Genomic DNA, 57,127 nt, shown 5'->3' on the forward strand with positions numbered 1-57,127 from the left:
GCTATGGCGCGACTCGTGATGGGACCCCACCGCCTGGCCCGCTTGGTAAGGACGGCTCGCCTTCGGCTTCGCTGGTGGGGTGGCTGCTCGTTACTTACTTTACCGGGCTGGCGGTGGGGTTCCTGGCTCGTTTAGTGATGGGATTTTTGCCTTGAAGGCCTTGATCATGGCGTCTCGGCCGATTGAGTTGAACTCTTTGCCCAGGGTTCGCATGATCGAGTTGGCTGTGGGGCGGTATAGGCCGGTTTTGTAGTAGCGGGCACCCTCTACTGGGGCGATCACGCCGCCGTCTGGGGAAGGTTGGCCCAGGTATTCTGACCACTTGGCGCCGGTTGGGTCCTTGGTTACGTTGATTTCTCGTGGTTCTGTGCCCGTGTAGTTTGCGTACGGGTAGTCGTATTCGTCGGCCAGGCCTCCGATTGAGTGGCCCAGCTCGTGGATTGCGATTTGGCCCGCTTGTGCGTTTGAGCCTGCGGCTGTGGCTACTGAGCCGCCTGCGCCGCCGTACTTTGTGGTGTTGCCTAGTGCGATTACCTGGTCTGACTGGGGGGCCAGAGCCGCGAATTCTTTTGCCTTGGTTTCGTTTACGCAGAGTAGGCGTTCTGTGTTCGCGTCGCGGCCTTGGCACCAGAAGCCCATGTCCAGTGCTGTGTTTTTGAGCAGGCCCTTTGTTGGGTCGTGGTCTACGCCGGACTCTGCGGAGATCACGTTGACCTGCCAGACGTTGAAGTACTGCTTGTAGGTGGCGAAGGGCTCTACTGCCGAGAGTTCTTCCCACTTGCTCTTCACGTTCGCGGCGTAGGTTGCCAGGTCGTCGGTTGTGTAGCCGTCGCCTACGAAGACGAGGTCGAAGCGGTCTGCTGAGTCGCCGGTTACCTGGACCGGGATCACGTCTGCCGCGGCCAGGGCTCGGAGGTCCGTGGACTTCTCGGCTGGGGGCTTCGGGGTTAGGGCTTGGGTGATGGAGCCGTCTTCGTTGAAGACCTCGCGCCATTCCATCGCCGGGGCAGCGCCGCCGGCCGGTACCTGCGCGAACAGTGCCAGTGCTGACATGGTCAGCGCTGGGAGGAGCAGCCGGGAACGGTGCATGTGCTTACGCTAAGCAACCGGGTTGTCACCCACAAGCTGCAATTGTCGGTACTTTTGGCCCAAGCCTTGTGTTGGGGCAAAGCCATGCCGGTGGTCGCGTGATCTGGGCAACTACCTACTCTGAGGTCTGTGAACCCCACCGATCTGGCGATCTCCGGGCCGTTGCTGCTGGCTACCGGGGTTGCTTTGCTCGCGGGTTTTGTCTCGTTCGCGTCGCCGTGTGTGGTGCCGCTGGTGCCCGGTTACCTGGCCTATCTTGCTGGGCTGGTCGGTGCTGAGGCGCCTCGGGTCGAGGCGAACGAACCCGCTCGGCAGGGGCGGTGGCGGGTGGCCGGGGCCTCGTTGCTGTTCGTGCTTGGGTTCACCGTTGTCTTCGCGTTGGCCTCGATGGCCATTCTTGGTGCTTCGGATGCGCTGTTTTTGAACGCTGATCTGTTCCAGCGCATCGGTGGTGTCGTCACGATCCTGATGGGACTGGTGTTCCTCGGGTTCGTTCCGGCGCTGCAGAAGGACGTGCGGTTCCACGCCAAGCCTGGCGCCGGGTTGCTTGGGGCGCCTTTGCTTGGGGCCGTGTTCGCGCTTGGGTGGACGCCCTGTCTTGGGCCGACGCTGGCCGGGGTGCTTGCTGTCGCGCGTAGCACCGAGGTTGGGTCGTCGACTGTGCGTGGGGCCGTGCTGGTGCTTGCGTACTGCTTGGGGCTCGGGTTGCCGTTCGTGGTTCTTGCGCTTGGTGCGCGTTGGGCGTTGGGCGTGACGAAGTGGCTGCGCACGCACGCTCGGCATGTGCAGATCTTCGGTGGCGTGCTGCTGATCCTCGTCGGGATCGCGCTGGTCACCGGGCTCTGGGGTGAGTTCGTCGGGTGGCTGCGCTACTCGTTCGTCGACGTCGTGAGGCTGCCGCTCTAGTGATCGCCTTCCTCCGCAACACGTGGCGCGGGCTCACCTCGATGAGGACCGCGCTGACCCTGCTGTTCCTGCTCGCGCTCGCGGCTATGCCCGGTGCGTTGCTGCCGCAGCTGTCGCTGAACGCGGCCAAGGTCGACGAGTACGTCGCCCAGCGTGGCTGGTGGGGGCAGTTGCTGCTCAAGCTCGGGTTCTTCGAGGTGTATGCCACGCCGTGGTTCGCCGCGATCTACCTGCTGCTGTTCACGTCCCTCGTCGGGTGTCTGCTTCCCCGGACGTGGGAGTACTTCAAGCAGATGCGCGCGAAGCCCGTGCTGACGCCGCGCAATCTCTCGCGCATGCCGCACCATTCGCAGGCCGAGCTCGACGTGACGCCGGACGAGGCTCTCGCGCGGGCGAAGAAGGCCATGCGTGGCTGGCGGATGGAGACCGGTGAGGGCACGGTCAGCGCGGAACGCGGGTTCCTGCGCGAGACCGGCAACCTGGTCTTCCACTTCGCGCTGCTGGGCCTGCTGGTGTCGTTCGCGCTCGGCAAGATGTTCAACTACGAGGGCCAGGTCATCGTCCAGGCCGACGGCGGCCAGTTCTGCAACGGCGGCATCTTCAACTACGACCAGTTCCGGCCCGGCCTGCGGGTCGACGGCACTGACCTCACGCCGTTCTGCGTCGAGATCGGCAAGTTCACCGCCGACTACCTCGACAACGGCCAGCCCGTCGGCTACCAGGCGGACATCCGCTACCAGTCGGGCGACGATCTCACGTCGAACACGTGGAAGCCGTACACGCTGCAGGTCAACCACCCGCTGCGCACCGAGGGCGACCGGCTCTACCTGCTCGGCCACGGGTACACGCCGACGTTCACGGTGACGTTCCCCAACGGCGAGAAGCGCACGCAGGGCATCCAGTGGCTGCCGACCAACCAGCTGACGCTGGCCTCCGAGGGCGCGACGAAGTTCGACCCGCCCGGCGTCACGGACTCCGAGACGCGGCGCAAGAACCAGATCGCGGTGACGGGCCTGCTGGCGCCGACGCCGTTGCTGCACGGCAGCATCCTGAACTCGAAGTTCCCGGCGCTGAACAACCCGATGGTCGCCGTCGACGTGTACCGCGGTGATCTCGGTGTGGACGACGGCCGCGGCCAGTCGATCTTCTCGATCGACCAGAAGATGGTCGAGCAGGGCCGGTTGGCGAAGGTCGCGCGCAAGAACCTCGCGCTGGGCGAGGAGATCGTGCTCGACGACGGAACGAAGGTGCGCTTCGACGCCGTGAACGACTGGGTGTCGCTGCAGGTTTCGCACGACCCGACCCAGGGTTACGTGCTGGCGTTCGCCATCCTGATCATTCTCGGCCTGGGGGTCTCGCTGACCGTCAAGCGCCGCAGGGTGTGGGTGCGTGCGACTCGTCTGGAGGACGGGCGTACTTTGGTCGAGGTCGGTGGGCTTGCCCGTACTGACCAGGCAGGATACGGCGAGGAGTTCACGCGGCTGGCCCGCGCGGTGCTGAACGAGGAGAAGTCCTGATGCCGGTTGACGAGACCCTCGCGACCTACAGCGACTGGCTGTACCGCAGCGCGTTGGGTGTCTACCTCTTCGCGGTCCTGCTCTACGCGGTCGAGCAGGCTTTCGCCCGCGCGCCGCGCAAGGCGATGGCCGGGGCCGGTGGGCCGGACATCCTCACCGACGCGCCGAAGAGCGAGCTGACCAGGACCGAGCGCATCGGCCGCATGGGTGCCGCGATGACGGTCCTCGGCGCGGTGCTGCACCTCGGGTCGCTGGTGATGCGCGGTCTGTCCGCCGGGCGGGCGCCCTGGGGCAACATGTACGAGTACATGTCGCTGCTGTGCCTTGCGGCCGTGGTGACGTGGATCGTGCTGATGGCCAAGTTCCCGATCCGCCGTCTCGGCGCGTTCGTGCTGACGCCGATCCTGGTCCTGCTGTTCCTCGGTGGCACCGTGCTCTACGCCGAGTCCGCGCCCGTCCAGCCGGCGCTGCGGTCGTACTGGCTGGTGATCCACGTCTCGGTGATCTCGATCTCGTCCGGCATGCTGCTGATCCCCGGCGTGACGTCGATCCTCTACCTGCTCAAGGACACGAACTCCGACCGCTTCCCCAAGCTGCCGTCCGCCGACGTGCTCGACCGCATGTCCTACCGGACCACCGTGCTGGCGTTCCCGCTGTTCACGGCCGGGATCATCCTCGGGGCGATCTGGGCGGAAGCCGCGTGGGGCCGGTTCTGGGGCTGGGACCCGAAGGAGACGGTCGCGTTCGTCTCGTGGGTGGTCTACGCGGCGTATCTGCACGCACGCGCGACGGCCGGATGGCGTGGCCGTGGGGCCGCTTGGATCAACATCGCGGGCTTCGCCCTGAACGTGTTCAACCTGTTCTTCATCAACTTGGTCACCAGCGGGTTGCATTCGTACGCGGGTCTCTAACGAGTTAGCCCCCATGTCGATGGAACCGTTGCCGGTTGCGTACCGTCGCAACCTGGGGGTCGGGGAAGTCTCGGTCCCTCTTGCTCAGGGAGGGCCACAGCGGTGACATGGCAACCACCGGGTGAGGAACAGGGCTCCGGCCCGCAGTACGTCGACCCGCAGGCGGCGGCCTACCTCGACCCGCAGCAGTCCGGCCCGCAGCACGTCAGCGGCGGCCAATCAGGCCCGTACAACCTGGCCGGCCAGTCAGGCGCGTACCAGGTTCCCGGCAACGCGTCCGGTCCGTACCCGGTGCCCGGTTCGCAGTCCGGCGCCTATCAGGTGGGCGGTGGCCAGTCGGGTCCCCACAACACCGACAGCACCGCGCAGTACGGCCACTTCGCCGGCCAGCAGTACCCGAACAACTTCCCGCAGCAGCAGTACCGCTCGCAGGCGCAGGAAGTCTCGTCGCAGCAGCTCATCAAGAAGGAGAAGCGCCCGCCGACGTCCGGCTGGCGCAAGTCCCTGCACTCGATCAGCGGCGGCGCCATCAATCTGGGCGAGAGCCCGGCTGACGTGCGGCGACGCGAGCTGATCGCGCGGATCAACCAGCCGCTGCGCGGGTGCTACAAGATCGCGATGCTGTCCCTGAAGGGCGGTGTCGGCAAGACCACGACGACCACCACGCTCGGGTCGACGTTCTCGTCGCTGCGCGGTGACCGGGTGGTCGCCGTCGACGCGAACCCCGACCGCGGCACGCTGGCGTTGAAGATCCCGCGGGAGACCACGGCGACCGTGCGTCACCTGCTGCGCGACGCCCCGCGGATCAAGAAGTACAGCGACGTGCGCGCGTACACCTCGCAGTCGCCCGCGCGTCTCGAGGTGCTGGCGTCCGAGCAGGACCCGTCGGTGTCGGAGGCGTTCAGCGAGGACGACTACCGGCGCACGGTGGAGCTGCTGGAGCACTTCTACAACATCGTGCTGACCGACTGCGGCACCGGCTTGATGCACTCCGCGATGAAGGGCGTGCTGGACGAGGCGGACTCGCTGGTCCTGGTGTCGTCCGGCTCGGTCGACGGCGCGCAGACATCGGCCGCGACGCTCGACTGGCTCGAGGCACACGGCTACCGCGACCTGGTCGCGAAGTCCGTCTGTGTGATCAACTCGGTGCGCCCGAGGTCGGGCAAGGTCGACCTCGACAAGCTCGCAGCGCACTTCCAGCAGCGCTGCCGTGCCGTGGTCCGCCTGCCGTTCGACGCGCACCTCGAAGAGGGCGCCGAGATCGCGCTGGACCAGCTCGCGCCGGAGACCCGTCTGGCCTTGCTGGAACTCGCCGCGGTGGTCGCGGACGACTTCCCGCACTCCTGAACGGGTTCTCGACAGTGGCGGAAAGGGGTCCTGAGGTCAGGGCCCCTTTTCCGTTCACTCGTCGCGCTTGCGCTGCTCGTCGAGCTTGCGCAGGAACTCCGGGTCGTCGTCGGGCGCGATCACCTTGCGGCCTGGGGTGTACTCCGAGTGCTGCGGGGCGAACGCTCGCCACACGAGCACAGCCACGGTGAGCGCACCGATCACCGCCAGCAGGTAGATCATCGTGTCGCCACCTCCCTTTGCCACGAGATTACCCGCGGCACAGGGATTACTACGGTTTCAGTGGCGGACGGGTTCAGTTGCCTCGGTCGTGAGCTCCGACAGCAGAGCCTTCACCTCGGTCTCACGGAACCTGCGATGTCCTCCAGGGGTGCGGATCGACCCGATGCGACCAGCGGTGGCCCACCGGGTCACGGTCTTCGGGTCGACCCGGAACAGATTGGCGACTTCCCCAGGCGTCAAGAGCCGCTCGGTGGCTGCAGTCACTCGTCCTCCTCAGATCAGACGTTCCGGTCTGATCGTGGCATCTGACCCATCAGGTACTCGAACGCTTGTTTTTTGGTAAAGAGGTAGTAAGGGACGACAGGGGCGAACCGGACAGTGCTTGTTGGCCGCTGCTTCGCAGACGGCGGCGAGTTCGCCGGGAAGTCGGTCGTCCGGGCCCCGCTTCGCGCCGAATCGCCTGCGGCGGTTGACACGAAGAGGGACCCGGACGACCGACGCGAACTCGCGGCTCACGTGGCCGCTGGTGCCTGGGCGGACGCGTGGGGCATAGGGTGTTTTAGGTGGATGCTCTTGATCGGCAGATCATCGCCGCCCTGCGGGCCAACGGACGGGCCACGTACGCGGACCTCGGCAGGCAGGTCGGCCTGTCCGCGTCCGCCGTGCACGAGCGGGTCGGCAAGCTCGAGTCCAGCGGCGTGATCGTCGGGTACCACGCGGTCGTCGACCCCAGCGCGGTCGGCCTGGGCGTCACCGCGCTGATCGGCATCCACCCCACCGACATCGCGGACGACAACGAGGTCGCGGTCGCGCTGGGCGAGCTGCACGAGGTCGAGTCCTGCTACCGGGTCGCGGGCGACGAGTCGTTCATCGTGAAGGTCAGGGTGTCGACGGTGGACGACCTGGAGCGCGCTCTCGGGCGGCTGCGGCGCATCCCCGGCGTGGCCCGCACGCGTACGACCGTGGTGCTTTCCACACGGTTCGAGGGGCGCCCGAACACCGGTGACGAAGAAGGCGACGTAACCTGAACGGGTGCTCGCTCGTGATGTGACGCTCTACGTCCTCGCCCGCCTCGGCCTCGTGGTCGTGGTGATGGGCGCGCTCATGTTGGTCAAGGTTCCTTTGCTGCCCGCCCTCGCCGTCGGTGTGGTCGTGGCGTTGCCGGCCTCGTTGTTCATCTTCAAGGGGCTGCGGCAGCGGGTCGCGGCCGGCTTGGGCGAGCACCAGGCGGCGCGTAAGGCCGAGCGCGACAGGTTGCGCTCCGAACTGCGTGGTGACGAAGGTCCTCTCACCCAGGCGTAGGCCGTTCGCGCGGTTATCGTGCGGCTGTGAGTACCTCCGTTGACCGCGTTTGCAGCAGGACCAGGCACTGGGTGTGCGAGGCCGTCGGGATCATCGAGGCGGACGCGAACCGCAGCGCTGACACGCACCTCCTGCGCTACCCGTTGCCGCTCGAATGGGGCATCGACCTCTACCTCAAGGACGAGTCGACGCACCCCACCGGGTCGTTGAAGCACCGGTTGGCGCGCTCGTTGTTCCTCTACGCGATCTGCAACGGCTGGATCACCGGCGGCACGCCCGTGATCGAGGCCTCCTCCGGTTCGACGGCGGTGTCCGAGGCGTACTTCGCGCGGCTGCTGGGGCTGCCGTTCATCGCGGTGATGCCCCGCTCGACCTCGGCGGAGAAGGTCGCGCTGATCGAACGCCAGGGCGGCAGGTGCCACTTCATCGACGAGCCGTCGGCGCTCTACGACGAGTCGCGCCGGCTGGCCGCCGAGCTCGGTGGCCACTTCATGGACCAGTTCACGCACGCCGAGCGCGCCACGGACTGGCGGGGCAACAACAACATCGCCGAGTCGATCTTCGAGCAGATGAGGCTGGAGCCGTCGCCCACGCCCGACTGGATCGTCGTCGGCGCGGGCACGGGCGGCACGTCGGCCACGATCGGCCGGTACATCCACTACCAGAAGCTGAACACGCGCCTGGCCGTCGTCGATCCCGAGCACTCGGTCTTCTTCGACGCGTGGCGTGACGGCGACCGCGACCTGGTGGCCACGAGGGGGTCCGGCATCGAGGGCATCGGGCGGCCGCGGGTGGAGCCGTCGTTCATCGGCGAGGTGATCGACCGGATGATCAAGGTGCCGGACGCGGCGTCCGTCGCGACGATCCGGTACGTCGAGGACCTGCTCGGCCGCCGGGTCGGCGGTTCCACCGGGACGAACCTCTGGGGAGCGTTCCAGATCGTGGCCGAGATGCGGCAGTCTCGCACTCGCGGGAGTGTGGTGACCCTGTTGTGTGACGGTGGCGAGCGTTACGCGAACACCTACTACGACGACACATGGGTAGCGGCACAGGGCATGCACCTCGCCCCGTGCCTCGAACGCCTGAACAACTTCCACCGCACGGGGAACTGGTGACGAGAGTTGTGCGTCACAGCGTGACCTGAGCACCTGAGTCCGCAGGGGGGACGCTGTGTCGTCGCTGTTCACCGACGCGGCCGAGCTGCGCGCGTACGCCGAGTACCTGCGCACCGAGGCCCAAGAGTTCGACACGATCCGTCAGTACGTCCACACCACGGCGTGCGACAAGGCGGGCTTCACGGGCCTGCTCACGTTGCTGCAGCCGGGCGTGGACATCGTGCGGGCGCTGTTCGACGAGTCGCTCGACTTCGGCAAGTCGAAGCTCGAGGGCGCGGCCACGGCGGTGGACGCGACGGCGAAGGCCTACGAGGACATCGACGCCCTCCAGCGGCGCATCTTCGAGGGGCTGCTGAAGTGACGACGGCCTACCAGTCCCCGCGACCGGTCACCGCGTCCCTCAAGCAGCCCGAGGTCGACACGGCGTCGCTCAACGACGTCCTGCGCGACCAGGGCTGGGGCGTCCAGGCGGTGAACTGGGTGTTCGAGGCGGTGACGGGCGAGAGCCTGGTCTCCGCGATCATCACGCCGATCACCGGCGACTGGTCGAAGATCCGTGCCGACGGCGACGCGTGGCGCATGGTCGGCAACGCCATGAACGACGTCTCGTACAACCTCACCGACGCGGTGGGGAAGGTGCGCGGCCACTGGGACGGCGACGCGGCCCGCGCCCACGAGAGGTACATCGCTCTCGGCTGGAAGGCCGGACTCCTCGCCGAGATGGGCGTGGCCCAGCTGATCGCGAAGGGCTTCGACACCGTCGCGTCCGGCGCCGAGGCCCTCGGCAAGCAGGCCGCGCGCCTGCTCGACTACCTCGTCAACAAGCTGCTGCAAGCCGCCGCCACCGTCTGGATCCCGGTGGCCGGTTGGATCAAGGCCGCCGAGATGGTCTGGAACGCGTACCAGATCTACCGGCGCGTCATGGACATCATCGACACGGTCCAGAAGCTGATCTCCGACGTGAAGGCGCTCTTCGACGCCGTCGGCCGCGTCTTCTCCGCCATCGGCAAGCTGAAGGACGCCGACTCCCTGGCCGAGGCCATGAACGCCACCCAGGAGGTGGCCGAGGCGGGCCGCGACGTCCGCAACGCCGTGAACGACATCCACGACGACTTCTCGTCCATCAAGGAGTCGGCCACCGAGATCGCCGACCGCGGCAACGACATCGGCTCGAAGGTCCGCGAGGTCTACACCCCGCCAGGCGGCACGGAGGACACCAAACCCGCCGCCGTCTCCGCGGCGGCACCCGGCGGCGCCCCGGTAGCCGCCCCGCCGACCCTGCCTACTTCCACAGACGCCCCGGCCACCACCCACGCGGCAGCCACCGCAGGCCCCGCCGCGTCAGCACCGCCCTCGCTGGGCGGAGGCGGAGGCGGCGCGCCGACCGGCTCAGGTGGCGCTCCGGCCGGAGGCCCTTCCGGCGCCCCGATCCGCCCTGACACCACACATGCGGCAGGCGCGGCCCCCGCTGCAGCGCCGCCGTCGTCCCACCAGACCCCCATGGGCGGCGCGATGCCGATGGGCGCCCCGATGGCCCCGGGCGCGGGTGGCGGCGACCAGACCAGGAGCTCCGGCTCCCGTCCGGGCGCAGGCGGCGTCCCGGCGTTCCCGAGCGCGGGCACCCCGACCGGCACCCCCAAGCCCGCCGGCCTGCCGACGCCTCCCGGTAGCGGTTCAGGTCTCCCCACCCCGCCCAGCCAGGGAACGCCACCCGCCGGCGCCCGCCCCGGCTCGGGCCTGCCCACGCCGCCCGGTCCCGGCACCTCGGGCAGCCACCCAGGTTCCGCAGGCACGCACCCGACGCCCAGCTCGCACTCGACCCCAGGCACCCACCCGACGCCGGGCTCGCACTCGACCCCAGGCACCCACCCGGCTCCGGGGTCCGCGGGAACGCACCCCGGCGGTGCGGGCCTGCCGACCCCGCCGAACCCCGGCCCCCACCCGACGCCCGGTGGCAGCGGCCTCCCGACGCCACCCGAACACCCGAGTGCCAGCTCCGGCACGGCAACGGCCCCGCCTGCCACGAACACCGGCGGCGGCCTCCCGTCGCCTCCCGGCCACCCGACTCCGAGCGCGGGTGGCGGCCTGCCGTCGCCTCCCGGACACCCGAGCCCCACCGCGGGTACGGACCACTCGACGCCGTCCGGCACCACGCCGGCCGACTCGTCGCCCCCGCGTCCGCACGACACCACGCCCAACGGGTCGACGGACACCAAGCCCCACGACGCACCGGACAGCACCAGGCCGCACGACGCCGACGCCAAGCCGCACGACACCGACACGCGCGCCGACGACGCCAAGCCCCACGACAGCGACCCGAAGCCACACGACACCGACCCGCGTCCCGACGACACCAAGCCGCACGACACCGACGCGAGCGGCGCCGAAGACGTCCGGCCCACCGACCCCCAGCCGGACCACGACAACACCCCGGCCGGCCACGACACCGACCCCAAGCCCGGCAACGAAGACGCCACCCCCGGTCACAACGGCGACGGCGGCAGCAACCCGCCGCCTCCCGCCGGCCCGGACCTCAAGGGCCACTTCGACGCCGCCGCGATGGCCGCGCAGGGCCAGGGCTACCAGCACCAGCTCGACCAGATGCTGCCCAACCAGGCCGATCGCGACCGCTACGTCGAGCTGAGCCAGAAGCTGTCCACCGAACTGAGCGCGGACGAGGCCCAGCACGTGGCCGACGTCCGCAACCAGATCAAGGTCGACACCGGCGACATCGTCACCAAGGCCCTCAACCAGGGCGCCCTCAGCACGTACCTGCCCGACCAGCCGCACGCGCCGGGCAGCCAGAAGGAGACCTGGCAGAACCAGATGGGCGGCTCGATCGCCCGCGGCCAGGACGTGGTCGACGTCAACACGCCGCAGGGCCTGCGGGACGGCCTCGCGCTCGACGACAAGGGCAAGGGCTGGACGCCCATCCCCGAGGGCGCGCCGAACGCGATGCAGCTCCGCTACGAGGTCACCGACCAGAACGCGGGCGCGCACAACGTGCCGTTCGGCGGGCCGAAGAAGGACACGCCGGACTTCACCCAGCCAGGACCGTACCCGGCGGACCAATACCAGTCGCCGCAGGAGAAGGCGCACTACGAGGCGTCGCAGCAGCAGATGGCGGCGGCCGGTGGTGCGGCGAAACCGTACGACGGCTACGACCCGTTCACCGGCACCGGGTCCACGATGGGCGGCATGCCGGAGTGGCGCGTGGACGGCGGCACACCGTTGCCCGATCGTGCCGAGATCTGGCAGGTCAACGCGGACGGAACTGAGAAACTGCACGCCGTGTACGACCGCAAGTTCGGCTGGACGAAGCTCTGATGACCCACTACTCCCAGGAGATGGCCGAGTACCGCGGCGAGGTCTACTTCGCGGGCAGCGAGGGGAACGACGTCTGGATCCGCAAGATCCCGGGCGTCACCTACGCCAACGCCGAAGGCTTTCAGACCTACGGCAACCGTGAGCTCAAGACGGTGGCCGTCCACGACCTCGATGCCTGGTACCGCGAGACGATGACGGCCACCTGGCGCGGGCAGCCGTTCAACGTCGTCCGAACGGACGGCGGCAAGGCGGAGGCCGGGTACGCGGGCGGCGAGTACGTGTGGGCCGCGCAGAACGGGCTCGAAGGCGACCAGTACAACGGCTACACGGCCACGCTCGACGCAGACGAGCTGGAGAACGTGCAGGTCGACCGCACCGACTTCCTGGCGCGGTGGAAGGAGAAGAACCCGGGATGAGCACCCCTCAGGCCGTGCGCAAGGCGGCCGGCATCGGGCCGGAGACGATCCTGCAGAAGATCGTCCACCCCGCGATCGCGCAGCTCTACCTGGGCAACGTCGTGGTGCCCGGCAAGTTCGAGCCGCACCGGGCCGCCGGGTTCGTGACGCGCGGGCAGGACTTCCCGCAGGGCACCTCCGAGGAGTTCGCGGAGGCGTTCGGCGTCGACAAGGTCGCGGACTGGCCGAAGGGCACGCAGTACCTGCTGCGCTTCCTGGCCCACACCACCGAGCTCTTCGACACGAGCTTCGGCGGCCCGACGCTCGATGGCGCGCAGAAGATGGGCACCACCCGCGTCTACCCGCTCCCGTTCACCGGCACGGGGTACACGCCGAGCGCCAACCCGATCCCCGAGTACGTCATGGAACTCGCGGAACTCCCGGCGGGCACCGAACTCTGGCGCTTCGAACCGGACGGCACCGGCCGCAGCGTCGGCAAGTACCCCAACCGGCAGACCGGCTGGATCCCGACCGGTGACGTCGGCTTCGGGCCCGGAAGGTACTGGCCGGCACCGGTTCCGCATCGGCCGACCGTCCGTCGTGGACTGATCGGGAAGTACCGCGGCCAGGACTTCGACATCGACTTCGGGCCCGCGCCCGGATCGGTTCTCCTGCACCCGCTCGCCGGGCACCCCGCGCCGCCGGACTTCACCGAGGAGGGCGGCGCCCGGTTCCTGGAGGTGCCGGACGCGGTCGTCGAGGACCTCCAGCTGGTCCGCACGCTCTGCGCGTACCGGGGCGCGGAGTTCGAGATCGTCGGCGTCTTCGGCGAGCAGGCCGTGCTGCACTTCGTCGGCGAGAACCACGAAACGGCCGAGCGGCTGGGTCTGTCCGAAGTAGACTTCCGGCAGTGGCGCACCCTCGCTCAGCGCAACGAGGTGAGTGACATCCGCGGTGACGCCAGGCCGATCCAGCGCGGACTCTTCGCGAGGGAGAACTGAGATGACCACGCCGAACGACAGCTGGAAGTCCGCCGAGCTGCGGGCGGCCGAGGCGCAGGTCGACGCGCGCTTCAAGGAGGCGCAGGATCTCGCGAACCGCCTCAAGGAGACGCCGCTGCCGCCCGTCCCGCCCGTCGACTTCAAGGCGATCGCCCAGCAGGTCGAACGGGCCGCGCAGGAACGGGACGCGCCCGAGCAGCTCAAGGCGTTGAAGCGCAAGGTGGACGCGGGTGAGTTCACCTGGGAGGACGTCGTCTCCGGCAAGGCCGCGCAGGATCCCGACGTGCAGGCCATGCAGCAGGAGAACGTCAACAAGATGAAGCAGGCGTTCCAGATGCTGCAGGAGGGCATGACCGCCGAGGAGATCATGGAGGCGCAGCGGCCGCGCAGGGACGGGGACGACGATGACCAGCTCGACCCCGACATCTTCACGGAGGACAAGTGGTGATGACGGCCTGGCGGACATCGGACATCCTCGCGGCGGAGAACTTCCTGACGAGCGCGGTCGCCGAGGCGGACCGCGCGATGCGCACCGCCCAGCAGGGGCTCCGGGGCAAGGAACCGTCCACTGAGGACATCCGCAGGGTGATGCAGTTCGCCAAGTCCAGCGAAGCCTCACCGGCGATGCGGCAGCTCGCGGACCGCATCGCGCGCGGCGCGGGTCTGAGCTGGCGTCAGGTCCTCACCGGCGAGGCGGCCCACGATCCGCTGGTGCGCCAGGCACTCGACGCCGACCGCGCCCGGCTGGACGAGCTGATCAAGGGCGAGTCGGCCCCGCCGCCACCCCCGCGCAAGCCCGCGCGAACGGACGACGACGAACCTCTGCAGTTCACCGAAGACGCCTGGTGACCGGACTCAGTCCAGCACCAGACCGGCGCTGACCAGCACGGCCCAGGCCAGCATCGCGATCCCGGTGAACTGCAGCACCGGGATCAGCTCCCGGCCGCCCCGCCCGGCGGCCACCCGCCGCACGGCGGGCAGCAGCACCGGCGCCGCGAGGAACCCGAGCAACGCGTACGGCACCCGCACGACCATGCCCAGCGCGATCAGGAACGGCACGGCCACCAGCGCCAGGTACAGCCTGCGCGTGTCCTTGTCGCCCAGCACCACGGCCAGGGTCCGCTTGCCCGACACGGCGTCCGTCGGGATGTCGCGCAGGTTGTTCGCCACCAGCACCGCGGCCGAGATCGACCCCATCGCGATGGACGCCCCGATGCCGATGCCGGTGATCTCGCCGGTCTGCACGTACAGCGTGCCCAGCACCGCGGCCGGGCCGAAGAAGAGGAACACCGCGATCTCGCCGAGGCCCGCGTAGCCGTACGGACGCTTGCCGCCCGTGTAGAACCACGCTCCGAGCACGCACACTGCGCCGAAAGCGAGCAGCCACCAGTACCCGGACATCACCACCAGCACGAGCCCGGCCAGCGCACCGACGCCGAGCGAGATGAACGCCGCCAGCCGCACCTTCGACGCCTCGGCCGCACCGGACCCGGTCAGCCGGAACGGCCCCACCCGGTTGTCGTCTGTGCCGCGGATCCCGTCGGAGTAGTCGTTCGCGTAGTTCACGCCGACCTGGAACGCCACCGAGACGATCAGCGCGAGCACCGTGTAGAGCACGTTGAACTCGTCGATGTGGTGCGCCGCAGCGGCTCCCACGACCACCGGGGCGATCGAGTTCGGCAGCGTGCGCGGGCGGGTCCCCTGGATCCACTGGACGACTGAGGCCATGCCCCACATCCTCCGGTATGACTCCTGAGGACCCGCCAAAGGGGTGTATCAGCAGGCAGTGGCGCCTGAGACGCCCGCCACGTACGCCTTCGCGATGTGCTTGCCGGACGCGATGCGGTACCAGACGTTCGACGTGCCCTGCGTGCCCGTCACCGACTGGCCGGTGAGCTGGCAGGTCACCCTGACCTGGGCGTAGTTCGCGGCCAGACCCACCTGCGACGTCGCGGAGCTCGTGCCGCTGCGGACGTTCACCGTGCCGTTCGCCGCGGCGGTGCGGACCGTCCCGACAGGCCCGGAGCCGGTCCACAGGTACGTCACGGTCACCCACGCGTTGGTGGTGAGCTTGAGGCCGTCCCAGAACGTGCCGTCGGCGAGGTCGATGCCCGCCGGGTTCGCGACCTCGCGCCCGAACTGGTCCTTGCCGCCGTTGTAGTTGTCCTGGTACGCGGCCTGCGCCTCGGGCTTGCCCTGCGGCAGGTTCTTCCACATCTCACGGGTCGCGGACGGGTTCCAGTAGTCGTCCTTGGTGTTCCAGGGGCCGACGTCCCACACGGGCGCCCACTCGCAACGGCCGTTCGACGCGCACACCTGCACGCTGTAGTTGCCGGAGTTCCTGCCCGCCAGGCCACGCCGCGACGGCAGTGCCGCGAAGTGGTCGCGCGAACGGATCACGTGCCCGTTCGCCGTGGTGCCACCGACGAGGCCCTCCCGCGTCGCGAACACCCGGTACGAACGTCCAGCCGCGGCAACGGAAACGTCGTCGGCGGCCACGGTCGCGGGCGCCTGCGTCGCGGTCAGCTTCACCCGCGATGCCCTGCCGCTGCTCAAAACCACGCGGGTCTCGATGGTGGACGTGGTCACCGGCAACGTCGCCGGCGCCTCCAGCCACTCGGTCCACTGACCGTCCGCGCGCAGGCCGCGCACGTCGACGACACCATCGCCGGTCACCGCCGCCGTGACCGCGTTGGCGGGCTGGGCGAGTCTGTGCGAGCCGAGCTCGATCAGGCCCGTGCGCGGGGAACCGCCCCACGTGACGGCACGACCGCTGACGTCGGCGGTCCACTCGTTCGAGGCAGGGGCCGCCTGGGCGGGAGACGCCAGTCCGGCCACCAAGGCGGCGCCCGTGACCAGCGGTAACAGGTAGCGCATGAAGAAACCCCCATCGCTAACGCGCGCGGCCAGAGTTTCCGCACGCTTCGCGGCGAGGGTTGTCCTCAGCGGTAAAGGTTCACCTAAATGAGGCGACCACAGCCGTTCGATCGACTTTGCCGGGCCCGCACAACGGCAGCTCGTGCACGAACCGCACCAGCTTCGGCGCCGCCGCCCGTCCCACGGCCTCGACGACCGCGGCCCTCAGCTCATCGACCGAAGGCTCCACCCCGCGCGCGACGACGGCAGCGGCCACGACCTGGCCCCACTCGTCGTCCGGCACGCCGACCACACACGCCTCCAGCACGCCCCCGACGGTCGCCAGAGCGCGTTCCACCAGCACCGGAGGGATTTTCTCGCCGCCCGTGACGATCACGTCGTCCGCGCGTCCCAGCACCTCCAGCCGCCCGTCGCGCAGCCGCCCGAGGTCCCCGGTGCGGAACCACTCGCCGAACGGCTCCGCGCTGCCGCGATAGCCCAGCGCCAGCACCGGCCCGCTGATCTCGATCACGTCTTCGGTGCGCAACGAGACGCCCCGCAACGGTTGGCCGTCGTACACGCACCCGCCGGACGTCTCGCTCATGCCGTACGTCGTGACGACCTGCACGCCCTGAGCGCGCGCCTGCTGCAACAGCGTCGGCGGGGTGGCGGCCCCGCCGATCAGCACGCCGTCGAACTGCCGCAGCGCCTCCAGGCCCGGCCCCTCACCCACGACGAGCCGGGAGAGCTGGGTCGGCACGAGCGCCGTGTAGTGGCGTCCCGGCTGGGCCAGCACCGGCCGTGCGGCCTGCGCGAAACCCATGGCGCGGAAGCCCTTCGACATGTCGAGCACACCGGGCGTGGTGCCGGCGACGATCGACCGCACCAGCACCTGCGCCCCGGCGATGTGGCCGGTCGGCAACGCCAGCAGCCACGTGCCGGGGCCGCCCAGCCGCTCGTACGTGGCCTCCGCGGACATCGTCAGCGCGTCCGCGTCGAGCAGCACGGTCTTCGGCTCGCCCGTCGACCCGGAGGTCGGCACGCCGAGCACGGCCCGCTTCTCCCAGCCGTCGAGTGGGCCGTCGACCAGGGGTTCGCCACCGGCCAGCGCCGCGCGCAGTTCGTCGAGCATGGGCACCTGCTCAGAAGTAGTACGGGTAGTTCGACCAGTCCGGGGCGCGCTTCTCCAGGAACGAGTCACGGCCCTCGACCGCCTCGTCGGTCATGTACGCGAGCCGCGTCGTCTCGCCGGCGAAGATCTGCTGTCCCACCAGGCCGTCGTCGATCAGGTTGAACGCGTACTTCAGCATCCGCTGGGCGGTCGGCGACTTGCCGTTGATCTCGCGCCCCCACTGCAGCGCCGTGGTCTCCAGCTCGGCGTGCGGCACGACCTCGTTGACCGCGCCCATCTTGTACATGTCCTCCGCCGAGTACGTGCGGCCGAGGAAGAAGATCTCGCGGGCGAACTTCTGCCCGACCTGCCGGGCGAGGTAGGCCGATCCGTAGCCGCCGTCGAACGAGCCGACGTCCGCGTCGGTCTGCTTGAACTTGGCGTGCTCGGCGCTCGCGATCGTGAGGTCGCACACGACGTGCAGGCTGTGCCCGCCACCCGCGGCCCAGCCGGGCACGACCGCGATGACGACCTTCGGCATGAACCTGATCAGCCGCTGGCACTCCAGGATGTGCAACCGGCCCGCGCGCGCCGGGTCGACGCTCTCGGCCGTCTCACCGGAGGCGTACTGGTAGCCGCTGCGACCGCGAATCCGCTGGTCACCGCCACTGCAGAAGGCCCAGCCGCCGTCCTTGGGGCTGGGGCCGTTGCCGGTCAGCAGCACGCACCCGACATCGGACGACATCCGCGCGTGGTCCAGCGCCCGGTACAGCTCGTCCACCGTGTGCGGCCGGAAGGCGTTGCGCACCTCGGGCCGGTTGAACGCGATGCGGACGGTGCCCTGGTCAAGCGCGCGGTGGTACGTGATGTCGGTGAAGTCGAAGCCTTCGATCGGCTTCCACAACGACGGGTCGAAGAGCTCCTGATCTGCCACGGCCAAGACTCTAAGCCCGCGCACCTGAGACCAGCGGGCGACCTCTCAGCGCGGTCCGGTGACAATTGGGGGATGAACCCGTCCACGACGCAGGCGAGGGTGATCGTCGACGAACTGGTGCGCAACGGCGTGCGTCACGTCGTCCTGTGCCCCGGTTCGCGCAACGCCCCGCTGTCGTTCGCGCTGCACCAGGCCGAGCAGAAAGGCCTGCTCACGGTGCACGTGCGCATCGACGAGCGCAGTGGCGGATTCCTCGCTCTGGGCCTCGCGAAGACCGGTGAGCCGGCCGTGGTGACGTGCACGAGCGGCACCGCCGTCGCGAACCTGCACCCGGCCGTGATCGAGGCGCAGCTGACGAACGTGCCGCTGATCGCGCTGACCGCCGACCGTCCGGTCGACCTCTACCGCACCGGCTCCAGCCAGACGATCAACCAGCACGACGTCCTGGGCATCCCGACGCTGCACATGCCGGAGGGTGCCGGCGAGGCCGTGACGCGGTCGTTGATCTGCCGTGCCATCGCCACGGACGGCCCGTCGCACGTCAACGTGCCTTTCCGGCCGCCGCTGACGCCGTCCGACGAGCTGTGGCCCACCTCGGATCGCGGCGCGTGGACGGAGACGGACCGTACGTTCACCGTCGAGACCCGGCCCTCCTCGCTGCCCGCCCGCACGCTGGTGCTGCTCGGTGACGACCGCCCGGAGCGGCTGCTGAAGGCCTCGCGGCTCGGCTGGCCGGTGATCGCCGAGCCGACCGCGCCCGGTGGCCTGCGGCACGGTTCGCTGCTGCTCAACGCCGGCCTGCCGGAGCACCTGCGGCCCGACGCGGTGCTCGTCGTCGGCCGCGTCACCCTGTCGAGGGGTCAGCAGGCTGTGCTTGGAGCGGCTCCAATCGTGCACGCAGTGGGTGACCAGGCCCAGTGGCCGGACGTGCCGTTCACCGCCACGCGGGCCTCCACCTGGCTGCCGGAGCCCGCCGCGCCCGACGGCGAGTGGCTGCTGGCGTGGCAGAGCGCGGTGAAGAGCGTCAGCGTGGCCGTCGACGACCTGCTGGACACCGCGCCGTGGCCGACCGGCCTGCACGTCGCGCGCGATCTGATGCAGGCGATGCCGCCGGGTTCGCTGCTGTTCGTGGGCTCGTCCAACCCGATCCGCGACGTCGACTTCGCGTCCGAACGCCGCTCGGACGTCGCCGTGCACGCCAACCGGGGTGCCGCCGGCATCGACGGGAGCGTGTCCACGGCCATCGGGCTCGCCTGGCAGCACAAGGGCCCCGCGTACGCGCTGATGGGCGACCTGACGTTCCTGCACGACAGCAACGGCCTGCTCGCCGACCGGATGCCGGACCTCACGATCGTCGTCCTCAACGACGACGGGGGCGGCATATTTTCGTTGCTCGAACAAGGCGCTCCGGAGTACGGCGGAAGTTTCGAGCGAATTTTCGGTACTCCGCACGGAACTGATCTGACCGCTTTGTGCGCGGGCTACCGAATTCCGCACTCCACAGTGGACGGCCAGGAGGAGTTCCGTAGCGCGATTGCGTCGCCGAAGGGCCTCCAGGTGGTCGAAGTCCAGGCAAAACGTGACGAGCTGCGGGCGTTGCACCGGCGTCTCAAGGCGACTGTGTCAAACGTTTTCGCCAGATAGGAAACCTACGTAAGTCGGTGGCTCGTTCTTGATCGTCTGGATACCGTCCGCCGCATGTCGATCAGAACCAAGGCGACGGCCGCGGTGGCGTCCGCGGCCGCGATGACGCTCTTCGCGGGGACGGCGCTGGCGGCGTCTCCAGGCGCTCCCGGCGTCGACGATCCGTACTTCCCGACCTACGGGAACGGCGGGTACGACGTCTCCCACTACGACATCAGGCTCAACTACAACCCGAACGGCGACAAGCTGTCGGGCACGACGACGATCCTGGCCAAGGCCACGCAGGACCTCACGCAGTTCAACCTCGACTTCCTGCTCAAGGTGAAGTCGGTCCGGGTCAACAACGCGCGGTCCTCGTTCGTCTCCGACAACGGCGAGCTCACGCTCACCCCGCGCGGAGGCGTCCGTAAGGGCCAGGACCTGACGATCGTCGTCACGTACGCCGACTCGCCTTCCACCGTGAAGGACCGCAACGGCTTCACGGCGTGGACGAAGACCCCCGACGGCGCCCTGGCGATCGGCGAGCCGGAGATCTCGGCGTGGTGGTACCCGTCCAACGACCACCCGACCGACAAGGCCACCTTCGACGTCAACGTCGCCGTCCCGAACGGCGTCGAGGCGATCTCGAACGGCAGGTTCGTCGGCCAGACCCGCCAGATCAACGGCTACACGCGCTGGAACTGGCGCAGCACCAAGCCGCAGGCGACGTACCTGACGTTCCTGTCGATCGGCCAGTTCGAGATCCGCCAGTCCACGGCGCCCAACGGCCAGCCCGTCGTGAACGCCTACTCCGAGCGCCTCGGCGAACACACCGACGCGGCCAAGGCGAGCATCGAGCGCACGCCCGAGGTCACCGAGTTCCTGGCGGACAACTTCGGCCCGTACCCGTTCGAAGCGCAGGGCGGCGTCGTGACGCCGGACCTCGGCTACGCGCTGGAGAACCAGACCCGCTCGACCTACGACGACGCGTTCTTCCGGCGCGGCGCCAACACCTACGTCGTCGCGCACGAGGTCGCCCACCAGTGGTTCGGCGACTCCGTGTCGGTCCACCACTGGCGGGACATCTGGCTGAACGAGGGCTTCGCCTCCTACGCCGAGTTCCTGTGGTCCGAGCACGTCGGTGAGGGCACGGCACAGGAGAACGCCGACTTCGTCTACGACTCCTACCCGGCCGACGACCCGTTCTGGCAGGTCCTGCCCGGCGACCCCGGTGCGTCGAACGTGTTCCACAGCGCCGTCTACGACCGCGGGGCGCTGGCCGTCCACGCTCTGCGCGTGGCCGTCGGGGACGAGAAGTTCTTCGAGATCCTCAAGGCCTGGGTCGCGGAGAAGAAGTACTCGGACGCCACCGTCGAGGAGTTCGTCGCGCTGGCGGAACGGGTCTCCGGTCAGCAGCTCGACCAGCTCTTCCAGACGTGGCTGTTCACCAAGGGCAAGCCGGCGGAAGCTCCCGGCCGTTCGGCCGACGTGGCGTCGAAGACGCTGTCCGTCGCGGCGGAGCCGAAGTCGCGCGCCAAGATCAAGCTGACGCACGAACTGCTCGACGCCCACAAGTAAGTCGGTAGCGCACAACGCCGGTGACGAGCACGATCAACGAGTGAACCCTCGTATCGCGCTCGTCACCGGTGCCGGCTCCGGAATCGGTGCCGGAACAGCAAAAGCCCTGGCCGCTCTAGGCCACCACGTAGCCGTGGTCGACCTCAACGACCGCGCGCATGCCGTCGCCGCCCAGATCACCGAATCCGGCGGAACAGCCCTGGCGGTGCTCGCCGACATCAGCGACCCCGACGCCGTCACCCAGGCCGTCGACGAGGTGACGACCAAGCTGGGCCCGGTCGCGATCCTGGTCAACAACGCCGGCTTCGCCAGGGACAACATGGTCCTCGACATGCCGCTGGCCGACTGGGACGCCGTGATGAACACCCACCTGCGCGGCAGCTTCCTGATGCTCAAGGCCACCGCCCCGGCCATGCGCGCCGCCGGCTGGGGCCGCGTCGTCAACATCTCCAGCATCTCCGCACTGGTCGACGACGACCGCGCCAACTACGTCGCCGCCAAGGCGGGCCTGGAAGGCTTCACCCGAGCCACGGCCCTCGACCTGGCCCCGTTCGGCATCACCGTGAACGCGATCGGTCCCGGCGTGGTCGTGACCGAGATGACCAAGGTGTCCGCCGCCCGTGCGGGCCGCACCCTCGACGAACACATCGAGGTGCAACGGAAGTCGATCCCGCGCGGCCGCGTCGGCACGCCACACGACATCGCGCGCGCCGTGCTGTTCTTCGCGGCGGAGGACGCCGACTACGTGACCGGCCAGGTCATTTATGTCAGCGGAGGGCCGCACGGTTGAGCCAGGACGTTCCGGCCTGGGCGGCGTTCGTGGCTAAAGCCCTTCAAGAGCCTCACGCATAGGCCGCATCTTGGCGTGCGCTTCCTGCACCTCGATGTCGGGATCCGAGTCGGCGACCAGCCCGCACCCGGCGAACAACCGAGCCGTCGACCCCGAGAGCTGCGCACACCGCAGAGCGATCCCGAGCTCACCGTCGCCGTTGCCGTCGATCCACCCGACCGGCCCGGCGTACCGCCCGCGGTCCATCCCCTCCAGCTGCGAGATCAACCACGTCGCGTCCATCCGCGGCGTCCCGCCCACGGCGGCGGTCGGGTGCACGGCTTCGCCGAGGTGCAGCAACGAGGTGGAGGACTCGAGGGTCCCGATCACGTCGGACGACAGGTGCGAGACGTTGGGCAGCCTCAGCACGGAAGGTCCCTCGACCGACATGGTCGCGCAGAACGGCCGCAGGGTGTCCGCGAGAGAGCGGACCGCGTAGTCGTGCTCTTCGAGGTTCTTCTCCGACGACATGAGTGCCGCGGCGAGTTCCTCGTTCGAGATCCCGTCGTGCGGCCAGGTCGTGCCGGCCAGCACCCGCGAGTCCACGACCGAGCCGGTTCTGCGCAGCAGCAACTCGGGCGTCGCGCCGACCAGTCCGTCGACGGCGTAGGCCCAGCACTCCGGGTAGCGCCGCGCGAGGCCCTGCAGCACGAACCGCTGGTCCAGCGGCTTGTCCGTCAGTGCCACCAGGTCGTGTGCCAGCACGACCTTGTCGAGGTCGCCCGCACGCATCCGCACGACGGCCTCGCGCACGGCTTCGCGGTACTGCGTGACCGGCAGCTGTCCGTTCGCGTAACGCACCGAGGACGGGCGCGAGAGAGGCTCGACGTACGGCGCCGGGTCCGAGGCGCCGATCGTGGTGACCCACTGCTCGCCGTTGCGCCGCCCTACGACGACCTCGGGCACGATCAGCACCGAGTGGCCCGGGGAGTCGGCGAAGGCCATCGAGACGAACGCCACCGGGCCGCTGCCCGGCACGCCCAGTTCGTCGTCCACGTCGAGATGTGCGCAGAACTCCTGCCACCACCTGTCGGCCTGCGCGAACCGGTCCGGGCCGCTGACCTCCAGACGAGCTGCCTCGCCCCAGCCGACCAGGCCCGACCCATCGCGTACCCAGGCCAGGGCGTGCTCCGGGGTCGGCAGCAGTCCGAGCAGGTCACCGGCGGTGTCCCGCTTCGACCGGACGCGGATTCGCTGCCGTGCTCGCGATGTGGGTGCTGAGGTCACGCTTCGACTGTATGGACATCAACCTGAAAGCGCGGCATCCGCCCGGCTCTAGACTTCTCAGTTGTGGTGGAGGACGCAGTGACCAAGACGCCCCGCGGTGTACGCGTCCGCCGTGCGGTTTGCAGGGCTTTGTTCGTCGTCGGTGGCGTGATCACGCTCGTGTGCGTGCTTCTGCCCATTGCCTGCTGGCGTGACGACGTGGCCATCGAGCGGTCGATGGGACAGGCGGTCGCGCAGGTCGACTCCGTGTCCTTCAACCGGACCGTTGTGCGCTACGCCACACCGGACGGGCGCGTGATCATCCCGTCGCAGGGCGTGCTGTACCCGGCAGGACTCAACGTCGGGGACAACGTGCGGGTCGAGTACGACCAGACGAACCCCGAACTCGCGCGCGTCGCCGGCCGGACGGCGGTGCTGAGCCTGCTTCCCGTCGGAACCTTCCTCGTGTCCGTCTGGATCGTCATCGCAGCGGTTGTGACAGTTCTACGCAGATTCGGCACTCGGGTGTAACATCGATGCATGGCGGATGACCTGGAGCGGCGCTTCGAGCGCACTGTGCAGTCCGAAGCGCGCATCGAGCCGCGCGACTGGATGCCCGACGGCTACCGCAAGACCCTGATCAGGCAGATCGCCCAGCACGCGCACTCCGAGATCATCGGGATGCAGCCGGAGGGCAACTGGATCAGTCGCGCGCCCTCGTTGCGGCGCAAGGCGATCCTGCTCGCGAAGGTGCAGGACGAGGCCGGGCACGGCCTGTACCTGTACTCGGCGACCGAGACGCTCGGCGCCGACCGCGAGGACCTGACGCTCAAGCTCATCGAGGGCCGTCAGAAGTACTCGTCGATCTTCAACTACCCGACGCTCACGTTCGCCGACGTCGGCGTGATCGGGTGGCTGGTCGACGGCGCCGCGATCTGCAACCAGGTGCCGCTGTGCCGCACGTCCTACGGGCCGTACGCGCGCGCCATGATCCGCATCTGCAAGGAAGAGTCGTTCCATCAGCGTCAGGGCTACGAGCTCCTGATGACGATGATGCGCGGCACCCAGCAGCAGCGCGACATGGTCCAGGACTCGGTGAACCGCTGGTGGTGGCCGTCGTTGATGATGTTCGGCCCGCCGGACGCCGAGTCCACGAACACCGAGCAGTCCATGGCGTGGCGGATCAAGCGCGACACCAACGACGAGCTGCGGCAGAAGTTCGTGAACATGAGCATGCCGCAGGCCGAGGCGCTCGGCGTGACGTTCCCGGACCCCGAGCTCAGGTGGAACGACGAGCGCGGCGAGTACGACTTCGGTCAGCCGGACTGGGACGAGTTCTGGCAGGTCGTCAAGGGTGGCGGTGTCTGCAACGAGCAGCGCATCGCCCACCGCCGCAAGGCGCACGAGGACGGTGCGTGGGTCCGTGAAGCCGCAGTCGCACACGCTGCGAAGCACGCACGTAAGGAAGGTGCCGCGTGAGCACGTCTTGGCCGCTGTGGGAAGTCTTCGTGCGTGGCAAGCGCGGGCTGAACCACGTGCACGTCGGTTCGTTGCACGCGCCGGACGCCGAGATGGCGCTGCGCAACGCCCGTGACGTCTACACGCGTCGCAACGAGGGCGTGTCGATCTGGGTGGTGCCCGCGACGGAGATCACCGCCTCCTCGCCGGACGAGAAGGACCCGTTCTTCGCGCCCGCGGGGGACAAGGTCTACCGGCACCCGACGTTCTACGTGATTCCCGAGGACGTGCCGCACCTATGAGCTTCGACAACGCATACGAGTCATTGCTGGGCGGCGAGGACGCGCACTGGGCGTTCGGGACGGGCTTCTCGGAGGCCCTCTCCGGCGTCAACCGCGAGTTCCCCGCGGGTGTCGACCGCGAAGCCCTCGCCGCGTACTGCCTGATGCTCGGCGACGACGCGTTGATCTTCTCGCAGCGGCTGTCGGAGTGGTGCTCGCGCGCTCCGGAACTGGAAGAGGACATCGCCCTCGCCAACATCGCGCTGGACCTGCTCGGCCAGGCCCGCATGCTGCTGACGCGCGCCGGTGAGGTGCTCGGCCGCGACGAGGACGCCCTGGCGTACCTGCGCGACGAACGCGAGTTCCGCAACGTCCACCTGGCCGAGATCGACTGCGGCCCCGGCCCCGGTGGCGACTTCGCAGCGACGATCGCGCGTCTGCTCGTGTTCTCGTCGTGGCGTCTCGCGCTGTTCTCCCGCCTGCGTGGCTCGGCCGACCCGGTGCTCGCCGCGATCGCCGAGAAGGGCCTCAAAGAGCTGGCCTACCACCGTGACCACGCCGCCCAGTGGACCGTTCGCCTCGGCGACGGCACCGACGAGTCGCACCGCCGCATGCAGGCCGGGCTCGAGCGCGTGTGGCCGTTCGTGGACGAGCTGTTCGCGACGCACGCGGTCGAGGTCACGCTGACCGGTGTCGCGGTCGACCCGGCGTCGCTGCGGTCCGAAGTGGACGGTGTGCTGGAGGCGGTGCTGAACGCCGCCGGCCTCACGCGCCCCACCGACACCCGCGCCGCCCGTGTCGCGGGCATGGCGGGCCGCGACGGCGTGCACACCGAGGCCATGGGCTACCTGCTCGCCGAGATGCAGCACCTGCACCGCTCGCTGCCGGGAGCGGTCTGGTGACGACGGCACTGGAGGTCGCGTCGGCCGTGCGGGACCCGGAACTCCCGGTCCTCACGCTCGCCGACCTCGGCGTGCTCCGCGACGTCGCGGAAGAGGACGGACGCGTCGTCGTCACCATCACCCCGACCTACTCGGGCTGCCCCGCCATCGACGAGATGGGCGCTGACCTGCGCCGATCGCTGGTCGGCGCGGGCTACCCGGACGTCGAGGTGCGCCTGTCGCTGTCCCCGGCCTGGACCACGGACTGGATCAGCGAGGAAGGCCGGTCGAAGCTGGCCGCCGCCGGCATCGCGCCACCGTCCCGCATCGGCCCGACGGTCGCGGGCCCGGTGCCGCTGAACCTCGTGCCGCCATCACGCCAGGTCGCGTGCCCGCAGTGCGGCTCGCTGAACACCTCGGAGATTTCTCGGTTCGGCTCGACCGCGTGCAAGGCCCTGCGCCGCTGCCACGCCTGCGCCGAACCGTTCGAGCACGTCAAGGAGATCTGAGTTGTCGTCGCGCCGAGCCGCCTTCCACAAGCTCACCGTCGCCCGCGTCGACCGCCTCTGCGACGACGCCGTGGCCGTCACCTTCGACGTGCCCGGCGACCTCTCGGACGAGTTCGCCTTCGCGGCCGGCCAGTACCTGACCCTGCGCCAGGGCGACGAACGCCGCTCGTACTCGATCTGCGCGCCGGCGGGCGCTGCTCCGCGAATCGGCGTGCGCCGCGTCGACGGCGGCCAGTTCTCGACCTGGCTAGTGGACCGCGTAGCCCCCGGTGACGTGCTCGAAGTCCTGCCCCCGCTGGGCAAGTTCACCCCGTCCGGCACGGGCACGCACCACGGCCTGGTCGTCGCGGGCTCCGGCATCACCCCGGCCCTGTCGATCGCCGCCACGGTCCTGGCCACCGGCGCCCGCGTGACCCTGATGTACGGCAACCGCAGCACCAACACGGTGATGTTCGCCGACGAACTGGCCGACCTGAAGGACCGCTACCCGGCCACGTTCCAGCTGATCCACGTCCTGTCCCGCGAACCGCGAGACGTAGAACTGTTCACCGGCCGCCTGACCGCCGCAAAGCTGACGGCCCTCTTCGGCAGCGTCGTCCCGTTCGACGCCATCGACGAATGGTGGCTGTGCGGCCCCTACGAGATGGTGCAGGACGCCACGTCCGTGCTGCGCGATCGCGGCGTCGCGCCAGACCGCGTGCACCACGAACTCTTCTACGTGGACGAACCGCCGCCCCCTCCGCGCCGCGCGGAGGCCGTCATCGACGCCGCCGCCTCGGTCACGGTGGTGCTGGACGGCAAGTCGACCACGCTGCCCCTGCCCGCCGGTGAGCCGATCCTGGACGCGGCCCAGCGCGTCCGCGCCGACCTGCCGTTCGCCTGCAAGGGCGGGGTGTGCGGCACGTGCCGCGCTTTGGTGACCGAGGGCAGCGTCGAGATGCGGCGCAACTACGCGCTCGACGAGTCCGAGGTGGCGGCCGGGTTCGTGCTGACCTGTCAGGCGCTGCCGACCAGCGAGTGCGTGACGGTCGACTTCGACGCCTGATCGGAGTAGCGCGTTACTCCTTTGAGACCATATGGTCCATGTGGCATGGATTCTTGGACGAGTCGCGTCGAGGTGCGACCTACCTCGTCGCGGTAACGCTCGTGCGTTCACGGGACCTCGACGGGATGCGATCGGTCATGCGGGGGCTGGTGAAGCGCGGGCAGCGGCGAATCCACTTCAACGACGAGAGCGACCGTCAGCGGAAAGTGGTGCTGGCCCAGATCAGCGCACTCGGCGCGCGTGCCTATGTCTGGACGTGCAAGCACAACAACGATGCCCTCGCGCGTTCCGCATGCCTGTTCGACATGATTCCCCGACTGGTGGAGCTTGATGTCTCTCGCCTCGTGCTCGAAAGCTGCCAGCACCAGGATGCTGCTGATCGCCGCGTGCTCGCGTCGGGCATCCGCAAGTTCGGTGGGGCGTTCATGTACGAACACCTCAAGCCGACCGAAGACCCACTGCTGTGGATCAGCGACGCGATCGCGTGGTCGTACGGCGCGGGTGGCGACTGGCGCAGGCGGGCCGGTGACCTGATCGGCGAGGTGTCGGAGGCAGAAGCCCCATAGACAGCGCGAAACCCGGCAACCCGTCGTCCGGCGGGTGAACCGGGTCCACTTCCGGCTCCTACTGGAACCGGCACGACAATATTAGCACGACATGAATCTGCCCCCACGCACATTCGTGACGTGGCACGATCGCCGACATGGGGATCGTCGTCCGCTCAGCGCTCTGGGGTGCCGCAATCGGCACCCTGCTGATGGGCGCCTTCGTCACGGCGGTCGACCTGGCGGTCCCGAGCGACAAACCGCCCTCCTCGGCCTTCATCACGATCCTCGCGATCCTGGTGGTCGCCTTCATGACCGGCACCATCCCCGGCGCGGTCGTCGGTACCGGTGTCGGCTTCATCCGCCGCTCCGTCCGGCAGCCCCGCCAGATGCCGAGGCCGATGCACCCGCCGGTCCCGCAGCAGCCCTACGACATGTGGTCCGACCTGGTCGAGCGCTGCGCCGCGTCCACGCGCAGGGTCGCGGCGGCGGTGCAGACCGTGCCGAACTCGGCGGCCAAGGACTGGCTGTGGAGGATCAGCGGGCAGCTGACCAAGGAGCTCGACGACGTGCGCGGCATCGCGCAGCTCGGGCGGGCGCTCGGTGCGGTCGACCGGCAGCACCCGGTCTACCAGCGGTTGCTTCAGGCCACGCACGACTTCCACCAGTTCGAGAACGAGGTCGGGCGGGTGGCCTTGCAGATGTTCGATCATCCCGAGCTGGACGAGGCGCGCACGCACCTCGAGGTGCTGGAGAAGCAGCTCCCTCAGCTCTCGGCCTGAAGCGCCGACTGCCACCAGCCCAGAACCTCGTCCGCTGCTTCAGGAGCGGCTACGAGCAGTCCGTCCACGGGTAGTTGGGCGCCCTCGCCGCGTCTGTCGAGCACGACCGCACCCGACTCCACGGCTAGTGACACCGCTCCGGCGACGTCCCATTCGTGGTAGCCGTGCAGCACGGCGGCTGCGACGTGGCCCAACGCCACTTGTGCGACGGCGAGCGCTTTCGAGCCGAGAACGCGCACACCCGTGCCTGCTATCGCTGCCGTGGAGATGAACTCGCCCATGCCCGGCCACGGGCCGGAACGTGTCATCTCGGTGCACACGACGAGGGAGTCGCCTTGGCGTTCGGTCAGGCGGACCGGCGTGCCGTTCGCACGCATGCCACGGCCGCGTGCGGCGGCGTAGATCTGCGAGCGGTACGGGTCGGCGACGACGCCGACGACAGGTCCCCAGCGGTCCACCAGAGCGAGGCTGTAGGCGCACCAGGGCATGCCCGCCGTGTAGTTCGCGGTGCCGTCGACGGGGTCGACGACCCAGCGGAACTCCGAGTCGCCGGGAACGTCGATGTCGGAGTTCTCGCAGAACACCGGGATGTCGGGGAACTCGGCGGTGAGCACGCGCCGGGTGTGGCGTTCCAGGGTGCGGTCGGTGTCGGTGACCCAGTCGAACGGTGACTCGTCGGAGTCGGGACGCACGCCGCGGCCGGCGGTGGCCATGATGACGTCCGAGGCGTCGTTCGCCAGGCGACCGGCCACTTCCAGCGCGATGGACACCAGGCCGGGCTCTACCGGGTGCGCGGGGCGGGACGACAAGACGGTCATGCTGGCCTAGTTTCACCGCGCCGGATGTCCGGCAGCCCAAGCGGAGATGACGAATCGACGATCACCTGGCCACGACGTGAGGTGTTCCGTCCGCGTCAAATCTGAGGTCACGCGGACTTCATACGGGCACCTCATGGTGTCCCTGTGCGCGTAGCGATCGTGACCGAGAGCTTCCTGCCCCAGGTGAACGGTGTCACCAACTCGGTGCTCCGGGTCCTGGAGCACCTGCGCCGCAACGGACATCAGGCGATGGTCGTTGCGCCGGGCGCGGGTGCCGACGAGCACCACGGCACGCCCGTCGTCAGAGTCTCCTCCGTCGACGTGCCGATGGTGACGAGTCTTCCGATCGGTGTGCCGAGCCCGCGAGTGCTCCACGCCCTGGCCGACTTCCAGCCCGACGTGGTGCACCTCGCGTCGCCGTTCGTGCTCGGCGCGTACGGCCTGAGAGCCGCGCGCAAGCTCGACGTGCCCACGGTTGCGGTCTACCAGACCGACGTGGCCGGCTTCGCGGGCAACTACGGCCTGGGCCTCACGAAACGCGCCGCGTGGCGCTGGACCAGACGCCTCCACACGCTCGCCGACCGCACGCTCGCCCCGTCGAGCTCGGCGGTGGAAGCGCTGGAACAGCATGGCGTCCCGCGCGTGCACCGGTGGGGCAGAGGCGTGGACATCGACCTCTTCCACCCGCGTCCGAGGCACAACGACGAGCTGACCATCGGTTACGTCGGCCGCCTTGCGCCGGAGAAGCAGGTCAACCGGCTCAAGGAACTGCACGACCTGCCGGGCGTGAAGCTGCGGATCGTCGGTGACGGGCCTGACCGCGAGCAGCTCGAGAAGGACATGCCGAACGCGGAGTTCCTGGGCTTCCGCACCGGGCAGGAGCTTGCAGAGGCCTACGCGTCGTTGGACGTCTTCATCCACACGGGCCCGCACGAGACGTTCTGCCAGGCCGTGCAGGAGGCGCTGGCGACCGGCCTCCCGGTACTGGCACCGAACGCCGGCGGCCCGCGTGACCTGGTCAGGCACGGCCGCACCGGGTACCTCTTCGAGGAGGACATCGCCCAGTACGTGGACCTGCTGCGAGACCCGATGCTGCGCAGGCGGTTCGGACTCGCGGCCCGCAAGTCGGTGCTCACCCGCACCTGGCCCGCCGTCTGCGACCAGCTGATGGGTCACTACGCGGCAGTCATCGGACTCACTCACCAGGCGGCCGCTTGAGGATCGTTCAGCTCGCCAACTTCTACGGCCCCAAGTCGGGCGGCCTCCGCACGGCGCTGCACCACCTGGGCACCGGTTACGCGCAGGAGGGCCACGAGGTGGTGCTCGTCGTGCCGGGCGACCGCCACGCCGACGAGGAACTGCCCGGCGGAGTGCGCCGGATCACCCTGCCCGCGGTGCAGGTCCCCTACACCGGCGGCTACCGGGTGGTGGACCCGTGGCGGGTCAAGTCGCTGGTGGAACACCTGAGGCCCGACCGCCTGGAGGTCTCCGACCGGCTCACCCTGCGCGGCATGGGCGCGTGGGCGAGCGAACGCGGCATCCCGAACGTCGTGATCTCCCACGAACGCCTGGACCGCCTGCTCCGGTTCGTGCTGCCCGCCACCCCGGCCGAACGCGGCGCCGACTGGGCGAACCGCCGCATGGCCGCCTCCTACGACACCGTCGTCTGCACGACGGCGTTCGCCCGCGAGGAGTTCGACCGCATCGGCGCCACGAACGTCACCCAGGTACCGCTGGGCGTCGACCTGGCCACGTTCACCCCCACGCGCCACTCCGCCTCGTTGCGGCAGGACCTGTTGCAGGGCAAGGACAACCTGCTCATCCACTGTGGACGCTTGTCGCCGGAGAAGCACGTCGAACGCTCCGTCGACACCCTGGCCGAACTCCACGAACAGGGCCACTCCGCACGCCTGGTGATCGCCGGCGACGGCCCGCGCCGCTCGTTCCTCGAAAAGCGCGCGGCGGGCCTGCCGGTGACGTTCCTGGGCTTCGTGAACTCACGCCTCGACGTGGCCTCCCTGCTCGCCTCGGCGGATCTGTCGCTCGCACCGGGCCCGCACGAGACGTTCGGCCTGGCCGCCCTGGAGGCCCTGGCCAGCGGCACCCCGGTCGTCGTCAGCAGGAGCAGCGCCCTGAAGGAGATCGTCCAGCCGTCCTGCGGCGCGGCCGTCTCCGACGACGCTCCCGCCTTCGCCTCGGCCGCCCGGCACCTGCTGGAATCGGGTTCCCGGGAGGCCGCACGGGCCCGCGCCGAGGAGTACCCGTGGCACGCGGCGGTCGACGGCATGCTCACCGCCCTGAAGGTGCCCTGAAGAAGATCTCAGCCAGGCTGACTTAGTCTTTAGTCATGTCGCGAGCCGGCCTGGACAAGAACCCCCGCGAGGTAGCCGAGATGTTCGACGGCGTGGCCAAGGGCTACGACCGGACGAACTCGGTCATGACGCTGGGCTTCGACCGCCGCTGGCGGGAGTGGAGCAGGCGCGTCCTCGACGCCCGCCCGAACGAGAAGGTCCTCGACCTGGCCGCCGGCACCGCGGTCTCCACCGTCCAGTACGCCGAGTCCGGCGCCTGGTGCGTCGCCGCGGACTTCTCCGTCGGCATGCTCGCCTCGGGCGCCCACCGCCGAGTCCCGAAGGTGGCCGCGGACGCCCTGCGCCTGCCCTTCAAGGACAACTCCTTCGACGCCGTCACGGTGTCCTTCGGCATCCGCAACTTCAGCGACACCGTGGTGGCCCTGCGCGAAATGGCGCGCGTCACCAAGCCGGGCGGCCGCATGGTCATCTGCGAGGTCTCGACGCCGGTCTGGAAGCCGTTCCGCTTCGTCTACATGCGCTACCTGCTCAAACTGCTCCCGCTCATCGCGAGGTTCGTGTCCTCGAACCCCGCCGCCTACTCGTACCTGTCGGAGTCGATGGCGACCTGGCCGGACCAGCGCACGCTCGGCGAGCTCATCTCGCAGGCGGGCTGGGAGGACGTGGCCTGGTTCAACCTGACCGGCGGCATGGTGGCCCTGCACCGCGCGACCAAGCCCAAGCCGAAGGCCGAAGAGCCCGCCGAGTCGTAACCCGCTCACAGGGCAGGGCGACGGCCGGCACGCCAGACGACCCCGCCGCCGGAACGGCAACCACCCGCCCCCCGGCAACCCCAGCCCCCGGAACCCTCAGCAACCTCCGGTTAGAGTCGCCAGCAGAAGCTGTGACCGGTACACGCAGGGAGTCTGGATGAGCAGGCGCGGGATCAACGAGGACGCCGACGTCATCGTAGTGGGTGCTGGACCGGCGGGCTCGACCGCGGCCACCTACCTCGCCAGGGCGGGCCTCGACGTCCTCCTCCTGGAGAAGAGCACCTTCCCGAGGGAGAAGGTCTGCGGCGACGGCCTCACGCCCCGGGGCGTCAAGCAGCTCATCGACCTGGGCATCGACACCCGCGAGAGCAACGGCTGGCTCCACAACAAGGGTCTCCGCGTCGTGGGTGGTGGCGTGACGATGGAGCTGGACTGGCCGGACCTGGCCACCTTCCCGAACTACGGCGTCGTGCGTCCCCGCCTGGACTTCGACGAGATGCTCGCGAACGCCGCGAAGGCCGCCGGCGCGCGCATGCACGAGCACACGACGGTCACCAAGGCCATCGTCGAGAACGGCCGTGTTGTGGGCGTGGAGGCGAAGCAGGGACCGGAAAAGAACCCGGTCACCTACAGGGCCCCCATCGTCGTCGGTTGTGACGGTGTGTCAGCACGCCTGGCACTGAGCATCGGCCTGCAGAAGGACGACGCCAAGCCGATGGGCGTGGCGGTCCGCCGCTACTACAACAGCCCGCGCACCAAGGACGACTACCTCGAGTCGCACCTCGAGCTGTGGGCGCCGGACGGGCAGTTGCTGCCCGGCTACGGCTGGATCTTCGGCATGGGCGACGGCAGCGTGAACGTCGGTCTGGGCATTCTCAGCACGTCGAAGGCCTACGGCACCACCGACTACCGGCAGCTTCTGCGCAGCTGGCTGGACGGCACGCCGGAGGAGTGGGGCTTCCGCGAGGAGAACGCGACGAGCCGGATCGGCGGCGCGGCGCTGCCGATGGGCCTCAACCGCAAGCCGCACTACCGTGCCGGGCTCGTCCTGGTCGGCGACGCCGGCGGCATGGTCAACCCGTTCAACGGCGAGGGCATCGGCTACGCCATGGAGTCGGCGAAGATCGCGTCCGAGTCGATCGTCCAGGCCCTCGCGCGCACCGGCGTCAACCGTGAACGGGCGCTGCACGGCTACCCGGTTCGCATCGAGGAAGCGCTCGGCAGTTACTACCGGCTCGGGAACGTCTTCTCGAAGCTCATCGGTAACCCGGCGATCATGCGGACCGCAACGAAGTACGGAATGCCGCGGAAACGCCTGATGAAACTCGTGCTCAAGCTACTCGCGGGCCTCTACGACCCCAAGGACGGCGACTCAATGGACCGCCTCATCGTGGCCGCCACGAAGCTCGCTCCCAGCGCCTGAATTACTCCGAATAGGGGACGGCACCGGCTCAATACGAGCCGGTGCCGTTTCGTATGTGTCGGGCATGTTAAACCCCCTGGTCAGACCCTGTGATCCACGTCATTTACAGGCGTTCTACACTGGCCTGCGACCTTGTGAATCACTTCACAACAGTGTGATCAAGCTTGTGAACTGTTTCACAAGCGTTTGTTAGGTTCGCCTAACAAACGCGCCGTGCAACAACACCCTTAGGGTGCGGGCGACCGCGAGGAAAGGACGACGGAGCGTGCTTGACCCTTACCTCCCCCTCGTATTGATGTTCGCGCTCGCCGGGGCGTTCGCACTGTTCTCGGTGACCGCGGCTCCCTACATCGGACCGCGCCGCTACAACAAGGCGAAGCTCGACGCGTACGAGTGCGGCATCGAGCCGAGCCCGCAGCCGGTCGTGGGCAGTGGGCGCATGCCCGTCGCCTACTACCTGACGGCGATGCTGTTCATCCTGTTCGACATCGAAATGGTCTTCCTCTACCCGTTCGCCGTAGCGGCCGACAAGCTCGGCCTGTTCGGGCTGGTGGAGATCGTCCTGTTCGTCGCCACGGTCGGCTTCGCGTACGTCTACGTGTGGCGTCGCGGCGGCCTCGACTGGAACTGAGGAAGTCATGGGTCTCGAGGAGAAGCTCCCGAACGGCATCCTGCTGGTCAGCGTCGAGAAGCTGGTCAACTGGACCCGCAAGTCCTCGCTCTGGCCTGCCACCTTCGGCCTGGCCTGCTGCGCCATCGAGATGATGACGACGGGTGGTCCGCGGTACGACCTGGCCCGCTTCGGCATGGAGGTCTTCCGGGCCTCACCGCGCCAGGCGGACCTGATGATCGTGGCCGGCCGCGTCACCAACAAGATGGCGCCGGTGCTGCGGCAGATCTACGACCAGATGCCCGAGCCGCGCTGGGTGCTGGCCATGGGCGTGTGCGCCAGCACTGGCGGCATGTTCAACAACTACGCGGTGGTGCAGGGCGTCGACCACGTCGTACCCGTCGACATGTACCTGCCGGGCTGCCCGCCGCGGCCGGAGATGCTGATGGACGCGATCCTCAAGATCCACGCCAAGATCATGGACGAGCCGCTGGGCGCCGTGCGCGCCAAGGCTCTCGCCGACTCGGGCTACCGCACCGATCTCATCCCGTCGTCCGAGCGTTTTGCGAGGAAGAAGTGACCGAGCCAGGGGGAGAGCACTCCAGCGCCCAGCGCGCTGTCGAGGGCCTCGAAACCAACGGCGCCGAAGCCAAGGCGCCGATCTTCGCGGGCAAGGAGCGCCAGGGTCTCTTCGGCGTCTCCGGCTCCGGTGACACGTCGGGCTTCGGCGGTCTGCGCCTGCCCGCGCACGTGTCGGCGCCCGCCGAGCGCCCGTTCGGCGGCTGGTTCGACGAGGTCGCGGACGAGCTGTTCGCCTCGATCGCCGACAAGGGCCTGCCCGCCGACACGGTGCAGCAGGTGACGGTCGACCGCGGCGAGATCACCTTCTACCTCAGGCCGGAGACGCTGCTGGAGGTCGCGCGCATCTGCCGCGACACCCCGTCCCTGCGCTTCGAGCTCTGCAGCTCGGTGTCCGGTGTGGACTACGGCGCCGACGTGCCGCAGCGCCTGCACTCGGTCACGCACCTCACGTCGATGACGTACCGCCGCCGCATCCGGCTGGAGGTCGCGGTCGACGTCGAGCACCCGCACGTGCCGAGCCTGATCGACGTCTACCCGACGGCGGACTGGCAGGAGCGCGAGACCTGGGACATGTTCGGGATCATCTACGACGGTCACCCCGGACTGACCCGCATCCTCATGCCGGACGACTGGGACGGACACCCCCAGCGCAAGGACTACCCGCTGGGTGGCATCCCGGTGGAGTACAAGGGCGCGGAGATTCCTCCGCCGGACCAGAGGCGGTCCTACTCATGACCGAGCGGCTTTCGGACGTCACCACCGGCACCGACACCAGTGCGACCGGCAGCGACAGCACGGACGACGTCGACACCACCCGTGCGCGCGCTGAGGCGGAGATCGCGGAGTCGCGCAGGACCACCGAGGGCACCGTCTACACGGTGACCGGCGGCGACTGGGACGAGGTGCTCGCGGACGCGGTCCACGACGAGCGCATCGTCATGAACCTCGGCCCGCAGCACCCCTCGACCCACGGCGTGCTCCGCCTGGTCCTGGAGCTCGAGGGCGAGACGGTCACCCACGCCCGCAGCGTGATCGGCTACCTGCACACCGGTATCGAGAAGAACGTCGAGTACCGGAACTGGGTGCAGGGCGTCACGTTCGTCACGCGCACCGACTACCTCGCGCCGCTGCACCACGAGGCCGCGTACTGCATGGGCGTCGAGAAGCTGCTCGGCGTCACGGTGCCGGACAAGGCGCAGGCCATCCGCGTGCTGCTGATGGAGATCAACCGCATCAGCTCGCACCTCGTCGCGCTCGCCACCGGCGGCATGGAGCTCGGTGCCCTCACCGGCATGACCTCCGGCTTCCGCGAGCGTGAGGAGGCCCTGCACCTGCTGGAGCACCTCACCGGCCTGCGGATGAACCACGCGTTCATCCGTCCCGGCGGTCTCGCGCAGGACCTGCCGGACGACGCGGTCGAGAAGATCACCGCGTTCGTCAAGATCATGGAAAAGCGGCTGCCGGACTACGACAAGCTGCTCACCGGTCAGCCGATCTGGCGCAACCGCATGGCGGGCGTGGGTTACCTGCCCGTCGACGCGTGCCTCGCACTCGGCATCACCGGCCCGATCCTGCGTTCCGCGGGCCTCGCCTGGGACCTGCGCAAGGTCGAGCCGTACTGCGGCTACGAGAACTACCAGTTCGACGTGCCGACCTCGAACGCGGCGGACTGCTTCGCGCGGTACCTGCTGCGGCTCGAGGAGATGCACCAGTCGCTGCGGATCATCAAGCAGGTCGTGAAGAGCCTGCCGACCGGTCCGGTGATGGTCGAGGACGCGAAGATCGCGTGGCCGGCCCAGCTCACGATCGGCAGCGACGGCATGGGCAACTCGCTCGAGCATGTCCGCAAGATCATGGGCCAGTCCATGGAGTCCCTGATCCACCACTTCAAGCTGGTGACCGAGGGCTTCAAGGTGCCGGCGGGCCAGGTGTACGTGCCGGTCGAGTCGCCGCGCGGTGAGCTCGGCTACCACATGGTCTCCGACGGCGGCACCAGGCCGATGCGCGTGCACCTGCGCGAACCAAGCTTCGTGAACCTCCAGTCGATGCCCGCGATGTGCGAGGGCGGCATGGTCGCCGACGTGATCGCGTCCGTCGCCTCGATCGACCCCGTGATGGGTGGTTGCGACCGATGACTCAGGCACAGGAAACCGCTTTCGACCAGTCCACTGTGGACCGCGCGCAGGCGATCGTCGCCCGCTACCCGCAGGCCCGCAGCGCGCTGCTGCCGATGCTGCACCTCGTGCAGTCGGTCGAGGGCTACGTCTCCCAGGACGGCATCCGGTTCTGCGCCGGACAGCTCGACCTGAGCGAGGCCGAGGTCAGCGCGGTCGCGACGTTCTACACGATGTACAAGCGCCGTCCGTGCGGTGAGCACCTCGTCAGCGTGTGCACGAACACGCTCTGCGCGGCCTTGGGCGGCGACGAGATCTACTCGACGCTCAAGAGCCACCTCGGTGTCGGCCACGAGGAGACCGCGGGCGAGCCGGGCACGCCGGGCTCGATCACGCTGGAGCACGCCGAGTGCCTCGCCGCGTGCGACCTCGGCCCGGTGCTCCAGGTCAACTACGAGTTCTACGACAACCAGACGCCGGACAAGGCGCTGGGACTCGTGAAGGCGTTGCAGTCGGGGGACAAGCCCGCCCCGACGCGCGGCGCGCCGCTCACCGACTTCAAGCAGGCCGAGCTCCAGCTCGCCGGGTTCTTCGAGGGTCGCGACGCCGACCTCGACGGCCCGTCGGCGGCGCCGGAGACGCTGGCCGGTGCGCAGATCGCCAAGGAACGCGGCTGGGACGCTCCCGCGACTCCCAAGAACGCCGAGTTCCCTGCCCTGCCGGAAAAGAAGTAGGGGAACCATGGTTGACCCGCTGACTCCCGTTCTCACCAAGCGCTGGACTGAGCCCAAGTCCTGGACCATCGAGACCTACGAGCGCACCGGTGGCTACACCGCCCTGCCCAAGGCGCTGACGGCCCACCCGGACCAGCTCATCCAGCAGTGCAAGGACTCCGGACTGCGCGGCCGCGGCGGCGCGGGGTTCCCCACCGGCATGAAGTGGGGCTTCATCCCGCAGGGCGACGGCAAGCCGCACTACCTCGTCATCAACGCCGACGAGGGCGAGCCCGGCACCTGCAAGGACATCCCGCTGATGATGGCGGACCCGCACTCGCTGATCGAGGGCGTGATCATCACGTCGTTCGCGATCCGCGCGAACTTCGCGGCGATCTACGTCCGCGGCGAGGTCCTGCACTGCATCCGCCGCCTCAACGCGGCGGTGCGCGAGGCGTACGCCAAGGGCTACCTGGGCAAGGACATCCTCGGCAGCGGGTTCGACCTCGACGTGGTGATCCACGCCGGCGCCGGCGCGTACATCTGCGGCGAGGAGACCGCGCTGCTCGACTCGCTGGAGGGCAAGCGCGGCCAGCCCCGGCTCAAGCCGCCGTTCCCCGCGACCTCGGGCCTCTACGCGTCGCCCACCGTGGTGAACAACGTCGAGACCATCGCCTCGGTTCCCTTCATCGTCAACGGTGGCGCCGACTGGTTCCGCGAGATGGGTCGCGACCGCTCGCCCGGTCCGAAGATCTTCTCGCTGTCCGGTCACGTGACGCGGCCCGGCCAGTACGAGGCGCCGATGGGCACCACGCTCCGGCAGCTGCTCGACATGGCCGGTGGCATGAAGGACGGCATCCCGCTGAAGTTCTGGACGCCGGGTGGCTCGTCCACGCCGATGTTCACCGCCGAGCACCTCGACGTGCCGCTGGACTTCGAGGGCGCCGCCGAGGCCGGTTCGATGCTGGGCACCACCGCCCTGCAGATCTTCAACGAGACCGTGTCCGTGCCGTGGGCCGTCATGAAGTGGACGGAGTTCTACAAGCACGAGTCGTGCGGCAAGTGCACGCCGTGCCGCGAGGGCACGTACTGGCTCGTGCAGATCCTGCAGCGGATGGTGGCCGGCAACGGGACGGCGAGCGACATCGACACGTTGCTCGACGTCTGCGACAACATCCTCGGCCGCTCGTTCTGCGCGCTCGGTGACGGTGCCGTCAGCCCGATCACCAGTGGCATCAAGTACTTCAAGGACGAGTTCCTCGCGTTGTGCGACACGAACTCCAAGGTCCTGGCTGGAGCGAACGCATGACCATCGCGCCTGACAAGCCCACCGAAGCCGAAGTCGTTGTCCCAGAAGGACACGTCAAGCTCGTCATCGATGGCGAAACCGTAGTCGCGCCCAAGGGCGAGTTGCTGATCCGCACGGCCGAGCGCCTCGGCACGGTCATCCCGCGTTTCTGCGACCACCCGTTGCTGGAGCCCGCGGGCGCCTGCCGCCAGTGTCTCGTCGAGGTGGAGATGGGCGGCCGGCCGATGCCGAAGCCGCAGGCCTCCTGCACGATGACGGTCGCGGACGGCATGGTCGTGAAGACCCAGCTGACGTCGCCCGTCGCGGACAAGGCCCAGCAGGGTGTGATGGAGCTGCTGCTCATCAACCACCCGCTGGACTGCCCGGTCTGCGACAAGGGCGGTGAGTGCCCGCTGCAGAACCAGGCGATCGCCCACGGCCGCAGCGACTCCCGCTTCCACGAGCACAAGCGGACGTTCCCGAAGCCGATCAACATCTCCACGCAGGTGCTGCTCGACCGCGAACGTTGCGTGCTCTGCCAGCGCTGCACCCGGTTCTCCGCGCAGATCGCCGGCGACCCGTTCATCGAACTGCTCGAGCGCGGCTCGCAGCAGCAGATCGGTGTGGCGCAGGACAAGCCGTTCCAGTCGTACTTCTCCGGCAACACCATCCAGATCTGCCCGGTCGGTGCTCTCACGTCCGCGGCCTACCGCTTCCGCGCCCGGCCGTTCGACCTCGTGTCGACGCCGAGCGTCTGCGAGCACTGCTCGTCGGGTTGCGCCGAGCGCACCGACTGGCGACGCGGCAAGGTGCAGCGCAAGCTCGCCGGCGACGACCCGCAGGTCAACGAGGAGTGGATCTGCGACAAGGGCCGGTTCGCCTTCCGCTACGCCACCGCCGACGACCGCATCAAGCGGCCGATGGTCCGTGACGCGGAGAGCGGCGAACTGCGCGAGTCGTCCTGGACCGAGGCGCTGCAGGTCGCGGCGGCCGGTCTGGCGGCGGCACGGGACGCGAACGGCGTCGGTGTCCTCACCGGTGGCCGGCTGACCGTCGAGGACGCCTACGCGTACTCGAAGTTCGCCCGGATCGCGTTGCACACCAACGACATCGACTTCCGCGCCCGGCCGCACAGCGCCGAGGAGCTGGAGTTCCTCTCCGGCACCACGGTGTTCACGAACCCGGACAACGGCGTCACCTTCCAGGGCATCGAAAAGGCACCGGCCGCGCTGCTGGTCGCGTTCGAGCCCGAGGAGGAAGCGCCGATCGTCTTCCTGCGCCTGCGCAAGTCCGCTCGCAAGGGCACCACGAAGGTCTTCCACCTCGGCCAGTTCACGACCCCGGCCGTGGAGAAGACGTTCGGCACGCTGCTCGCCTGCGTGCCCGGTGCCGAGGCGAACGCCATCAACGCGTTGCCGGAGCACGCTTCCGACGTCGTCGAGCTGCTGTCCAAGCCCGGTGCGGTGATCCTGGTCGGCGAACGCGCCGCCGCGATCCCCGGCGCGTTCACCGCGGTGGCCCGCCTGGCCGAGCGCACGGGCGCTCAGGTCGCGTGGATTCCCCGCCGTGCCGGTGAGCGCGGCGCGCTCGCGGTCGGTGCCACGCCGAACCTGCTGCCCGGCGGTCGTCACGTCGCGAACGCCGTGGCGCGCACCGAGGTCGAGCGGACCTGGGGCGTCGAGGAGGGTTCGCTGCCCGCGACGCCCGGCCGTGACACCACGGGCATCCTCGAAGCCGCCGCGAACGGCGAGCTGTCCGGCCTGCTGGTCGGCGGCGTCGACCCGTTCGACCTGCCGGACCCGCGACTCGCGGAGAAGGCGTTGGCAGGGGCCGGTTTCATCGTGAGCCTGGAGCTGCGGCCGAGCGCGGTCACCGCGCACGCGGACGTCGTGCTCCCGATCGCCCCGGCGGTCGAGAAGGCCGGCAGCTACCTCAACTGGGAGGGCCGCCGCCGCGAGTTCGGCACGACCCTCGACGGCACCAGCGCCCTGCCGGACTGCCGCGTGCTCGACACCCTCGCGGTGGAGATGGACGCGGACCTGTTCACGCAGACGCCCGCCGCCTCGGCCGCCGACCTGGCCCGGCTGGGCGAGGGCACGCCGAGCGGTTCCTCGCTCAACGTCGCCGCGCCGCTGCAGACCCCGGCCGGTCCCGGCAAGGCCGTGCTCGCCACGTGGCACCGCCTGATCGGCAACGGCTCGCTGCAGGTGGACGAGCCGCACCTCGCCGGTACGGCCCGCCCGGTCGTCGCGAAGGTCGCCGAGGCCACCGCGCAGCAGTTCGGGCTGGAGACCGGCGGCTACGTGACGGTCTCCACCGACCGAGGCGCGATCACGCTCCCGGTCGAGACCGACGACCTGCCCGAGGGCGTCATCTGGCTGCCCACCAACTCGGGTGACGTGACCGTCCGGGCCACTCTCGGCGCGGGCCACGGCTCGATCGTCTCCGTCAGCGGAGGAACTTCCTTTGGGGTGAAGTCATGACCCAGCACCTCTACGCGGCGGAGATCGGCGAGACCGCCAAGCTCCTCGCGGACGACCCGTTCTGGCTGATCCTGGTCAAGGTCGTCGCGATCTTCGCGTTCCTCGTGGTCATGACCCTGTTCATGATCAACTGGGAGCGCAAGGTCGTCGCGCGGATGCAGCAGCGTCCCGGCCCCAACCGGGTCGGCCCGAACGGCTGGCTGCAGTCGCTCGCGGACGGCCTGAAGCTCGCTTTCAAGGAGGACATCCGCCCGGTCCTCGCGGACAAGTGGGTGTTCTTCCTCGCCCCGGTGATCTCCTGCATCCCCGCGTTCCTCGCGTTCTCGGTGATCCCGCTCGCGGGCGAGGTCAGCCTGTTCGGCGAGCAGACCGCGCTGCAGCTCGTCGACCTCCCGGTCGGCGTGCTCGTGGTGCTGGCCTGCTCCTCGATCGGCGTCTACGGCATCGTGCTGTCCGGCTGGGCCTCGGGCTCGCCGTACCCGCTGCTGAGCTCACTGCGCGCGGCAGCGCAGGTGATCTCCTACGAGATCGCGCTGGGCCTGTCGGTCGTCGCGGTGATCATGTTCACCGGCTCGCTGTCGACCGGCGACATCGTGGGAGCGCAGGCGACCACCGTGCTCGGCGTGCTGCCGGGCTGGTTCGGCATCCTGCTGTTCCCGAGCTTCGTCATCTTCGTGGTGTCGATGGTCGGTGAGACCAACCGCGCGCCGTTCGACCTCCCCGAGGCCGAGTCGGAACTGGTCGGTGGTTTCCACACGGAGTACAGCTCGCTGAAGTTCGCGCTGTTCTTCCTCGCCGAGTACGTCAACATGGTCACCCTCTCGGCGATGGCCACCACGCTCTTCCTCGGCGGCTACCACGCCCCGTGGAGCGGTGAGTTCATGAACACCGGCTGGTGGGGCCTGCTCTGGTTCATCGGCAAGACGCTGGGCTTCCTGTTCCTCTTCATCTGGCTGCGCGGCACGCTTCCCCGCCTGCGCTACGACCAGTTCATGAAGCTGGGCTGGAAGGTGCTGGTCCCGACCAGCCTCGTCTGGATCATGGCCGTCGCGGTCATCCGCACCGGTGCGATCCAGCAGCTCTCCACGGCGCAGCGGCTCATCGCGCTCGGAGTGGTCGTCGGCCTCGTGCTGCTGGTCTCGTTCCTGCTGCCGGACAAGAAGGTCCAGGACACCAAGGGCGTTCCGCTCGCGGGCTCCGGCTTCCCCGTGCCGCCGCTCGACCTCGTCGTTCCCAAGGCCGCGCCCAAACGCAAGGTCAAGGTCGCCAACATCCCCGCGGACAAGGCAGCCGTCACCACCGGTAAGGAGGCTGAGTAGGGATGTTCGAGTCCCTGAAAGGCTTCGGCGTCACCTTCGGCACCATGTTCAAGAAGGTGGTGACGGAGGAGTACCCCGAGGTCAAGAAGGTGACCGCGCCGCGGTTCCACGGCCGTCACCAGCTGAACCGGCATCCGGACGGCCTGGAGAAGTGCGTCGGCTGCGAGCTGTGCGCGTGGGCCTGCCCGGCGGACGCGATCTTCGTCGAGGGTGGCGACAACACCGACGAGGCGCGCTTCTCGCCCGGTGAGCGCTTCGGTGCCGACTACCAGATCAACTACCTGCGCTGCATCGGCTGCGGCCTGTGCATCGAGGCCTGCCCGACCCGTTCGCTCACGATGACGAACGAGTACGAGCTCGCCGACGACAACCGCCAGGACCTGATCTTCACCAAGGAGGACCTGCTCGCCCCGCTGCTGCCCGGCATGGAGCAGCCGCCGCACCCGATGCGGCTCGGCGAGACCGAGCAGGACTACTACGTGAACGGGCCGCGCCTGGCGAAGGAGGCTCAGCAGTGAACCTCCTTACGTTCATCGCGCAGCAGCCGGAGCCCGTGCAGCGCGTGGTCGACACCGTCACCACCGGCGAGACGATCGCGTTCTGGGTGCTCGGTCCGCTCGCGCTGGCCGGTGCGCTCGGCATGCTCTTCGCGCGCAACGCGGTGCACTCCGCGCTGTGGCTCGTCGTGACGATGCTCAGCCTCGGTGTGCTGTACATGGTCCAGCAGGCGCCGTTCCTCGGCTTCGTTCAGATCATCGTCTACACCGGCGCGATCATGATGCTGTTCCTGTTCGTGCTGATGATGGTCGGCCGCGACAGTTCGGACTCGGTCGTCGAGGTCATCCGCGGCCAGCGACTCGCGGCCGCGTTGCTCGGCATCGGGTTCGCCGTCCTGATGGTCGGCTCCGTCGCCCGCGCGCTGACGTCGGTCGAGCCCCGCGGTCTGGCGGAGGCGAACACGACCAACGGCGGCAACGTCGTCAACCTCGGCACGAAGCTCTTCACGGAGTACCTGTTCGCGTTCGAGCTCACGTCGGCCCTGTTGATCACCGCCGCCCTCGGCGCGATGATCCTGGCCTTCGTCGGCCGCGACGGGAAGCCCGCCAAGAAGACGCAGAAGGAACTCGTCGAGGAGCGCTTCCAGGACGGCAGCCGCGTCGGCTCGCTGCCCGGCCCCGGCGTCTTCGCCACCGCCAACTCGGTGGCCACCCCCGCTCTGCTGCCCGACGGCAGCGTGTCGGAGGAGTCGCTGTTCGACGTCATCGAGGCGACCGACAGGTCGACGCTCGCGGACGACGTCGCCGACGTGGCCGGCACCGGGCACCAGCCGGACTCGCACGCGCTCAAGGGAAGTGAGTCGTGACTCCCACGTACTACCTGCTGCTGTCGGCACTGCTGTTCAGCATCGGCGCCGTCGGCGTTCTGGTGCGCCGCAACGCCATCGTGGTCTTCATGTGCGTCGAGCTCATGCTCAACGCGGTCAACCTGAGCCTCGTGACGTTCGCGCGGATCAACGGCTCGCTCGACGGTCAGGTGATGGCGTTCTTCGTGATGGTCGTCGCCGCGGCGGAGGTCGTCGTCGGCCTCGCGATCATCATGTCCATCTTCCGGACGCGTCGCTCGGCCTCGGTCGACGACTCGAACCTGCTGAAGTACTGAGGGGTCACCGGTGACGGAACCTGTTGTCGCCAGCGGGGTCGCGAGCTTCGCCTGGTTGTTGCTCGCGCTGCCCGCGTTCGGTGCGGTGGTGCTGTTGGTCAGTGGCAGGCGCGCCGACAAGTGGGGCCACCTGCTCGGCAGCGCCACGCTGCTGGCGTCGTTCGGCTACGCGCTCGCGCTGTTCTTCTCGACGCTCGGAGTCTCGAACCCCGAGGGCCGCGTCCAGAACCTGAAGCTGTGGGACTGGATCGACGTCAACGCGCTGACCGTCGAGTTCGGACTGCGGATCGACCCGCTGTCGCTCACGTTCGTGCTGCTGATCACCGGTGTGGGCTCGCTGATCCACATCTACTCGGTCGGCTACATGGCGCACGAGGAAGGCAGGCGGAAGTTCTTCGCCTACCTCAACCTCTTCGTGTCCGCGATGCTCCTGCTGGTGCTGGGCAACGGCTTCGTGACCCTGTACTTCGGCTGGGAGGGCGTCGGTCTCGCCTCGTACCTGCTGATCGGCTGGTACCAGTACAAGCCCGAGGCGGCATCGGCGGCCAAGAAGGCCTTCCTGATGAACCGCGTCGGTGACCTGGGCCTCGCCATCGCGATCTTCCTGATGTTCAACCGGCTCGGGACGACGCAGTACACCGAGGTCTTCAGCCGCGTCGGCGAGTTCTCCTCGGCCGAGGTCCTCGCGATCACGCTGCTGCTGCTCCTGGGCGCCTGCGGCAAGTCCGGTCAGTTCCCGCTCCAGGCCTGGTTGCCGGACGCGATGGCCGGCCCGACCCCGGTGTCCGCCCTGATCCACGCGGCGACGATGGTCACCGCGGGTGTGTACCTGATCGCCCGCTCCAACCCGCTCTACAACCTGAGCGCGGACGGCCGCCTGGTCGTGATGATCATCGGTGGTGTCACGCTGCTGATCGGTTGCATCATCGGTTGCGCCTACGACGACTTCAAGAAGGTCCTGGCGTACTCGACGGTCTCGCAGATCGGTTACATGATCCTGGCGGTGGGCCTCGGCCCGATCGGGTACGCGCTCGGCATCATGCACCTGCTGACGCACGGCTTCTTCAAGGCCGGGCTCTTCCTCGGTGCCGGTTCGGTCATGCACGGCATGAACGACGAGGGCAACATCCGCCGGATGGGCGGGCTCTACAAGTTCCTGCCGATCACCTTCGTCACCTGGACGCTCGGTTACCTCGCGCTGATCGGCATCCCGCCGTTCGCGGGCTACTTCTCGAAGGACGCCATCATCGCGGCGGCGTTCGGCGCGGAGGGCTGGCGCGGGTACGTCTTCGGCGGTGTCGCACTGCTCGGTGCCGCGCTGACCGCGTTCTACATGACGCGCCTGCTGATCCTGGTCTTCCTGGGCAAGCCCCGCTGGAAGGAACTGAAGGCGGAGAACGGCAACGACTACAAGCCGCACGAGTCCCCGCTGACGATGACCATCCCGATGATCATCCTGGCGGTCGGGTCCGTGGCCGGTGGCTGGTTCCTCTCCTCGGGCGGGCGTCTGGCCGGGTGGCTGGAGCCGTCGCTCGGTGAGCTGCAGGAGTCGCACGGCGTCCTGTCGCACGGCATGGTCGGGATCCTGACGGTCGCGCTCTCGCTGGTCGGCGCCGGCCTCGCGTTCCTGCTCTTCGGCCGCGGCAAGCAGCCGGTCGAGCGGCCGGCGCGGGTGTCGTTCCCGGTGCGCGCGGCCCGTGCGGACCTCTACGGCAACGCACTGAACGAGGCCCTCTTCGCGCGGCCGGGCACCTGGCTCACCCGCGCGCTGGTGTTCCTCGACCTGAAGGGCGTCGACGGTCTGGTCAACGGGACCGCGGCGCTGCTCGGCGGTAGCTCCGGCCGGTTGCGCAGGCTGCAGACCGGGTTCGTCCGCTCCTACGCACTGTCCATGCTGCTGGGCTCGATCTTCGTGCTCGGGGCGCTCCTGGTGGTGAGGTTCTCGTGACCTGGGTTCTGATCGCACTGCTGGTGGTGCCGCTGGTCGGCGCGCTGGTGGTGGCGTTCCTGCGCAAGGACGACAGGAAGGCCAAGCTCGTCGCGCTGGCTTTCTCGCTCGTCGAGCTCGTGCTCGCAGTTCTGCTGTGGACGGCCTACGACCCGAACGGCGACCGCATCCAGCTCGCCGCCGGCGTGGACTGGATCCCGGCGTTCGGCGTGCGGCTGCAGTTCGGCATCGACGGCATCGCGCTGGTGATGATCGCGGTCATCGCGCTGCTGATCCCGCTGGTGATCGGTGCCGGCTGGACGGAGAAGCTGCCCGCCGGCCGTTCGCAGGGCGGGTACCTCTCGCTGATCCTCATCCAGGAGGCCGTGACGGTCGCGGTGTTCGCCGCCACCGACGTCTTCCTGTTCTACGTGCTCTTCGAAGTCATGCTGATCCCGATGTACTTCCTGATCGGCGGCTACGGCGGCGCGCGCAGGCAGTACGCGGCGGTCAAGTTCTTCCTCTACTCGTTCCTCGGCGGCCTGATCATGCTGGCCTCCGCCATCGGCGCGTACGCGATGGCGTCGGACGAGCTGGGCAAGGGCACGTTCGACTGGGCGACCCTGGTGACCGTGGTCCGCGACGCCGACACGACTACGCAGACCTGGTTGTTCCTCGGCTTCTTCCTGGCGTTCGCGATCAAGGCGCCGCTCGTGCCGTTCCACACCTGGCTGCCCGACGCCGCGGCCGAGGCGCCCATCGGCGTCACGGTGATCGTCGTCGGCATCCTGGACAAGGTCGGCACGTTCGGCATGCTGCGCTACCTGCTGCCGATGTTCCCGGAGGCGTCCAAGAACCTGGCGCCGTTCGTGCTCGTGCTCGCGGTGGCCGGTGTCCTTTATGGATCGCTGCTCGCCACTGGCCAGCGGGACATGAAGCGGTTCCTGGCCTACGTGTCGATCGCCCACTTCGGCTTCATCGCGCTCGGCATCTTCTCGTTCACGTCGCAGGCAGGCGTGGGCTCGGTGTCGTACATGCTCAACCACTCGATCTCGACCGGCATGCTGATCCTCGTGATCGGCATGGTGATCGCGCGCGGTGGTTCGTCGCTGATCTCCGACTACGGCGGCATGTCGAAGGTGGCGCCGCTGCTCTCGGGCATGCTGCTGCTGGCGGGTCTGACCACGCTGTCGCTGCCGGGCACGAACTCGTTCGTCTCGGAGTTCCTGGTGCTGATCGGCTCGTACCCGACGCAGCCGGTCTTCACGATCATCGCGACGGTCGGCATGGTGCTCGCGGCGCTCTACGTGCTGTGGCTCTACCAGCGGATCATGACCGGGCCGCTGCGTGGCGACGCGCTGATCGGTGCGGCCGCCGGTCCGGGAGCCGTCGGCGACCCTGAGAAGAAGACGGCCATCGGCGACCTCTCGAAGCGCGAGATCGCCGTGCTGGCACCGCTCGTTGTCATCGTGCTGGCACTCGGGTTCTACCCGCAGCCGGTGCTCGACGTCATCACCCCGACTGTGGGGGCGACGCTGACCGAGGTCGGCGTGACCGACCCGGTCACCGTGCAGGAAGGCAAGTGACGTGAACCTTCTCGTCGCTCAGGCGCAACAGATCGAGGCGCCGGAGATCGATTACGGCGCCATCGCGCCGCTGCTGATCGTGCTCGGTGCAGCGTGCATCAGCGTGCTGCTGGAAGCGTTGCTGCCCAAGCACCAGCGGTGGGCCGTGCAGCTCGTGCTCACGCTCGTGACCCTGGTCGGTGCGGTCGGCTCGCTGATCCTCTACGCGACGTCGGAGCGTCCCGAGCAGGGCGTGGCGACGCTGGCGGGAGCGATCGCGGTCGACTCGCCGGCACTGTTCCTGTGGGCCACGTTGCTGGTGCTGGGCTTCGGCTCGGTGCTGTTGATCGCCGACCGCTCGGTGGAGCCGGGTGGCGCGTTCGTGGCCCAGGCCGCGATCCGTCCCGGCACCGTGCAGGACCGCGCGCAGGCGACGAAGACCGGCATGCAGACCGAGGTCTTCCCGCTCACGCTGTTCGCGCTCGGCGGCATGATGACGTTCGTCGCCTCGAACGACCTGCTGACGATGTTCATCGCGCTGGAAGTCCTGTCGCTGCCGCTGTACCTGCTGTGCGGCCTGGCTCGCCGCCGTCGCCTGCTCTCGCAGGAAGCGGCCGTGAAGTACTTCCTGCTCGGTGCTTTCGCGTCCGCGTTCTTCCTCTACGGCGTGGCTCTGCTCTACGGCTACGCGGGTTCGGTGAAGCTCTCGGCCATCGCGACCGCCGCCGGCGGCACGGACCGTTCCGACACGCTGCTGTTCGCGGGCTTCGGCCTGCTGGTGGTGGGCCTGCTGTTCAAGGCCGCCGTCGGCCCGTTCCACTCCTGGACCCCGGACGTGTACCAGGGCGCGCCGACGCCGATCACGGCGTTCATGGCCGCGTGCACCAAGGTCGCCGCGTTCGGCGGCATCCTGCGCGTGCTCACGGTGGCGTTCGAGAACACGCAGTGGGAATGGCGTGGCGTGCTCTACGGCGTCGCGGTCGTCTCGATGGTGATCGGCGCGATCCTCGGCCTCACCCAGACCGACGTGAAGCGCATGATCGCGTACTCCTCGGTGGCGCACGCGGGCTTCCTGCTGATCGGCTCGATCGCGTTGGTGCCGGACGGCACGGGTGTGAGCGCGACGATGTTCTACCTGCTGGCGTACGGCTTCACCACGATCGCCGCGTTCGGCGTCGTGTCGCTGGTCCGCAACTCGGACGGCGAGGCGACGCACCTGTCGCAGTGGGCGGGTCTCGCGAAGCGGTCGCCGATCGTGGCGGCCACCTTCACGTTCCTGTTGCTGGCACTGGCCGGCATTCCGCTGACGTCCGGCTTCATCGGCAAGTTCGTCGTGTTCAGCGCGGCGATCGAGGCCGGCCTGATGCCGCTCGTGGTGATCGCCCTGGTGGCCTCGGCCGTCGCGGCGTTCTTCTACCTGCGGGTGATCGTGCTGATGTACTTCAGCGACCCGGCTCCGGACGGCCCGACCGTGACGGTGCCCGGCGCGTTCACCACGATCGCGATCACGTTGGGTGCGGTGGTGACCTTGGTGCTCGGTTTGTGGCCCACGTTCGTGCTCGATTGGGCGGGTACCGGCTCCTTCCTCAGCTAGGTGTACGTACTCTGCTGGTGTGACCAGTAGCGAGCATGAGGGACCGGGGTTCGCGTTGGTGGACCCCGTGCTCACCGTGGTAGTCCAGGACGGCCTGGCCGAGGTGGAGCGCATCCTGCACGACGTCGTGCAGAGCGAGTTCCACCCGGTCACGGAAACCTCGCTTCACCTTGTGGAGGCGGGCGGGAAGCGCATCCGCCCGCTCTTCACACTGCTCGCATCGCAGTTCGGCGCCGACTGGGACCGGGAAAAGGTCATCAAGGCGGCCGCTGTGGTCGAGCTCACCCACCTCGCGACGCTCTACCACGACGACGTCATGGACGAGGCGACCATGCGGCGCGGAGCGGTCTCCGCGAACGTCAAGTGGGACAACAGCATCGCGATCCTGACCGGCGACTTCCTCTTCGCCCACGCATCCCGCCTGACCGCCGATCTGGGCACGGACGCGGCGCGGATCATCGCGGAGACGTTCTCGGTCCTGGTGACCGGTCAGATGCGCGAGACCGTCGGCCCGAAGCCCGGCGAGGACCCGATCTCCCACTACCTCAAGGTGATCGAGGAGAAGACGGGCGTCCTGATCGCCACCGCGGCCAGGTTCGGCGGCATGTTCTCCGACGCGACCGAGGAGCAGACGGACGCGCTGCGCCGCTACGCCGAGGTGATCGGGGCGGCGTTCCAGATCTCCGACGACGTGATCGACATCGCGTCGCCGTCCGTCGAGTCGGGCAAGACCCCCGGCACCGACCTGCGCGAGGGCGTGAAGACGCTGCCGATGCTCTACGCGCTGGCGGATCCGTCCGAGACACGCCTGGCCGAGCTGCTGGCGGGTCCGATCACGGACGACGAGCTGGTGGACGAGGCCCTGGTCCTGCTGCGCAAGTCCTCCGGCATGGACAAGGCCCGCGAGACCCTCGACGACTACGCGGACCGCGCCCGCACGGAGCTGGGCAAGCTGCCTCCGTGCGCCGCACGGGACGCTCTCGAAGAGCTCGCCACCTACGTGGTGGAGCGCTCCCGATAGTCAGCTGACCGGCGCGAGCGCCTGCTTGCGCCGGTTCTTCAGCGCGTCGAACGTGAAGATCGCCAGGGCCAGCCACACCAGCGCGAAGCCGATCCACCTGCTGGGCGGCATCGGTTCGTGCACGACGAAGACGCCCCATGCGAACTGCAGGACCGGTGCGAGGTACTGCAGCATGCCCATCGTGATCAGCGGAATCCGTTGCGCGCCCGCGCCGAACAGCACCAGCGGGATCGCCGTGACGATGCCGGTGCTCAGGATCAGCAGGGTGTGGCCGGTGCCTTCGGTGGTGAAGGTGTTCGCGCTGCCCAGGACGAGCAGGTAGATCAACGCGAACGGGACGATCACGATGCTCTCCGCGGTGAGGCTCGTGATGGCGTCCAGCGGCACCTTCTTCTTCAGCAGCCCGTAGACGCCGAACGAACAGGCCAGGACCAGCGAGATGACCGGCAGCCTGCCGTAGTCGACGGTGAGCACGATCACAGCGACGATCACCACAGCGATCGCTACGGTCTGCGGCAACCGCACGCGTTCCTTCAGGAAGATCATTCCGAGCGCCACGCTCACCAGTGGCGTGATGAAGTAGCCGAGCGCCGCTTCCACGACGTGGTGGCTGTTGACCGCGTAGATGTAGGTGCCCCAGTTCACCGTGATCAACACGGCCGCTGCGGTAACGATCAGCCAGCCTTTTCCTGATAGTTCGAGGAAAGGCCGCCACCGTCGGAGGATCATGACGACGATGGCGAGCGTGACGAACGACCAGACGATCCGGTGTGCGAGCACCTCGACCGGCTGGGCGGGTACGAGGAGTGGCCAGTACGCCGGGAACAAGCCCCAGAGGACGTAGGCGAGTGCGCCGTACGTGAGCCCTCGCCCCTGGGTGTGAACTTCTGGCGAAGTGATGGCCGAGGTTGTCAGAGGGGGCACAAAATCCCACTCTACGCTGGGCTTTCCACCCGTTATTTGCGCTGAACGGCGTAGTGACGGAGCATCATCAAAGGCACTGTAGTTTGGCCGTGCTCACCCTTCCGAGTGAGCTGGGTCGGTGTGGTCGTAGAAGGGGCTTACCCGTGAACATCTTCGGGCAGGTCTGGCTGTGGAGCCTGCTGTCCTTCGTTGCGGGAGTACTGCTCACCTGGTTGGTGATGGTGCGCCCCGCACGTAAGCAGATTGCCGACCTGGATGATCAACTTCTTGACGCGCGCCGGAGCGCCTCGCCGGTCGCGGCGCCCGTTCCCGTCGACGACTTCGTGGTCGACGAGTGGGACGCGCCGCCGCCGCGCTCGCTGAGCGACGAGGTGCTGACGCCGTCCACGGCCGTGCCGGCGCTGCCTCCCGCTCCCGCGCCGTACCAGGAGCCGCCCGCCTACTTCGGTGAGCCCGTGCAGGCTCCCGACCCGGCGCCTCCGGTCGTCGAGGAGCCCGAGCAGGCGCCTCACGAGCAGGCCCCGTACGAGCAGGCCCCGTACGAGCGGGAGCCGTTCGAGCAGGCGCCTTACGAGCGAGAGCCGTTCGAACGGGAGTCGTTCGAGCAGGAGTCGTTCGAGACGACCACCTTCGAGGCCCAGCCCGAGCCCGAGGAGGAGTCGGCCGCACAGGTCCGCCAGTACCTCGAGCCCGACGAGTCGCAGCGCCGCTTCGAGGAGCAGCTGGCCGAGCAGAAGGCACTGGCCGACGCCGAGGACGATCGCCCGCGTTCGCTGTTCGAGCGACTCGCACCGGGGGAGGTCCCTCCCGAGACCCCGGCCGAGCAGACGACGGTCCTGTCGCAGTCCGGGCTCGAGGCCGCGGACTTCGACGAGGAACCCGAGCTCCCGGCCGAGCAGACGTCGTACGTGCCCACGGTCGAGCCGGTCGCCGAGCCCGGTGCGCCGGCCCGCGTGCCGACCGCGGGGCCGGAGGTCGACGAGCAGGCCGACGACTTCATCTACCAGCCCCGCGAGGTCTGGTCGCAGGACGAACCGGAGACGTACCTCGACGAGGCCGCCGAGCAGGAGGACGAGCCCGCCGGCACCCGCTCCGAGCAGACGTCGTTCATCGCCGTCGAGGAGAGCAGCTGGCCGGACAACGACCTCACCGGCGAGTACCCCGGCCTGCGCGACGAGATCTCCGGTCAGCTGGACGGGTTCACCGAACCGCAGTCCGAGGTGGAGCCGGAGTCCCCGGCCGAGCAGACCGGGCTGATCGAGCCGATCGACCTGGACGCGCCGAGCGTGCGCAACGGTGTCTTCGAGTCGACGCTGGCCGAGGAGCAGGAGCCGTACACCGAGCCTGAGCAGGAGCCTGCGCACGAGGAGCCCGAGCGGGTCTTCGAGGAGTTCGTCGAGCCCGAGTACACCGGGTCGTTCTCCCAGCAGCCGTTCATGTCACCCGGTGCCCCGCCGCCCGCGCCGTTCTCGGCGTTCGAGCCGCGGGTGGAGTCCGAGGAGCCCCAGGAGCGTTCGGTCCGTGCCGTCGGTGCCGCGTTCTCCCACGGAACCGAGGCCCCCGCCGCTCCGGCAGCCCCTGCCCCGGTCGCCGACCACCCGCGTTCGCTGTTCGAGCCGCTGCTCGACGCCGACGAGCCGTTGCCGGCGCTCGGCCAGACCCGAACGCTGCCGGACACGACCGACGACCAGCCGTTCGTGCCGACGTTCGTGCCGAGCGACGAGCCGCTGCTCGCCGCCCCGCCCGAGCCGGAGCCCGAGCCCGTCGACCTGCCGCAGCGCCACACCGAGGCGGGCCTGCCGATCCGCGAGGCCCGGCGCACCACGCCGCAGCGCCAGCAGAGCTTCCCCGCGTTCTCGGCGTTCGAGCAGCCGAAGCAGGAAGCCCCGCCCGCGCCGTCGCTCCCGCAGCGCCCGCGTCCGGTCGGCTTCTCGCCGTCCACCGGCGGCCGCCCGAACGGAACGCCCGCGGGCTCCGCGCCGGCGCGGTTCCAGCAGCCGGAGGGCTTCAACCCGCGCTCGCCGTTCGGTCCCGGCTCGGTCCTGCCGAGGTCGGACGGCCACGCGCCGGCCGCGGACTTCTCGGTGAAGGCCACGCTCACCGGCCGTCGTTACTACAGCGAGGGTTCGGTGAACTTCGGCGACACCCGTGCGGACGTGTGGTTCCGCACCGAGGCCGACGCGGAGAAGGCCGGGTTCCGCCCGGCCCCCTGAGCGCTCGCACCACAGATGCCAAAGAGGCCCCCACCGCGTTCGGTGGGGGCCTCTCGGCGGTTCCGGGGTCAGCCGACCACGGTCCAGGTGTCCTTGCCGTGCAACAGCTTGCTCAGGTCTGCGGCCTTGGCTGCCTTGGCATCGTCGACCTGCGCGCGCACTCCGTCGTCGTACGTCGCGCGGTCCGCACGGCGGAACACGCCCGTGACGGTGTGCGTGAGGTCCTGAGTCGACAGCCGCGAGAGCGCGAACGACAGGTTCAGGTCTGACGCGTCGTGCACGACGATGTCGCTCGCGTCCACGTCCGCGGACTTGGCGACCGCGAGCCCGAAGCCCTCGCGGATCACGCAGTACTCGCCCTCACGACCGAACCGGATCGGCTCGCCGTCGACGACGTGGATGATCCGCCGCTGTGCCTCGTCCGCGTCCTTCAGCACGTCGAACGCGCCGTCGTTGAAGATGGGGCAGTTCTGGTAGATCTCCACGAGCGCCGAGCCGCGGTGTTCCGCCGCCTGGCGCAGCACCGAGGTGAGACCGGCCTTGTCCGAGTCGAGCGCCCGGCCCACGAACGACGCCTCCGCGCCCAGTGCCAGCGACACCGGGTTGAACGGGTGGTCGACCGAGCCGATCGGCGTCGACTTGGTGACCTTGCCCGGTTCCGAGGTCGGCGAGTACTGGCCCTTGGTCAGGCCGTAGATCCTGTTGTTGAACAGCAGGATCTTGAGGTTCACGTTGCGGCGCAACGTGTGGATCAGGTGGTTGCCGCCGATGGACAGCGCGTCGCCGTCACCGGTCACCACCCACACGCTCAGGTCCGGCCGCGCCACGGCGAGACCCGTGGCGATGGCCGGCGCACGGCCGTGGATGGAGTGCATGCCGTACGTGTTCATGTAGTACGGGAAGCGGGACGAGCACCCGATGCCCGAGACGAACACGATGTTCTCGCGCTTGAGACCCAGCGACGGCAGGAACGACTGCATGGTGTTGAGCACGATGTAGTCGCCACAACCGGGGCACCAGCGGACCTCCTGGTCCGACTTGTAGTCCCTGGCCGTCTGCTTCTCGTCGGTGGTGGGAACCCCGGTCAGGCCGGGGAGTCCGATGTCGATAGCGGTCACGCCGACACCCCCTTGATCACGTCAGCGAGCACGTCCTGCAGCTCCTCCGCCTTGAAGGGAAGGCCCTGCACCTTGGTGTACGACACGGCGTCCACCAGGTACTTCGCCCTCAACAGCAACGCCAGCTGTCCCAGGTTCATTTCCGGCACGATGACCTTCTCGTACGACTTCAGCACGTCGCCCAGGTTCTTGGGGAACGGGTTGAGGTGCCGCAGGTGCGCGTGCGCGACCGGGAGGCCGAGCTTGCGAACCCGGCGTGCCGCCGCGCCGATCGGGCCGTAGGACGAACCCCAGCCCACGACCAGGACCTTCGCGTTGCCGTCCGGGTCGTCGACCACGACGTCCGGTACCTCGATGCCGTCGATCTTGGCCTGGCGCAGGCGAACCATCTTGTCGTGGTTCTCCGGGTCGTACGAGATGTTGCCGGTGATGTCCTGCTTCTCCAGACCGCCGATGCGGTGCTGCAGACCAGGGGTGCCGGGCACGGCCCACGGACGTGCCAGCGTCTCCGGGTCACGGGAGTACGGCTGGAAGTTCTCCGGGTCCGTCGCGAACTCGACCGTCAGGTCGGGCAGCGTCTCGACGTCCGGGATCATCCACGGCTCGGAGCCGTTCGCGATCGCGCCGTCGCTCAGGAACAGCACCGGGGTGCGGTACTTCAGCGCGATCCTGGTCGCGTCGACCACGGCGTCGAAGCAGTCCGAGGGGGACTGCGGCGCCACGATCGGCACCGGAGACTCGCCGTTGCGGCCGAACATCGCCTGCAGCAGGTCGGCCTGCTCGGTCTTCGTCGGCAGACCGGTGGACGGGCCACCGCGCTGCACGTCGATCACGAGCAGCGGCAGTTCGGTCATCACGCCGAGACCGATGGTCTCGGACTTCAGCGCGATACCGGGGCCGGACGTCGACGTCACGCCGATCGCGCCGCCGTAGGACGCGCCGAGGGCGATGCCGATGCCCGCGATCTCGTCCTCGGCCTGCACCGTGGTGATGTCGAAGTTCTTGTGCTTGCTCAGCTCGTGCAGGATGTCCGAAGCCGGCGTGATCGGGTACGTGCCGAGCACGACGGGCAGCTTCGAGAGCTGGGCCGCCGCGACGATGCCGTACGCCGTCGCCGTGTTGCCGGTGATCTGGCGGTAGGTGCCGACGTTGAGCTTCGCGGGCGCCACCTCGTAGGTGACGGCGAAGGCCTCGGTCGTCTCGCCGTAGTAGAAGCCGGCGCGGAACGCCAGGACGTTGGCCTCGGCGATGTCCGGTTTCTTCGCGAACTTCTCGCGCAGGAACCGTTCCGTGCCCTCGGTCGGCCGGTGGTACATCCACGACAGCAGGCCGAGCGCGAACATGTTCTTCGCGCGTTCGGCGTCCTTCTTGCCGAGGCCGGTCTCTTCGAGGGCGCCGATGGTCAGCGTCGCCATGGCGACCTTGTGGACCTGGAACCTCTCCAGCGAGTCGTCCTCGAGCGGGTTCGAGTCGTACCCGACCTTCGTCAGGTTCCGCTTCGAGAACTCGTCGGTGTTGACGATGAGGATGCCGCCGTCCGGCAGGTCGACGACGTTCGCCTTGAGCGCGGCGGGGTTCATCGCGACGAGAACGTCGGGACGGTCACCGGGCGTCAGGATGTCGTAGTCGGCGAAGTGCAGCTGGAACGACGACACACCGGGCAGGGTCCCCTGTGGTGCGCGGATCTCGGCGGGGAAGTTGGGCTGCGTGGCGAGGTCGTTGCCGAACGCCGCCGCTTCCGACGTGAACCGGTCTCCGGTGAGCTGCATGCCATCACCGGAGTCGCCGGCGAAGCGGATCACAACGCGATCCAGCTTGCGGGTCTCAGTGCTCATTCCTACGCCGATACCTCTCTCCAAGGGTGGCCGTGCCCCACCACGAGGGTAGTCGCCAGGACCGCCTGCGAGACGGGCCGTGTACCA

The 57,127-nt window shown here is 68.8% G+C and carries 56 protein-coding genes; 44 read left to right on the forward strand and 12 right to left on the reverse strand.

Annotation, left to right across the window (positions count from 1 at the left end; all coding sequences use genetic code 11):
- Positions 1 to 99 precede the first annotated feature (99 nt).
- Positions 100 to 1,089: a M64 family metallopeptidase gene (locus tag BLR21_RS34805; protein WP_090013121.1), complete on the reverse strand. Its 990-nt coding sequence runs from the start codon at positions 1,087 to 1,089 to the stop codon at positions 100 to 102.
- A gap of 129 nt (positions 1,090 to 1,218) precedes the next feature.
- On the opposite strand from BLR21_RS34805, the gene BLR21_RS34810 reads away from it, so the two are divergent.
- The 4 genes from BLR21_RS34810 to BLR21_RS34825 all read left to right on the forward strand — a co-directional run bounded on the left by BLR21_RS34810 (position 1,219) and on the right by BLR21_RS34825 (position 5,770).
- The gene (locus tag BLR21_RS34810) at positions 1,219 to 1,995 is read left to right on the forward strand and encodes a cytochrome c biogenesis CcdA family protein (protein ID WP_176929932.1); all 777 of its coding nucleotides are present in this window, start codon (positions 1,219 to 1,221) and stop codon (positions 1,993 to 1,995) included.
- Positions 1,996 to 2,036: 41 nt separating this feature from the next.
- Entirely contained in the window at positions 2,037 to 3,512 is a 1,476-nt protein-coding gene (gene resB / locus BLR21_RS34815) for a cytochrome c biogenesis protein ResB (protein ID WP_090013340.1), read from the forward strand.
- Positions 3,512 to 4,423 carry a c-type cytochrome biogenesis protein CcsB gene (gene ccsB, locus BLR21_RS34820; protein WP_090013125.1) on the forward strand — a complete coding sequence of 304 codons (912 nt, stop codon included), beginning with the start codon at positions 3,512 to 3,514 and terminating at the stop codon, positions 4,421 to 4,423. Before resB ends, ccsB begins: the two co-directional genes overlap by 1 nt.
- A gap of 102 nt (positions 4,424 to 4,525) precedes the next feature.
- Entirely contained in the window at positions 4,526 to 5,770 is a 1,245-nt protein-coding gene (locus BLR21_RS34825) for a MinD/ParA family ATP-binding protein (protein ID WP_090013127.1), read from the forward strand.
- Positions 5,771 to 5,824: 54 nt separating this feature from the next.
- On the opposite strand, the gene BLR21_RS42885 is transcribed toward BLR21_RS34825, so the two are convergent.
- The gene (locus tag BLR21_RS42885) at positions 5,825 to 5,992 is read right to left on the reverse strand and encodes a hypothetical protein (RefSeq protein WP_086667950.1); all 168 of its coding nucleotides are present in this window, start codon (positions 5,990 to 5,992) and stop codon (positions 5,825 to 5,827) included.
- A gap of 57 nt (positions 5,993 to 6,049) precedes the next feature.
- Complete coding sequence (locus tag BLR21_RS34835; protein ID WP_030473853.1) at positions 6,050 to 6,256, reverse strand: BldC family transcriptional regulator; 207 nt, start codon at positions 6,254 to 6,256, stop codon at positions 6,050 to 6,052.
- Positions 6,257 to 6,555: 299 nt separating this feature from the next.
- Between BLR21_RS34835 and BLR21_RS34840 the strand changes: the two genes are divergently transcribed.
- From BLR21_RS34840 to BLR21_RS34880, 9 genes are read left to right on the forward strand one after another with little or no spacing between them, the layout of a single operon-like run.
- Positions 6,556 to 7,020 (forward strand): Lrp/AsnC family transcriptional regulator, encoded by a 465-nt coding sequence (locus tag BLR21_RS34840; protein WP_090013129.1) that lies wholly within the window; start codon positions 6,556 to 6,558, stop codon positions 7,018 to 7,020.
- 4 nt (positions 7,021 to 7,024) lie between these two features.
- On the forward strand, positions 7,025 to 7,294 hold the full coding sequence (locus BLR21_RS34845; RefSeq protein ID WP_256335133.1) for a DUF4229 domain-containing protein: 270 nt from the start codon (positions 7,025 to 7,027) through the stop codon (positions 7,292 to 7,294).
- 26 nt (positions 7,295 to 7,320) lie between these two features.
- Entirely contained in the window at positions 7,321 to 8,409 is a 1,089-nt protein-coding gene (gene cds1, locus BLR21_RS34850; RefSeq protein ID WP_256335134.1) for an L-cysteine desulfhydrase Cds1, read from the forward strand.
- Positions 8,410 to 8,464: 55 nt separating this feature from the next.
- Positions 8,465 to 8,770 (forward strand): hypothetical protein, encoded by a 306-nt coding sequence (locus BLR21_RS34855; protein WP_090013134.1) that lies wholly within the window; start codon positions 8,465 to 8,467, stop codon positions 8,768 to 8,770.
- Entirely contained in the window at positions 8,767 to 11,736 is a 2,970-nt protein-coding gene (locus tag BLR21_RS34860) for a phage tail family protein (RefSeq protein ID WP_090013136.1), read from the forward strand. Before BLR21_RS34855 ends, BLR21_RS34860 begins: the two co-directional genes overlap by 4 nt.
- Positions 11,736 to 12,152 carry a hypothetical protein gene (locus BLR21_RS34865; RefSeq protein WP_090013138.1) on the forward strand — a complete coding sequence of 139 codons (417 nt, stop codon included), beginning with the start codon at positions 11,736 to 11,738 and terminating at the stop codon, positions 12,150 to 12,152. The genes BLR21_RS34860 and BLR21_RS34865 overlap by 1 nt, the downstream gene beginning before the upstream one ends.
- Positions 12,149 to 13,132, forward strand: coding sequence for a hypothetical protein (locus BLR21_RS34870; protein ID WP_090013140.1), 984 nt, complete (start codon positions 12,149 to 12,151; stop codon positions 13,130 to 13,132). The genes BLR21_RS34865 and BLR21_RS34870 overlap by 4 nt, the downstream gene beginning before the upstream one ends.
- A 1-nt stretch (position 13,133) precedes the next feature.
- The gene (locus BLR21_RS34875; RefSeq protein WP_051770277.1) at positions 13,134 to 13,580 is read left to right on the forward strand and encodes a hypothetical protein; all 447 of its coding nucleotides are present in this window, start codon (positions 13,134 to 13,136) and stop codon (positions 13,578 to 13,580) included.
- On the forward strand, positions 13,580 to 13,981 hold the full coding sequence (locus BLR21_RS34880; RefSeq protein ID WP_090013344.1) for a hypothetical protein: 402 nt from the start codon (positions 13,580 to 13,582) through the stop codon (positions 13,979 to 13,981). The genes BLR21_RS34875 and BLR21_RS34880 overlap by 1 nt, the downstream gene beginning before the upstream one ends.
- Positions 13,982 to 13,987: 6 nt before the next feature.
- On the opposite strand, the gene BLR21_RS34885 is transcribed toward BLR21_RS34880, so the two are convergent.
- From BLR21_RS34885 to BLR21_RS34900, 4 genes are all read right to left on the reverse strand, one after another.
- Positions 13,988 to 14,860: a 1,4-dihydroxy-2-naphthoate polyprenyltransferase gene (locus BLR21_RS34885; protein WP_090013142.1), complete on the reverse strand. Its 873-nt coding sequence runs from the start codon at positions 14,858 to 14,860 to the stop codon at positions 13,988 to 13,990.
- A 48-nt stretch (positions 14,861 to 14,908) separates the two neighbouring features.
- On the reverse strand, positions 14,909 to 16,009 hold the full coding sequence (locus tag BLR21_RS34890; protein WP_090013144.1) for a hypothetical protein: 1,101 nt from the start codon (positions 16,007 to 16,009) through the stop codon (positions 14,909 to 14,911).
- 79 nt (positions 16,010 to 16,088) lie between these two features.
- A complete protein-coding gene (menE, locus tag BLR21_RS34895; protein WP_090013146.1) occupies positions 16,089 to 17,120 on the reverse strand; it encodes an o-succinylbenzoate--CoA ligase in 1,032 nt (343 codons plus the stop codon).
- A gap of 10 nt (positions 17,121 to 17,130) precedes the next feature.
- Positions 17,131 to 18,033 carry a 1,4-dihydroxy-2-naphthoyl-CoA synthase gene (locus BLR21_RS34900; RefSeq protein ID WP_090013346.1) on the reverse strand — a complete coding sequence of 301 codons (903 nt, stop codon included), beginning with the start codon at positions 18,031 to 18,033 and terminating at the stop codon, positions 17,131 to 17,133.
- Positions 18,034 to 18,105: 72 nt separating this feature from the next.
- Between BLR21_RS34900 and menD the strand changes: the two genes are divergently transcribed.
- From menD to BLR21_RS34915, 3 genes are read left to right on the forward strand one after another with little or no spacing between them, the layout of a single operon-like run.
- Entirely contained in the window at positions 18,106 to 19,677 is a 1,572-nt protein-coding gene (gene menD / locus BLR21_RS34905; protein WP_090013148.1) for a 2-succinyl-5-enolpyruvyl-6-hydroxy-3-cyclohexene-1-carboxylic-acid synthase, read from the forward strand.
- 54 nt (positions 19,678 to 19,731) lie between these two features.
- Positions 19,732 to 21,234: a M1 family metallopeptidase gene (locus BLR21_RS34910; protein ID WP_090013150.1), complete on the forward strand. Its 1,503-nt coding sequence runs from the start codon at positions 19,732 to 19,734 to the stop codon at positions 21,232 to 21,234.
- Between the two features lie 40 nt (positions 21,235 to 21,274).
- On the forward strand, positions 21,275 to 22,024 hold the full coding sequence (locus tag BLR21_RS34915; protein WP_218131060.1) for an SDR family NAD(P)-dependent oxidoreductase: 750 nt from the start codon (positions 21,275 to 21,277) through the stop codon (positions 22,022 to 22,024).
- A 33-nt stretch (positions 22,025 to 22,057) separates the two neighbouring features.
- On the opposite strand, the gene BLR21_RS34920 is transcribed toward BLR21_RS34915, so the two are convergent.
- Positions 22,058 to 23,290, reverse strand: a complete 1,233-nt coding sequence (locus tag BLR21_RS34920) for an isochorismate synthase (protein WP_090013152.1) — start codon at positions 23,288 to 23,290, stop codon at positions 22,058 to 22,060.
- Between the two features lie 78 nt (positions 23,291 to 23,368).
- Between BLR21_RS34920 and BLR21_RS34925 the strand changes: the two genes are divergently transcribed.
- From BLR21_RS34925 to BLR21_RS34960, 8 genes are all read left to right on the forward strand, one after another.
- A complete protein-coding gene (locus BLR21_RS34925) occupies positions 23,369 to 23,800 on the forward strand; it encodes a DUF3592 domain-containing protein (RefSeq protein ID WP_256335135.1) in 432 nt (143 codons plus the stop codon).
- Positions 23,801 to 23,809: 9 nt separating this feature from the next.
- Positions 23,810 to 24,748 carry a 1,2-phenylacetyl-CoA epoxidase subunit PaaA gene (paaA, locus tag BLR21_RS34930; protein WP_090013156.1) on the forward strand — a complete coding sequence of 313 codons (939 nt, stop codon included), beginning with the start codon at positions 23,810 to 23,812 and terminating at the stop codon, positions 24,746 to 24,748.
- On the forward strand, positions 24,745 to 25,029 hold the full coding sequence (gene paaB, locus BLR21_RS34935; protein ID WP_030478213.1) for a 1,2-phenylacetyl-CoA epoxidase subunit PaaB: 285 nt from the start codon (positions 24,745 to 24,747) through the stop codon (positions 25,027 to 25,029). Before paaA ends, paaB begins: the two co-directional genes overlap by 4 nt.
- Positions 25,026 to 25,910, forward strand: a complete 885-nt coding sequence (gene paaC / locus BLR21_RS34940) for a 1,2-phenylacetyl-CoA epoxidase subunit PaaC (RefSeq protein ID WP_090013158.1) — start codon at positions 25,026 to 25,028, stop codon at positions 25,908 to 25,910. The genes paaB and paaC overlap by 4 nt, the downstream gene beginning before the upstream one ends.
- Positions 25,907 to 26,398 (forward strand): 1,2-phenylacetyl-CoA epoxidase subunit PaaD, encoded by a 492-nt coding sequence (gene paaD / locus BLR21_RS34945; RefSeq protein WP_090013160.1) that lies wholly within the window; start codon positions 25,907 to 25,909, stop codon positions 26,396 to 26,398. Before paaC ends, paaD begins: the two co-directional genes overlap by 4 nt.
- A 1-nt stretch (position 26,399) precedes the next feature.
- Entirely contained in the window at positions 26,400 to 27,443 is a 1,044-nt protein-coding gene (gene paaE / locus BLR21_RS34950; RefSeq protein WP_090013162.1) for a 1,2-phenylacetyl-CoA epoxidase subunit PaaE, read from the forward strand.
- A gap of 137 nt (positions 27,444 to 27,580) precedes the next feature.
- Positions 27,581 to 28,009 (forward strand): hypothetical protein, encoded by a 429-nt coding sequence (locus tag BLR21_RS34955; protein ID WP_143028020.1) that lies wholly within the window; start codon positions 27,581 to 27,583, stop codon positions 28,007 to 28,009.
- A 137-nt stretch (positions 28,010 to 28,146) separates the two neighbouring features.
- Complete coding sequence (locus BLR21_RS34960; protein WP_090013166.1) at positions 28,147 to 28,770, forward strand: hypothetical protein; 624 nt, start codon at positions 28,147 to 28,149, stop codon at positions 28,768 to 28,770.
- Here BLR21_RS34960 and BLR21_RS34965 read toward each other — a convergent pair.
- On the reverse strand, positions 28,755 to 29,588 hold the full coding sequence (locus tag BLR21_RS34965; RefSeq protein ID WP_090013169.1) for an inositol monophosphatase family protein: 834 nt from the start codon (positions 29,586 to 29,588) through the stop codon (positions 28,755 to 28,757). The two genes, BLR21_RS34960 and BLR21_RS34965, sit on opposite strands and share 16 nt — an antisense overlap.
- Before the next feature lie 144 nt (positions 29,589 to 29,732).
- On the opposite strand from BLR21_RS34965, the gene BLR21_RS34970 reads away from it, so the two are divergent.
- The 19 genes from BLR21_RS34970 to BLR21_RS35060 all read left to right on the forward strand — a co-directional run bounded on the left by BLR21_RS34970 (position 29,733) and on the right by BLR21_RS35060 (position 50,950).
- A complete protein-coding gene (locus tag BLR21_RS34970) occupies positions 29,733 to 30,806 on the forward strand; it encodes a glycosyltransferase family 4 protein (RefSeq protein ID WP_090013171.1) in 1,074 nt (357 codons plus the stop codon).
- Positions 30,803 to 31,900: a glycosyltransferase gene (locus tag BLR21_RS34975; RefSeq protein ID WP_090013174.1), complete on the forward strand. Its 1,098-nt coding sequence runs from the start codon at positions 30,803 to 30,805 to the stop codon at positions 31,898 to 31,900. Before BLR21_RS34970 ends, BLR21_RS34975 begins: the two co-directional genes overlap by 4 nt.
- Positions 31,901 to 31,935: 35 nt before the next feature.
- A complete protein-coding gene (locus BLR21_RS34980) occupies positions 31,936 to 32,652 on the forward strand; it encodes a demethylmenaquinone methyltransferase (protein ID WP_090013176.1) in 717 nt (238 codons plus the stop codon).
- A 157-nt stretch (positions 32,653 to 32,809) separates the two neighbouring features.
- Positions 32,810 to 34,075: a geranylgeranyl reductase family protein gene (locus tag BLR21_RS34985; protein WP_090013178.1), complete on the forward strand. Its 1,266-nt coding sequence runs from the start codon at positions 32,810 to 32,812 to the stop codon at positions 34,073 to 34,075.
- A 265-nt stretch (positions 34,076 to 34,340) separates the two neighbouring features.
- A complete protein-coding gene (locus BLR21_RS34990; RefSeq protein WP_090013181.1) occupies positions 34,341 to 34,706 on the forward strand; it encodes an NADH-quinone oxidoreductase subunit A in 366 nt (121 codons plus the stop codon).
- 7 nt (positions 34,707 to 34,713) lie between these two features.
- Positions 34,714 to 35,265 (forward strand): NuoB/complex I 20 kDa subunit family protein, encoded by a 552-nt coding sequence (locus tag BLR21_RS34995; RefSeq protein WP_090013186.1) that lies wholly within the window; start codon positions 34,714 to 34,716, stop codon positions 35,263 to 35,265.
- Complete coding sequence (locus BLR21_RS35000) at positions 35,262 to 36,002, forward strand: NADH-quinone oxidoreductase subunit C (RefSeq protein WP_090013189.1); 741 nt, start codon at positions 35,262 to 35,264, stop codon at positions 36,000 to 36,002. The genes BLR21_RS34995 and BLR21_RS35000 overlap by 4 nt, the downstream gene beginning before the upstream one ends.
- Positions 35,999 to 37,402, forward strand: coding sequence for an NADH-quinone oxidoreductase subunit D (locus tag BLR21_RS35005; RefSeq protein ID WP_090013191.1), 1,404 nt, complete (start codon positions 35,999 to 36,001; stop codon positions 37,400 to 37,402). Before BLR21_RS35000 ends, BLR21_RS35005 begins: the two co-directional genes overlap by 4 nt.
- A complete protein-coding gene (nuoE, locus tag BLR21_RS35010) occupies positions 37,399 to 38,115 on the forward strand; it encodes an NADH-quinone oxidoreductase subunit NuoE (protein ID WP_090013193.1) in 717 nt (238 codons plus the stop codon). The genes BLR21_RS35005 and nuoE overlap by 4 nt, the downstream gene beginning before the upstream one ends.
- A 7-nt stretch (positions 38,116 to 38,122) precedes the next feature.
- Positions 38,123 to 39,403 (forward strand): NADH-quinone oxidoreductase subunit NuoF, encoded by a 1,281-nt coding sequence (gene nuoF / locus BLR21_RS35015; RefSeq protein ID WP_090013196.1) that lies wholly within the window; start codon positions 38,123 to 38,125, stop codon positions 39,401 to 39,403.
- Positions 39,400 to 41,865 (forward strand): NADH-quinone oxidoreductase subunit G, encoded by a 2,466-nt coding sequence (locus BLR21_RS35020; RefSeq protein ID WP_090013198.1) that lies wholly within the window; start codon positions 39,400 to 39,402, stop codon positions 41,863 to 41,865. Before nuoF ends, BLR21_RS35020 begins: the two co-directional genes overlap by 4 nt.
- A 23-nt stretch (positions 41,866 to 41,888) precedes the next feature.
- Positions 41,889 to 43,184 (forward strand): NADH-quinone oxidoreductase subunit NuoH, encoded by a 1,296-nt coding sequence (gene nuoH, locus BLR21_RS35025; RefSeq protein ID WP_090013351.1) that lies wholly within the window; start codon positions 41,889 to 41,891, stop codon positions 43,182 to 43,184.
- A 2-nt stretch (positions 43,185 to 43,186) separates the two neighbouring features.
- Positions 43,187 to 43,702: an NADH-quinone oxidoreductase subunit NuoI gene (gene nuoI / locus BLR21_RS35030; RefSeq protein ID WP_090013201.1), complete on the forward strand. Its 516-nt coding sequence runs from the start codon at positions 43,187 to 43,189 to the stop codon at positions 43,700 to 43,702.
- Positions 43,699 to 44,547 (forward strand): NADH-quinone oxidoreductase subunit J, encoded by an 849-nt coding sequence (locus BLR21_RS35035; RefSeq protein WP_256335136.1) that lies wholly within the window; start codon positions 43,699 to 43,701, stop codon positions 44,545 to 44,547. The genes nuoI and BLR21_RS35035 overlap by 4 nt, the downstream gene beginning before the upstream one ends.
- Positions 44,544 to 44,843, forward strand: coding sequence for an NADH-quinone oxidoreductase subunit NuoK (gene nuoK, locus BLR21_RS35040; RefSeq protein WP_030473209.1), 300 nt, complete (start codon positions 44,544 to 44,546; stop codon positions 44,841 to 44,843). The genes BLR21_RS35035 and nuoK overlap by 4 nt, the downstream gene beginning before the upstream one ends.
- A 10-nt stretch (positions 44,844 to 44,853) precedes the next feature.
- Entirely contained in the window at positions 44,854 to 46,791 is a 1,938-nt protein-coding gene (nuoL, locus tag BLR21_RS35045; RefSeq protein WP_090013204.1) for an NADH-quinone oxidoreductase subunit L, read from the forward strand.
- Positions 46,788 to 48,356 (forward strand): NADH-quinone oxidoreductase subunit M, encoded by a 1,569-nt coding sequence (locus tag BLR21_RS35050; RefSeq protein ID WP_090013206.1) that lies wholly within the window; start codon positions 46,788 to 46,790, stop codon positions 48,354 to 48,356. Before nuoL ends, BLR21_RS35050 begins: the two co-directional genes overlap by 4 nt.
- A 1-nt stretch (position 48,357) precedes the next feature.
- Positions 48,358 to 49,929 carry an NADH-quinone oxidoreductase subunit NuoN gene (nuoN, locus tag BLR21_RS35055; RefSeq protein ID WP_090013208.1) on the forward strand — a complete coding sequence of 524 codons (1,572 nt, stop codon included), beginning with the start codon at positions 48,358 to 48,360 and terminating at the stop codon, positions 49,927 to 49,929.
- Between the two features lie 55 nt (positions 49,930 to 49,984).
- Positions 49,985 to 50,950 (forward strand): polyprenyl synthetase family protein, encoded by a 966-nt coding sequence (locus BLR21_RS35060; RefSeq protein WP_245815953.1) that lies wholly within the window; start codon positions 49,985 to 49,987, stop codon positions 50,948 to 50,950.
- Here BLR21_RS35060 and rarD read toward each other — a convergent pair whose 3' ends face one another.
- Positions 50,951 to 51,874, reverse strand: a complete 924-nt coding sequence (gene rarD, locus BLR21_RS35065; RefSeq protein ID WP_090013210.1) for an EamA family transporter RarD — start codon at positions 51,872 to 51,874, stop codon at positions 50,951 to 50,953.
- Positions 51,875 to 52,017: 143 nt separating this feature from the next.
- Between rarD and BLR21_RS35070 the strand changes: the two genes are divergently transcribed.
- Positions 52,018 to 54,087, forward strand: a complete 2,070-nt coding sequence (locus BLR21_RS35070; RefSeq protein WP_090013212.1) for a sunset domain-containing protein — start codon at positions 52,018 to 52,020, stop codon at positions 54,085 to 54,087.
- Positions 54,088 to 54,155: 68 nt separating this feature from the next.
- Here BLR21_RS35070 and BLR21_RS35075 read toward each other — a convergent pair whose 3' ends face one another.
- Both BLR21_RS35075 and BLR21_RS35080 read right to left on the reverse strand, forming a co-directional pair.
- On the reverse strand, positions 54,156 to 55,205 hold the full coding sequence (locus BLR21_RS35075; RefSeq protein WP_090013214.1) for a 2-oxoacid:ferredoxin oxidoreductase subunit beta: 1,050 nt from the start codon (positions 55,203 to 55,205) through the stop codon (positions 54,156 to 54,158).
- Complete coding sequence (locus BLR21_RS35080; RefSeq protein ID WP_051770287.1) at positions 55,202 to 57,040, reverse strand: 2-oxoacid:acceptor oxidoreductase subunit alpha; 1,839 nt, start codon at positions 57,038 to 57,040, stop codon at positions 55,202 to 55,204. The genes BLR21_RS35075 and BLR21_RS35080 overlap by 4 nt, the downstream gene beginning before the upstream one ends.
- Positions 57,041 to 57,127 lie beyond the last annotated feature (87 nt).

The organism is Lentzea albidocapillata subsp. violacea (assembly GCF_900100275.1).
GTDB lineage: Bacteria > Actinomycetota > Actinomycetes > Mycobacteriales > Pseudonocardiaceae > Lentzea > Lentzea violacea.

Coding starts and splice junctions, on each gene's coding strand:
- BLR21_RS34865 (WP_090013138.1), top strand. CDS start 11,736: ATGACCCACTACTCCCAGGAGATGGCCGAGTACCGCGGCGAGGTCTAC.
- BLR21_RS34960 (WP_090013166.1), top strand. CDS start 28,147: ATGGGGATCGTCGTCCGCTCAGCGCTCTGGGGTGCCGCAATCGGCACC.
- nuoI (WP_090013201.1), top strand. CDS start 43,187: ATGTTCGAGTCCCTGAAAGGCTTCGGCGTCACCTTCGGCACCATGTTC.
- menD (WP_090013148.1), top strand. CDS start 18,106: ATGAACCCGTCCACGACGCAGGCGAGGGTGATCGTCGACGAACTGGTG.
- BLR21_RS34985 (WP_090013178.1), top strand. CDS start 32,810: ATGAGCAGGCGCGGGATCAACGAGGACGCCGACGTCATCGTAGTGGGT.
- BLR21_RS34995 (WP_090013186.1), top strand. CDS start 34,714: ATGGGTCTCGAGGAGAAGCTCCCGAACGGCATCCTGCTGGTCAGCGTC.
- nuoE (WP_090013193.1), top strand. CDS start 37,399: ATGACTCAGGCACAGGAAACCGCTTTCGACCAGTCCACTGTGGACCGC.
- BLR21_RS34980 (WP_090013176.1), top strand. CDS start 31,936: ATGTCGCGAGCCGGCCTGGACAAGAACCCCCGCGAGGTAGCCGAGATG.
- BLR21_RS35005 (WP_090013191.1), top strand. CDS start 35,999: ATGACCGAGCGGCTTTCGGACGTCACCACCGGCACCGACACCAGTGCG.
- paaA (WP_090013156.1), top strand. CDS start 23,810: ATGGCGGATGACCTGGAGCGGCGCTTCGAGCGCACTGTGCAGTCCGAA.
- resB (WP_090013340.1), top strand. CDS start 2,037: ATGAGGACCGCGCTGACCCTGCTGTTCCTGCTCGCGCTCGCGGCTATG.
- menE (WP_090013146.1), bottom strand. CDS start 17,120: ATGCTCGACGAACTGCGCGCGGCGCTGGCCGGTGGCGAACCCCTGGTC.
- BLR21_RS34890 (WP_090013144.1), bottom strand. CDS start 16,009: ATGCGCTACCTGTTACCGCTGGTCACGGGCGCCGCCTTGGTGGCCGGA.
- BLR21_RS34965 (WP_090013169.1), bottom strand. CDS start 29,588: ATGACCGTCTTGTCGTCCCGCCCCGCGCACCCGGTAGAGCCCGGCCTG.
- BLR21_RS34910 (WP_090013150.1), top strand. CDS start 19,732: ATGTCGATCAGAACCAAGGCGACGGCCGCGGTGGCGTCCGCGGCCGCG.
- BLR21_RS35080 (WP_051770287.1), bottom strand. CDS start 57,040: ATGAGCACTGAGACCCGCAAGCTGGATCGCGTTGTGATCCGCTTCGCC.
- BLR21_RS34870 (WP_090013140.1), top strand. CDS start 12,149: ATGAGCACCCCTCAGGCCGTGCGCAAGGCGGCCGGCATCGGGCCGGAG.
- BLR21_RS34805 (WP_090013121.1), bottom strand. CDS start 1,089: ATGCACCGTTCCCGGCTGCTCCTCCCAGCGCTGACCATGTCAGCACTG.
- nuoF (WP_090013196.1), top strand. CDS start 38,123: ATGGTTGACCCGCTGACTCCCGTTCTCACCAAGCGCTGGACTGAGCCC.
- BLR21_RS34955 (WP_143028020.1), top strand. CDS start 27,581: ATGCGGGGGCTGGTGAAGCGCGGGCAGCGGCGAATCCACTTCAACGAC.
- paaC (WP_090013158.1), top strand. CDS start 25,026: ATGAGCTTCGACAACGCATACGAGTCATTGCTGGGCGGCGAGGACGCG.
- BLR21_RS34880 (WP_090013344.1), top strand. CDS start 13,580: ATGACGGCCTGGCGGACATCGGACATCCTCGCGGCGGAGAACTTCCTG.
- BLR21_RS35020 (WP_090013198.1), top strand. CDS start 39,400: ATGACCATCGCGCCTGACAAGCCCACCGAAGCCGAAGTCGTTGTCCCA.
- BLR21_RS34875 (WP_051770277.1), top strand. CDS start 13,134: ATGACCACGCCGAACGACAGCTGGAAGTCCGCCGAGCTGCGGGCGGCC.
- BLR21_RS42885 (WP_086667950.1), bottom strand. CDS start 5,992: ATGATCTACCTGCTGGCGGTGATCGGTGCGCTCACCGTGGCTGTGCTC.
- BLR21_RS34885 (WP_090013142.1), bottom strand. CDS start 14,860: ATGGCCTCAGTCGTCCAGTGGATCCAGGGGACCCGCCCGCGCACGCTG.
- ccsB (WP_090013125.1), top strand. CDS start 3,512: ATGCCGGTTGACGAGACCCTCGCGACCTACAGCGACTGGCTGTACCGC.